Raw genomic sequence first — 57,671 nt, 5'->3', positions numbered from 1 at the left:
GGCGTGACCCAGGTGTTGACGAGCGGCGTGACTAGTCGGCGGGCGAGCCTCGCATCCCATGTTCTGGGGGCCGGAACGTTAATTGGAATTGGTGGTCGCGAATTCATAACCCGGAAATATATACGGGATCGTAAAAGCTTGCTTCCTTCCTTAACGTTTTCTTAAGGGCTCATTGTTGCCGATGCGTGCCAGGCGCCGCGCAAGATATGCCGAATCACGTTAAAGTGCGAATCCAGTTGCGCCTGTCACACCAGATCACGTCGATGCGCAATGTCTTTTCGGGGTGCGGCGCATCGCCGCCACTCGTTGCGAACTCACTACATCGAACGCGGGTCGCCATTCACGTATATGAAACGCTTCTTTTCATCCGTACTCCTTGCGCTCGCCGCCGCCGCGCTGCCGCTCAGCAGTCATGCTGCCGCTCTCGACGCACCGCTCACCTGCAATGAGAGCGGTCATCAGTTCATTGCCGATCTCGCCCAGCAGCAGTTGATCGATCCGAAGCCAATGCGGGTCGAAAGCAACTCCATCAATGCGTTTTCGCCGGTGCAGGGCGCCGACCTGACCGCATTCGGCTTTCACGTTTTCGCGGTGGTCGGCTACGAAAAAGACGATCCGATGTTCCGCGTCGGCGACGGTGAACCCGTGGCCCGCTCCGCCTATGGTGTCGTGGTGTTCGGCGGCGAATCCAAGGTCCAGGCCGCGCTCGCCGAGACCGGCAGCACAGCGATCGTGCATCGGGTGGCGCCGCTCGTAACGGCGATTTTCTGCAAGCGGAGTTGAGGCGGCGGGTCGCGCCGCCCCACTCGCCCCCTACAACTTGATCCCCGCCGGGTCCGCTGTCAGATACCCCACTGTCGCGCCGAAGCGGTCCTTATAGTTCGCCCGCACGAGCGGATCGAGTGTCGATTGGATCTTGTCGTGCAACGGACTTTCCCAATCGCCGACATGCTGGAAGTTGCTCATCACGTACGTCCAGCCGTTGATTTCGTCGACTGCATGCAGGCCTGTCGACTCCGCGCCCGCGGGGCACGACAACACACGTGCGAGCGTCTTCGTATCGACGTTGTAAGCCCACAGAAAATTGTTGACGTGCATGCCGCTGTCTTCGCCGATAAAGAGCGTGCGCAGTTTCTCCGAGAACTTGAGGTTGTCCGGATTCGCGATGCGCTCCGGGTTCGCCGTGTTGCCAAGCACGTCGGCGGACGACAGATCCTCGCCGACCAGCGCCGCAGGCGCGGCCATGTCCACCGGCACCCAGTCGCTGTTGATCGTGCCGCCGCTGCGGTCGCGCTGGCCGCCCTTCATGTTCAGCGCGTAAACCGCACCGGCGTTGATCGCCTTGTCGACGGCGACATCGGTCGATGCGGCGTGACCACGCACCATCGATTTCTCGATGCGTGACATCGCCGAATACAGCACCTTGTCCTTGATATTGACCGTTGTGCCTTCGAGCTTCGTGAAACCCATGCTGCCGCCCGCCAACGCTGCGTAGCGATGCGTTTCGAGGAAGGTCGCCGCCTTGGTCATGCCCGGCTTGATGCGCACCCAGTTGAAGGTGCCGTTGTAGTTGATCTTCGTGTAGGTCGAATCGACCGGGTTCTTGATCGCGACGTCCATGATGTCGCTCGCGCTCAACTGGTTGGCGAGCGCCTCGATTTCGTCGCTGGTCGCGTGGCCCAGATTGATCCAGGAAAGCGTTGCCGCCCCCGCTCCGCTCGACGACACCTGCGTCCACTTTGCAACGTACAGCGTGCCCGCCGACAGATCGGCCTCGCGATCGGCAATGAACATGAAGAGGCCGCCGTTGGTCGCGTCGTCGCCCATCAATACGGTGCGCTTATCCGGCATCACCTGAATCAGTTCGTGCGAGATGCGGCCGAGGCAGTAGTGTTTCCTGATCGTGCCGGTGCCGTCGGGATTGACGGTCACTTCCGGCAGATGGCCATAGTGATAGGGATTGGCGGTGGTTTCGTCACCGTAAAGGCTGCGGCTGAAGCCCTTGAACTGACTGTTGGTTGCGATCGTCGCGGCGTCCGGCTCGTACTCTTCGCTCGACAGATGCGTGTTCCACGGCGACAGGCTCGCGCCGCAGGTAATCCACAAGCCATGCGCCTTCGATGTATCGACGCTGTGATAGCCCACAAGCGTGAGCTTGCCGGTGGTCGGGTCCTGATCGAGCGTGAGCACGGCGATCGGCGACGGCAACTGGCCATACATCGACTTCAGACTCTGATCGCGGGTCGCGTATTCGAACTGCACGACGGCGAATACCGCGTAGCCCTTGAGGCCCTTCACCGTGGGCTTGTCGAGACGAATCAGCGAACTGCCGTCCGGGCAGTCCGAATAGAACTGACGCTCTTTGCCCGTTACCGATTTATCGATGATCGGCTGATTGTTGATATCGAAGTAGCCGCCGGCCAGGATCGTCCCGCCCTTGATGTTCGGCACCATGTCGCCAGTCACGAAAAACGGCTGGTACGCGAGCTTGAACGTGCGGCTGCTGCCGTCGCTCAGTTGCACCGAGAGTATCGAGCCGACCGTCGTCTTCGCCATCGCGGCGGGGTCCGCCAGCGTCGGCGCGGCCATGCCGCTGAATGCCGCCGAGACAAAGTTGGCCACCGGCTTCACCGGTGTCGCCAACTCGTCGCCTCCGCCGCCGCACGCGGTCAGCATCGACGCCGTTGCAAGGCCGCCTAACGGCAGCATCGGCGCACCGGCGAGGAGTTTCAGGGCCTTGCGGCGGTAAAGGTCGAACGGCTCTGCCATGTTGTCGTGATCCAGGGTTTGGGTAGCGTGGGTGAATGCACAGCCGGCACGCACTCAGACCCAAAACCGCATGGTTCACGCTCGCGCCGCTATGACGCGAGGATTCTATGAAGTGAATGTGAAAGTATATTGACAGGTTTTAGTAATGTTAAATTCAGCTTTTAGTTAGCCGAAGCCCGTCACCGCCGCTCTATCCCGGACGGCGGAATTCGTTTTCGACCCACGCGGCAGCGCTCGCCTTGCTCAGCTTGAAGTTCGGCGCGACCTGCACTTGCGCGAGCTGTTCGCCGAACGTATCGAGCGCGGTCAGCAGCGCGTACGGCTCGTCTTCGTCGGGAACGATGTCGAGCGTGATGTCGAGTTCGTCATTGCCGTCCGCGCTGGCCACGCGCACTTCTTTGTGCAACTGGGCGCGCAGTTGCTGCTCATGGCGGCGCAACACTTCAGACGCGGTTTTCACCAGCGTGTTGAACGCCGACGTGTCGAGCGGCTTCGGATCTTTCTTGTTGCGACCCATCGTCCACGGGCCGACGAGTGCCGGTTCCGCTTCGCCGTCCTTGATCATGGCGACGGCCCAGCCTTCGTCGTCTTCGTTCTTGATGACGCGCGCGGTCCAGCCGTCGTCGCGCCACAGACGCGCTTCGTGCTGGGTTTCGGGCAGCGCGTCTTCCAGATGATCGAGCGGGGTTTCGTGGATTTCGGACGCGCCTTCCGTCGGGGAGTCAGCAGCGGTGTCGGACGATGGAAGGGGGGAATTGGTCATTACAGGTTTACTCACGTTCGCGGGGCGGAAACACAACTCAAGCCTGCGATTCTACCCGCCCCACACCCGCGGAACGTGACCCTCTGACGAACGGACAAGCCGGGGCACGCTCTTCGCCAATCGAAATAGTGCATTTCGTTATTCGTGGGAACTTATAAACCGATTATAAAACGTTCGAAAAAAACGCGGCCCGAAAGCCGCGTATAAAGAGATGAAAAAGACACCCCAGGTCAGGGGGTGAAACGAATTGTAGAACTGTAATTCGCCGGGATAGAGCACACGAATTGGAAGAGTCCATTGCAGAAATCAGAATGATTCGAAATTCAGGCAACGACGCGCTTAAATCCTTACTGAATATGACACAGCGGGAGCGTCGCGATCGAGCAACACCGACAATTTGACGAACAATTACAGCGTCATCGTGCACAAATATTTTTTTCTTTATTTACCATCACTTACACAATTCTCAATCCGGTATTCCGAATTATAAAATGCATTGTTGCGCCATATGCGGTTAAAGATATAAATAGCAGGCATACACTTCGCAGCGGATCGTCAGGCAGCCGGCGCAATCGGCTGTTAGCACTGGAATGCGATTCTCTACGCACTGTCCCGGAGTTATCTAAACATGAAAAAAACCCTCATCGCAGCAGGCCTCATGGGCGCGTTCGCCATCACCGCTCACGCACAAAGCAGCGTTACGTTGTACGGCACGCTGGACGCCGGTCTCGTCTACTCGAACAACCAGGGCGGCCACAGCAACTGGCAACAAGGCAGCGGTTCGGTGTCGAACACCTATTTCGGCCTGCGCGGCAACGAAGACCTTGGCGGCGGTCTGCATGCCATCTTCACGTTGGAAAACGGCTTCAACCTGAACAACGGCCAGTTTTCGGAAAGCAGCACGATGTTCAATCGTCAGGCTTTCGTCGGTCTGCAGAGCGATCAATACGGCACGCTGACGCTCGGCCGCCAGTACGATTCCGTGGTCGATTACCTCGCGCCGCTGTCCGAAGCGGGCGCGGGCTTCGGCAACAATCTCGCCGCTCACCCGTTCGATAACGACAATCTGGACAACTCGTTCTCGATCAAGAACGCCGTGAAGTACACGAGCGCGAACTACGCCGGCCTGAAATTCGGCGGCCTGTACGGCTTCAGCAATTCGGCCGGCCAGTTCTCGAACAACCGCGCATGGAGCGTCGGCGCTTCGTACGACAACGGTCCGCTGAGCGTAGCCGCCGCTTACCTGCAACTAAACAACTCGGGTAGCTCGAACCTGAGCGGCGCAGTCTCGCAAGGCAACGGCACCGCCGCCGTCGCAGCTAACCTGCAACGCACGTTCGGTGCGGGCATCAACTACACGTACGGCCCGGCGACGGCTGGCTTCGTGTACACGCATACGCAACTGGACGGCATCACGGGCGTGGACGTCGGCGGCACGACGCTGCCGGGTGTGGCAGGCACGAACCTGCATCTGGACAACTACGAGTTGAACGGCAAGTACGCACTGACGCCGGCACTGAGCCTCGCCGCTTCGTACACGTTCACCGACGGCAAGATGTCGGGTTCGAATGGCTCGGGCGATCCGAAGTGGCACACGGTATCGCTGCAAGGCGACTACTCGCTGAGCAAGCGTACCGACGTGTACGTGGAAGGCGTGTATCAGCACGCATCGGGCGAACTCGGCAACTTCGGTGCGAACGTGGCGACGATCAACACGCTGGCGCCGTCGTCGACCGGCAACCAGGTTGCTGCGGCTGTCGGCCTGCGTCACCGCTTCTAAGTTTTTCTGACGATACATGCAGAGCGGCGTATGGGTCCGCCCTGCAGCCGAATCCGCGCGTGGCACGATCACGCGCGGGTTTTTTTCAAGGCGCTTACGTTCTTACGTTTCGACGTAGCGGTAGTGACGGCGCAAGCATGCCGTAGGTATACTGAGGTCGGCTGCCTTCCTTGCCGTAACGTCGTTGCGGTTGAACGGCTGCTTCGTCGCGAAGCATGACGTTGCGTTCAATCGCGTTGCGCTTCGCCCGCGCCCCAAGTTCCCGTACACGATCGGGGACGCCGACGATCGGACCATGAAAAGACTTCTCCTGCTTGCTCCCGCTGCTGCCCTCTCTGCTTTTCTCGCTGCCTGCGGTTCCAGCGGCCCCGCCCGCGACGCGTCCCAGCCGATGATGTACGTGTCTTCGCAGCGCGCCCCTGCTTATATCGCCGATTGCCTCGAAAGCAAGCTGTCACGCGTGCGAATGTCGCGCGTCGGCGACGCGACCGAGATCGCCGTCGGCTCCGATTCGAACAACTCGTATTTCGTCACGCTCACGCCTTACAACGCCGGCTCGGTCATCAAGGTGATGCATCCCGCGAATGCGCCGGACGATCCGCCTGAAGCGGAAATGCGTGTCGATATTGCGCGTTGTGCGACCTGAGGTTTGGGTCACGCGGCTGCGTTGTTGAGGACGACACTGAAGGCCACGCCGATATCCGGTTTTTTTATCTCCTGTGTTGGCTATTTTTTTATCTGCTCATCTGCGAACATAGCCGCCCCTTGGCTTTTATCCGGCGCACCGCGTCGTGAGGTTCGATGGCATCCAACAAAGCACATCACGCGACTGGGTTTGCGGCCGGCGTAATCGCGGCGGCTGTTGTCGCGCGCGTCGGCGGCGGTGGTTCGTTTCATATCGGCGTGTTGTTGAGTTTCATCGCCGGAGTGGCGGGGAGTACGGCGCCGGACTGGCTGGAGGTGGCGTGGTGGTCACGCGCGCGAAGGCTGTGGATTACGCATCGTACGCTGACGCATTGGGGGGTGGGGTGGGTCGCGTTGCTCGTGGGCTCTTATCATTGGCTTGGGCATTCGGTTTATGCTGCGGCGGTGTTTGGGTTTGCTTGTGGGGGGGTGATGCATCTTTTGGCCGATTGGCCGAATCCTTTGGGGGTGCCGTGGATCGCTGGGCGGCATTCTTTGAATCTTTGGAATAGTGGGCATTGTGATTTGATTGTTGTTGGAGCGGCTTGGGTCGCCGCGTGGTTTGTTGGGGAGCATGTTTGGTTGCATGGGGTTTCGGTTTTTAGGTTTTTTAGAGTTGGGTAGGGGGTGGCTTTTTTTGCCTGCGCGGCGCTTTGGTCAGTGTTCTTGGGGCGTTGGCCTTTCCTTGTTTTGTTAGTGGTCTATTAGCGTTGCCCCTGTGCGGGGCGGCACCTACTTTTCTTTGCATGCCGCAAAGAAAAGTAGGCAAAAGAAAGCGGCTCAAGCCACTCCTGCTAAGCGGGGACCGTAGTTCGCACAGGGTAGTGGTGCATCTGGAATCTGGGTTCGCGCACCTGCATACGCCAGTGACAAGGGCGTCATTCTTCCGGCGGCGCTACGCGCGCCGAAGCGTTGCTCTTAACCCCGTCGTTGTGCTTTATCGCCGCTTCGCGGCTGCGTAGTTCGCAGGGGTCATGCCCATCAATCGCACGAATGCTCGGGTCATGTGGCTCTGATCCGCAAAGCCCGCTGAGGCTGCGGCGTCTGCCAAGGTCGCGCCACGCGCGATCAGTTGTCTCGCAAGCATTACCCTGCGCTGCATCCTGTATGCGTGCGGTGGTAACCCCATCTCGTGCGCGAAACCCCGTAGCAACTGGAAGCGACTCATGCCGGCGTCAGCAGCAAGTTCAGTTAGCGTGAGCGGTGACGAAGGGTCGTCGTCAATACGCGCCCTCGCTCGTGCAATCGGATTTGAGGTCTGTGACAACCGTGGACGTGCGTGCGCCGTCGCGTGAGTTCGAAGTAGATACCCAAGCAACTCGAGCATCGTCTCCTCTCGGATCAGGTCGTCCGGCACGGATTGCGCCTCCACCGATACTGTGAACAGGCGCTCGAATAGCACCTTCAGTAACGGGTCGTGTACCACCGGTTGGGTCAGTTCGATCTCGTGTGTGGCGATTCCACTTAATTCGATTGCGGCGTCGCTTAGAATCGATGGCTCGAAATACAGCATGTGCCATGCGCGTCCGCGCTCGTCGAGCGGGCTGCCGTCGTGTACCTCCCCCGGGTTCACCATGATCGCGTCGTTCGCTCGTGCTTCTACTACGCCGCGGCCGCTTGATGATCGATGTCCTCCGGTGACGATCACGCCCACGCCGAAGCGGTCGTGTGAGTGGCGCGGAAACGAATGCGTCGTTTCGGCCACCGTCGCTTCGACGCCGGCGATCGCGCAACGAGGCATGTGAACGCGGCCACGTGACATGGTGCGCCTCAGAAGTTAACTAGCGTTTCGCGCGGCACAACACGCGGCGGTCTGCACGCTGAATCGCGCAGCGAGCCGTATGCAGATCGCCAGAGCACCCCGCGCGCCAGTCCACGCGGCAAAGTGCGAGATGACGCGTGAGCCAACCCGCTCATCGACCGCCCCCCTCTTCCGTGCCCGTGCGCTCACCCTCGCGGATCTTGCCTTGCGATACGCTGCTGCCCGGCGGCACGCTATGCGTCAGCCACACATTGCCGCCGATCACCGAGCCGCGCCCGATCGTCACGCGCCCGAGAATCGTCGCGCCTGCATAAATCACGACGTCGTCTTCAACGATCGGATGGCGCGCGTTGCCCTTGACCAGCGTGCCGTCAACATCCGCAGCGAAGCTCTTCGCGCCGAGCGTCACGGCCTGGTAGACACGCACGCGCTCGCCGATGATCGCGGTCTCGCCGATCACGACGCCCGTGCCGTGGTCGATAAAGAAACTCGGGCCGATGGTCGCGCCCGGGTGAATGTCGATGCCGGTCGCCGAGTGCGCGATCTCGTTGATGAAGCGCGCGAGCAAGGGCACGCCGAGGCGGTGCAGCGCGTGCGCAAGACGATGGTGCGTCATTGCCCACACGCCCGGATAACACAGCAGAATTTCAGTGATGTGCTGCGCGGCCGGGTCGCCGGTGAAAGCGGCCTGAATATCGCTGACCAGCAACGCGCGAATACCGGGCAACTGCGTGCCGAACTCGCGCGCGACATTGAACGCGCGCTCCTTCAGATCCGCATCGGGCGTTTCGCCAAACTCGGGCAGAAAGCGCAAGGCGCGGCGAATCTGTTCGGCAAGCAATCGCAACGTGCTTTCGAGCGTGTGGCCGACGTAGTAGTCGACGGTTTCGTCAGTTAGATCGGGGGCGCCGTAGTGCGTGGGAAACAACGCCGCGCGCAAGCCGGTGACAATGGCGATCACCGCATCGCGCGACGGCAACTCGCGAATGCCGAGCGGATGCCGCGTGCGATGCAATTCTTCACGCGACGCGCGCAAGTCCGCGACGATCTGTTCGAGACCCCAGTTGTGGGCAGGCACATTAGGCATAGAAGGACAGCGCCGCGCGGTAAGCACGGTTCAGAGTGATTGTCCCAAGAGATTACCGCGTTTTGCGGCGGCTCGCGCAACGTCGCGCGGCTGCCCGGTATGCCGGTAAGCGCATGGCGGATGCGCTTCAGATAGTCACGCTGCTCGCATCAATCCAGCGCACGGCCCAGTCGCGTGCGTGCGCGATGGCGGTGGCTTCGTCAGGAAAACGCAAGTCGGTGGGGAAAAAACGGTTGGCGACCAGTTCGCCGTCGCTGGAGCGGGAGATGACCACATACGGTTGCCAAGTGCCATCGCACGCGCGCGCCGGCGCGCAATTCAGCAAGTAGCCGCGATGTGTGAATGCAGCATCGAAATGCATGTGTCACCCGCCCTGACGGCCCCGTAAGATGTTTTGAGTAGCGCGCGTCTGTTCGTTGTCGGCCATGTAAAAAAAGCCGGACGCATGTCATCGATTTAACCGCGCTTCGCTCGTCGGAGTAAGATCATACTCTGTAGAAAATAGGCGTCCATTAAAAAAAACGAAAAGAATCGCTGACGCAATCGCCACGTGAAATGCCCGCATATGTCGCTGCGTATGTCACTGCATATGTCACTGCATATGTCACTGCACATAAACTGCGAGGCAACCGCGGTACAACTCACACGCACAAAGAGGTTGTGCGAGGCGGAACGGGTTTTGCTGCACTTCAACCATGTCCTCTTCAATGGAGAATGCATGATGAACAGCGATATCAACAAGCCGGCAGACGCCGGCAAACTACCGCGCACCACCGGCCCGAGAACGACGGAACTGCATAACGACCGCACGCACGACAGCACGGTCGACACCGACGGCAAGAATCTCGAGGCCGCCCGCATCGCCGGCCACAGCCCGATCTCGCCGGACGAGATCACGACGAGCAACGCGAGCCTGATCAACAGCGTGCCCGAGGCACAGGACGGCATGGCCGGCTTCGACAGCCGGGTTGGCGGCAATCATCTGCTGCTGGCGCTCGAACCGGGCTACACGGTCATCGATAAAGGCATGGTCGAGCCGCAAGGCGTCGATTCAGAAGATGAACTGTTCGACGACCCGCGCCCAATCCGCAGCCGTCGCGAACGTGGCCGCATCCATTTCGCCCTCAATCACCTGCGCCCTACCCGCGTGATTGAATTACATCGGGCGAAATAAGTATTCGCGCGGCGCATATTTGTTTGAATTGCGCCGCGCGCACCGATTAATCAGTCCATTCCAAAGTGCGCACCGTTTGAATGACGGTGCGCGTTTCGTTACGGATTAGAAACTCAGGGTTGCAGGACCTGCAAGCCGAACGGGCTTTTTCCGCCCGTCGAACGCCGACACAATCGACTGCATGTCCAATACCAAACGGAGCAGCAGATGAAAAAAATTGTCGTAATAGGCGCAACCGGCACGGTCGGCCAGGCAGTGAGCGCGGCATTGAAAGCACGCCATGAAGTCATCGAAGTGGGCGCGACGCGCGGCCAGTATCGCGTGGACAGCACCGACCCGGCCAGCATCGAGCGGCTCTTTAGCGAGATTGGTAAAGTCGACGGCATCGTCACCGCCACCGGTAAGCTGCATTTCGGCCCGCTGCCGGAGATGAGCGTCGAGCAGTTCTGGGTCGGCCTGCGCGACAAGCTGATGGGTCAGATCAATGTGGTGCTGGGCGCCCAGCGATACGTGAACGACGGCGGTTCGTTCACGCTGACGAGCGGCATTGTCGGCGACGAACCGATTCGCGAAGGCGCGAACGCAACCACGGTCAATCTGGCCCTGGAAGGTTTCGTGCGCGGCGCCGCGATCGAATTGCCGCGCGGCATCCGCATCAACGTGGTGAGCCCGACCGTACTCACCGAAGCGATGGGTGCTTATGCGCCCTACTTCCGCGGCTTCGAGCCGGTCACCGCCGAACGTGCCGCGCAGGCCTATCTGCGCAGCGTGGAAGGCGCGCAAACGGGCCGTGTGTATCGCGTGGGGTATTGAGCCTCCAGAACGCTCAGTGAATCTCCGGCTCGCCGCTTGCATCCGTCTGCGCGCCGCCGCGCTGCAGGAAATCGAAGTCGCAGCCTTTATTCGCCTGCAGCACGTGCACCTGATGCAAGGCGCCGTAGCCGCGCGTAAACCGCGGCTCGGGTCTGACCCAGGCGGCCTTGCGGCGCGCCAGTTCTTCCTCCGCTACGAGCATGTTGAGCTTGCGCCGCGGCACGTCCAGTTCGATCAGATCGCCGCTCTGCACCAGTGCAAGCGGGCCGCCGATAAACGACTCCGGCGCGACGTGCAATACGCACGCGCCGTAGCTCGTCCCGCTCATCCGCGCATCCGAGATACGCACCATATCGCGCACGCCCTTTTGCAGCAGTTTCCGCGGGATCGGTAATTGCCCCCACTCGGGCATGCCTGGCGCCCCCACCGGCCCCGCGTGCTGCAGCACGATCACACAGGTCTCGTCGATGTCGAGCGCTTCGTCGTCGATGCGCGCGGCCATGTCGTTGTAGTCCTTGAACACCACGGCGCGGCCGGTGTGCACGAGCAAGCGCGGCTCGGCGGCACCGGGTTTGATCACGGCGCCGTCGGGCGCGAGATTGCCGCGTAGCACCGCTAAGCCGTTATTGGGCAGGAGCGGCGCGCTGCGGCGGCGGATCACCTCGTCGTTGAAAATCGTCGCGCCTTCGAGGTTTTCGCCGAGCGTGCGGCCATTCACCGTTTTCTGCGAACGGTCGATCAGGTCGCCCAGTTCAGCAAGCATGGCCGGCAATCCGCCCGCGTAGAAAAAGTCCTCCATCAGATACGCGCCGGTCGGACGAACGTTCGCCAGCACCGGCGTGCGGCGCGAGATGTCGTCATAGCGATCAAGCGTCAGTTCGATCCCGGCGCGGCGTGCGAGCGCGATCATATGCACGATCGCGTTGGTCGAACCCGAGAGCGCGAGGCAGGTGGTTACGGCGTTATCGATTGAACCCGCGGTGATCAGATCGGAAGGTTTCAGGTCCTCCCACACCATCTCGACGATACGCATGCCGGTTTTCGCCGCCGTCTGCGCGTGCCGCGAATCCACTGCGGGAATGGAGGCAAATCCGGGCAACGTGAAGCCGAGCGCTTCGGCAGCGCTCGTCATGGTCGACGCGGTGCCCATTGTCATGCAGTGACCCGGCGAGCGGGCGATACCGCCTTCGATACCTTGCCAGTCCGCTTCGGTAATTGTGCCCGCGCGCAACTCGGCCCAATACTTCCAACTGTCCGATCCGGAGCCCAGCGTGACACCGTTCCAGTTGCCGCGCAGCATCGGACCGGCCGGCAGAAAGATCGCCGGCAGATCCATCGAGATCGCGCCCATCAGCAAGGCGGGCGTGGTCTTGTCGCAACCACCCATCAGCACGACGCCATCGGCGGGATACGAGCGCAGCGTCTCCTCGGCTTCCATCGCGAGGAAGTTGCGATAGAGCATCGTGGTGGGCTTCTGGAACGGCTCGGCGAGCGTCTGCACGGGCAGCTCGACCGGAAAGCCGCCTGCCTGCCAGATGCCGCGTTTCACTTCCTCGACACGTTGCTTGAAATGCGTGTGGCAGGTATTGATCTCGCTCCATGTGTTGAGGATCGCGATGACCGGCTTGCCAGCGTATTCCTCGCGGCTATAGCCCATTTGCGCGGTACGCGAGCGGTGGCCGAACGAGCGCAGATCGTTTAAGCCGTACCAGCGGTGGCTGCGCAGTTCTTCGGGTTTCTTTCGCTTCGTCAACGTCTTTGCTCCTTCACGCGCGACACGATCTGCGTCGGGCTGACGAATTGCAGCGCGATCAGCACCCAGATCAACGTGATCGCCATGTAGATCATCGCCATCGCGTCGATCGATTGCGGTGCGCGCACGCCGGTTGAAAATACAGCGTAGTACAAGGCGACCACGAGCGTTTGCGTCGCGGGGCCCGCTGTAAAGAATGTCAGCTCGAACATGCCGATCGTGCGCACCAGCACGAGCAGCCCGGCGGCCAACATGCCGGGCACCAGCAGGGGCAGCAGCACGTAGCGGAAATAGCGAAACGTGTTCGCCCCGAAAATGCGCGCCGCCGCTTCGAGATTGGGATCGATCTGCTCGATGAACGGCGTCATCACCAGAATCACGAACGGCAGCGCCGGCACGAGATTCGCAAGAATCACGCCGCTCAAGGTGCCCGCAAGGCCGACTTTGTACATCACGGTTGCCATCGGAATGCCGTAGGTCACGGGCGGCACCATCAGGGGCAACAGGAAAATCAGCATCGCCATGCGCTTGCCGCGAAACTGCACGCGGGCGAGCGCATACGCCGCGGGCACGCCGAGTACAACCGACAACACCACCACGGCGCCGACCACTTCGACGGTGACCCACAACACGCTCGCGAGCTGAAAATCGCTCCACGCCTGCGCGTACCAATGCAGCGTGAAGCCTTGCGGCAACAAGGTGCCGAACCAGCGGGTCGCCAGCGAATTCACCGCGACGGTCGCAATCAGCAACACCACGTTGACGAGAAAGGACACCATCGCGCCCCACACCAGCACCTGCCAGATGCGGCCCGGCACGCTGGCGCGCTGCTTCACGCGCTTGCTGGGTTGCTGGGCGCCGTCGTTGTTTTCCTTCGACGCGGACCACGAAGGATGCGCGGCGCGGTGATCGCTAGCCATCAGCCTTTGCCTCCCGTCACCGGACCGCTGTAGAAGAAGCGGCGCGCGCCGAGCATCGCGGCGACCACCAGCAGTTGCACGAAACCCATCACCATTGCGATCGCCGACGCAAGCGAATAATCGTAGCTTTCGAACGCGGCTTCGGCTGCGGCGATCGACATCACACGCGTCGGGCCGGCGGGCGCACCCAGCAGCACCGCCGATGGAAAGACCGAGAACGCCTGCACGAACGACAAACAGGCGGCCATCGTTAATCCAGGGACCAGCAGCGGCAAATAGATCCGGCGGAACTGCTGCCACGGGCTCGCGCCGAGCGTGGCGGCAGCGCTCGCGAGCGTCGGATCGATGCCGGTCACGTAGGACAGCGTCAGCAGAAACGCAAACGGAAAACCCGACACGATCAGCGAAATCAGCACGCCCCAGAAGTTATGCGTCAGACGCACTTCATTGGTGTAGAGATGCAATCCTTGCAATGCCTGGGGAAACCAGCCATTCGGGCCGAAATACGTGAGCATGCCGTCGGCGATCAGCACGGTGCCGAGCGTGACAGGAATCACCAGCAGCGTCGTGACGAGTTTCTGATAGGGCGAATTGCGGCGCAGCGCAAACGCCACCGGAACCGACACGCCTACATTGATCAGCGTCGCGGGCACGGCGAGCTTGAGCGTGACGAGAATGGTCGGCCACATCGACGTGTCGGTGAAGAACGTCAGGTAGTTGGCCCACAGGCCGCCGCCGTTCATCGGCCGGAACGACAGCACCAAACCATATGCAAACGGATAGATGAACAACGCTACGATGAAAATCAAAGCTGGCGCGACCAGCCACGCCTTGGCGTCGCGCGGTGCGAGCGGCGGCGACAGCGTGGGCGTGTTCAAGCAGCCTCTCCGTCATAGACGAGCGTACGTGAGGGCGGCACGCGCAGACTGATGCGTTCGCCCTCTTCGAATTCGCCCACGATGCGCGCCCACAAATCGCCGAACGCGGTCTTCACCCGCAGCAGTGAATCGTGCCCGCCGTATTCCACTGTGTTCACCAACGCGTCAAAGGCGTTTTCCGCGCCAGACGCCGCGAGCTCCATATCCTCGGGGCGCAGCGCGACGCTCACGCGCTTGCTGTTGAAACCGGCCATCGGCGTGCCGATCAGACGCACACCATTCGCGCTCACCGCAACCCCATCGCCTTGCGTGCCTTCGAGCGTGAATTCGGCTACGTTTCGATAGCCCATGAAACGCGCCACGTGCAAGTTTTGCGGCCGCGTGTAGACCTCTTTCGGCGTGCCGATCTGCTGCACCACACCCTCTTTCATCACGACGATGCGATCGGCCATGGAAAGCGCTTCGTCCTGATCGTGCGTCACGTAGAGCGTCGCGCGTTCGAGCTTACTGTGGATGCGGCGAATCTCAGCACGCATTTCGATGCGCAGCTTCGTATCGAGATTCGACAGCGGTTCGTCCATCAGAATCAGTGGCGGTTCGATCACGATCGCACGCGCAATCGCCACCCGCTGCTGCTGACCGCCCGACAGTTGTCCGGGCAGCTTACGCTCATGACCGACCAGTTGTACGAGCTGCAATGCTTCGCGCACCCGGCGCACTGCCTCGCTCCTACCGACGCCACGCATCTTCAATCCGAAGCCGACGTTATCCAGCACGCTCATATGCGGGAAGAGCGCGTAGTTCTGGAACACCATGCCGAAGCCGCGCTTTTCCGGCGGCAGCACGTCGATGCGTTTATCGTCGAGCCAGATGCCGCCGCCGCTCAAGGGCTGCAAGCCGGCGATGCAATTGAGCGCCGTCGATTTTCCGCAACCCGAAGGTCCGAGCAACGCAATGAACTCGCCACGCTGGATATTCAGATCGAGCCCTTGCAGCGCCGCGACTGCCTGGCCTTCCGCATTCGTGAAACTGCGGCTCACCGAATCGAGCCGCAACTGCTCAAAGTGATGCTTCATGGCGGTTTCCTGATGCGCGTGACGCTCGAATCGCGAAGGCTCAATCGAACAGAGGCGCGTGATGCTTCGTGCCGGCTTCCTGCGTGCATGGCACGCGAACCTCTGCGGACCGAATGAACGCGCGCACGGACTCACTCAGTGGCTACTTGGTCTTCTGCGCGCCTACGTCGCTGTCCCACTTCTTGAAAGCCGCGACCATTGCAGCCGCATTCAGCGGCAAGACATGCGGACGCTCGGCCAGCAGCTTCGCGTACTCGGGCCGACCATATTTCGTCAGCACATCCTGGCTGTGCGCGGGCGCCTGCTCGATGCTTACGCCCTTGATCGCCGGCCCGGGATAGAAATAACCGTCGTCATAGGTCATGGCCTGCTGCGCCGGTTCGAGCATGAAGTTCATCAGCTTGTAGATTACGTCGAGCTTTTCCTTCGGCACACCCTTCGGAATCACCATGAAGTGCGCGTCGTTCACCCACGTCATGTTGTCGAATGCCTGCACGCGGAATTCCGCCGGCACGATGCCGAGCGCGCGCGGGTTGATGTCCCAGCCGGTCACCGTCACGGTCATGTCGCGCGTACCCTCGCCGAGTTCTTTCATCACCGCCGATGTGCCGCCGGGATAGTAAGGAATGCAATCGTTCAATTGCTTGAGGAAAGCCCACGTCTTGTCCCAGCCGTGAATCGGATCTTGCGGATCCTTGTCGCCGAGCACGTAAGGCAGGCCCATCAGGAACGTGCGGCCCGGACCGGAGTTCGCCGGCCGCGCGTAGATCAGCTTGTCCGGATGCGCCTTGCACCATTGCAGAAGTTGCTCAGGCGTTCTGGGCGGATCAGTCACTTTGGCCGGGTTGTATTCAAGCAATGGACCGGCCGGCATATAGGCGACCTCGAGACCGAAGCCTTGTGCCAGGTCCTGCATCTTGCGCGGACCGGGCGCATATTTGTCGAGCACGCCGGGGAATGCCGCCGCATTGTCCGGCAACAGCTTCATCCAGAGATTCTGTTCGATGCCGGCGGCCAGTGCGTCGGTGCCCGTCAAGACGAGATCGATGTCGGAGCGGCCAGCGGCCTGCATCGCCTTGATCTTGCCGGGCAACTGCGGCGCGGGCGCGTTGGTGAACGTGAGATTGGCGACGAGATTCGGATACTTCGCCTTGAAGGCTTCGAAACCCTTCTGCGTGAGTTGAAGGTCGCCGGCTACGTCGACGATATTTAGCGTTACCGGATCGGCCGCATGCGCGGTGGTTCCCAATGCGGCGCTTGCCACGAGACTTACGGACACCAGCCTGAGCGCCAACCTGCCTGAAACAGTCATTGCGTCTCCTCGCTTCTTGGTATGGAAGTCCGCCGGCCAGATGCGCTGCTGGCGGTGTCTCTCTACCAATGGAACATAGCGAAGCGGAACTGCCGATGTCAAGCAAATACTCGCCACCGGGTTTTGCCCAGAAAATTGGCTTTTTTTGCGGGGAATCCTTGTAGTTCAACGGTTTGCGCGCGTTATCCAAGGGCAAACCCGGAGTCGGCAAGCAAGTCGGGCAGCTAGTTGTCAAGCAACCTGCACTTGCACTGCGCACTCAGGCTGCCCGCACGCCTTGCGCGCTCACCCGCCCTGGACGCCCTGCGTATTCACATACACCGAATACAAGCCGTGGCTCGCCGCCATGAACAACCGGTTGCGATGGCGTCCGCCGAAGCACACATTCGCGCAGCGCTCCGGTAACGCGATATGGCCGATCGGCTCGCCTTGCGGCGTGAAGACGCGCACGCCGTCGAGTTCGTCGGTGCCCATGCCCCAGCCGCACCAGAGATTGCCGTGTGTGTCGACGCGAAAGCCGTCCGGCGTGCCCGGCCCGGCGTCGATCAGTACGCGGTTGTTCGACAGTACTGCCCGCTCGCCGCTGGCGTCGACATCAAACGCGCGAATCTTGCGCGGCACGCCACGCGATTCGACGATGTACAGCACAGACTCGTCCGGCGAAAACGCGAGGCCATTCGGACCCAGCACGTCGTCGGCGACCATGGTCACCTCGCCCGATTGGCCGTCGATGCGGTAAACACACGCGGGCAGTTCCGACTCCTGCCGCTCGCCCTCATAAAAGCTGTCGATGCCGAAGGTCGGATCGCTAAACCAGATCGAACCGTCCGACTTCACGATCACGTCATTCGGCGAGTTGAAACGCTTGCCGAGGTAACGGTCGGCGAGCACGGTAATCGAACCGTCGTACTCGGTCCGCGTGACGCGCCGCGTCAGGTGCTCGCAGGTCACGAGGCGGCCCTGGCGGTCGCGCGTGTGGCCGTTCGCATTGTTCGACGACTGGCGAAACGTGGTCACCGCGCCGCTAGTTTCATCCCAGCGCAGGATACGGTCATTGGGGATGTCGCTCCACAGCAGATAACGGCCGTCGCCGAACCAGACCGGCCCTTCCGACCAGCGCGCGCCCTGATACAGACACTCGGCGGAAGCAGACGCCAGGATCAGCGACGTGAAGCGCGGATCGAGAACGCGAATGGAGGGATCGGGATAGCGTCGGCTGGTGTCGATCATGCGTAGGCTTTGAACGATGGAAGTTGAGGGGAAAAGCGAGTCGACGCGCGTTGTGTCCTGCACGCCGGCGCGCCGCGCACGCACCTGTAATCGGGGCCGCTGCGAGGTCAATGCGACGCCGGCTTCTGCGCGAACTGACGCTCCAACGCGAGCAGGACCTGCGCCGCATGATCGATCTTCGCATGATGTTCGGGCGGCGTCGAACTGAGTAGCGGCAGGATCGGCCCCATGTCGGCAATCTTCGAGAACGTGACCGCATCGTGCAGCACGCGGATCAGCGAGATTTCGTCACGCAGGGTTTCGAGTGGCAGGAACGCGTCATAGAGACGCTGCGCTGTGCCGGTATCACCGGTTCTGACGGCTTGCAGCAGGGCCATGACCATGCGCGGCGCAATGCATCCCGAACCCGTTGTCCATGCGGCCAGACCGAACTCGCGCAGATGGACGAGCGCAGGCCGCTCGCCCATGCCCGACACCACCTTGGCCACAGGCACGGCTTGCACAAGTCGGCGCAGATACGGATCTTCCGCAGGATTGTCGCGGACGATCGCGTATTTGACGGCCAGCAGCGTGCCGCGCTCGATCAATCGCGCGAGCGTGTCGAGCTCCACGTAGTTTTCGCTCTTGATGTACAGGGTGAGCGGCATGCCCACCGCGTCGGCGACGCGCGTGAGCCCCGCCTCCACGCCTTCGGACGTCGTAAAACCGCTCAGCGGCAACACCATCGCCGTACGGTAGCGGGTTTGCGCAAGGATACGGGCCTGATCGACCATTTTCCCGTAGTCGGGACCGATTGACGGGATTACGCGCGTGCCTGCACCCGCTGCGTCGGCCAGTAGATCCAGCAAGTCCCGATACTCGCTGACGGCCACGTGATAGAGGTTCGCATTGCCGCCGTACAGCAAGGTGCGCACGCCGCCAGCCTCGATGTGGCGGATCAGCGCGCGATTTTCGGCGGCGTCCAGCGTGTAGTCGGCGCGGCGTGCAAGCGGTGGCACAGCTATCACCGACGCGACGAACTCACTGTCGAGAATCGGGGATTCGTTCATGACGCCTCAAACGCACGGGGACTGGGCGTTCAAGTTAGCACCGGGTTCGCAATGTTGTCAAACAACCTGAGTAAGATGTCATCGCGCCATCTTGAGTCGAAGTCGATGCGAAGAAGCCAAAGCCGGCAAAGTCCGGTACGTCGCTTTCGTATGACAATAGACGGCGACAGGCGGGTGTTAGAGAATGGCAAAGGGCCAGGTGGAAATCGTCAATTGGGTAATTAGCGTGGTTTTGTCCGGAATTTCGACACGCACGGTCATTCAAAGTGGTTTGACAATAATGTTGCAAATCAAATGCATCAAAAAGGCCACTACGAGAAAATTACCCACTTTATCGACCCGTGAATGTTAATCAGGTCGAAGAAATCCGATATAAGGAGTAATTCGTTCGCCTGGTTGCAGAACTAGCGCCGGTGGCGTTTCTTTAGAAATCACCCTTGGCTTGCGAAATAATTTTTAGTGATAGATTGTGAAGATAAAAACAGCCGGACGGATCGCCGTACCGCAATTAACCGCAACGGGACGTTTGCGAGTCTGAGAGAACCAAATTGTCGCTACATTTTATCGAGGAAATGGCGCCGCTACTGAACGCCGCAGATGAAGCGGAATGGTTCGGCGCGATCGCGGGCCTGGCCGACACATGGGGCTTCGACAGGCTTTTGATTGCCATGCTGCCGCGCCCGACCATTCGCCTTGAAGACGCCTATGTGCGGAGCACCTACGCACCGGCCTGGCGGCGCACCTACGACGAGCAGGGGCTCGTCCATATCGACCCGACTGTCTCGCATTGCGCGACACGCGCCGCGCCGCTGATCTGGTCGCCGGACATTTTTACGACCGCACCGCAGCAGTCGATGTATGAGGAAGCCCGCGCGCACGGCCTGCGCTCAGGTGTGACGTTGCCGATTCATGGGCCGAACCAGGAAGCCGGCATGATGTGCTTCGTCAATGACAGCAATCCGACCGACGCGTTCTGGCGTCACATCAACGTCGCGTTGCCGAATCTGGTGTTATTGCGCGATCTGGTGATCGATACCAGTCAGCGCCATTTGAATACGCACACTCAGACTTTATTGCCCAAGCTGACGCCGCGCGAACGCGAATGTCTGAAATGGACCGCGCGCGGCAAATCCACCTGGGAAATCTCCCATATCCTGAGCTGCTCGGAAGCCGTTGTGAACTTCCACATGAAGAACATCAGGACGAAATTCGGTGTGAATTCGCGGCGCGCGGCGGCCGTGATCGCCACGCAGTTGGGGCTTATTGACCCGGGTTGAGCAAGGCGACGGCGTCGCGGCTGTACAGCACCCGCTCAGCCCGTCCCAGATCGGCGTCGGAAACGGTTTTGGTGAAGTAGAGGCCCAGCAGGATCGACACCGGCGCCGGAATTTCGGCACCCGATTCGAACCGGCTGCCACGCGACTGCGTCACGCCAAAGCGTGCCCAGAAGCGGCGCTGGCTCTCCTTCTTCTTCTTGCGGTAGGCAATGATCAGAACACGATCCACCGCCGATGACGGCTCTGCCGGGCGGGTTTGGACCGAAGGTTGCGCTTGCCAGTGGTTTTCGAGAAGTTCCATTTTTGTGTCCCGTCGGTTGAGGGCTGAGGCTTATCTCGAATTCTGCGTTATCCGATAAGCATGCACACCTATCCAGGTAGGTAGGTGGCGGAAAGATTCAAAATGCATAAGTTTTCTTGCGTATTGGGTACCCCAACACGTTCAGGAGAACGTCATGCAAACAGCAATCCGGATTGGAATGCGGCAGGAATTCGACAACGCGGACATCAACGAGATGTACCGCCTGCGGGCCCGGGTGTTTCACGGGCGGCTCGGGTGGGATATCCCGACCATCGCGGGCATGGAAATCGACGGCTACGACGCGCTCGGGCCGCACTACATGCTGATTCAGGGCGACGATCGGCACGTACGGGGCTGCTGGCGCCTGATGCCGACGGAAGGGCCGAACATGCTGAAGGACACCTTCCCGCAATTGCTCCACGGCGCGGATGCACCGGTCGGGCGGCATATCTGGGAACTGAGCCGGTTTGCGATCGAAACCAGCGGCGAGGAACAGTCGTTCGGCTTTGCCGACCTGACGATGCAGGCGATTCACGAACTCGTGACGTTCGCCGACCGGATGGGCATCACCCGCTATGTCACGGTGACCACCACGCCGATCGAACGGCTCCTGCGCAAGACCGGGATCGACATCAGCCGGCTCGGGTCACCCCTGCAGATCGGCGTGGAACGGGCCGTGGCGCTGGATATCGCGGTCAGTCCGAAGACCCGCACCGCCCTGTTCGGGCCGATGGCTGCCGCCGCCTGACGGCAGGGCACCACTGGGGCCGCGGTTGCGGTGACCCGTTTGCGGGCAGTCCGGATGCAATGGGCTAGTTGCAGTGGACTGGTCACGGCGGGCTGGTCGCGGTTGCCCGGCTAAAGCAGACCGGCAGCCTGGTTACCTGGTTACCTGGTATTTGCGCCCCGCGGCGGAGACACGCGGGATATCAGGAACCGAACATCCGCTCGAGCGCATTCTCGAGATGCGCGCGCATCGCCTTCCCCGCTGCAGGGCCGTCCTTACGGCGGATCGCCTCGAGCACGGCCATATGTTCGGCCTGCACGAGCCGCTGCCGCTCCACCGTTTTCACGAGCGAAAGATTGCGCGACAGATTCATGCTGAACAGAATCTGTTCTTCGATGAACGACATGACCGTGATGAAAAACGGGTTCTTCGAGGCGCGCGCCACCGCCAGGTGGAACATGAAATCGTCCTGCGCGCCGATGCCCCGGGTTTCGATGATGCGTTCCAGTTGGTCCCACGCATGCTGGATCGCGGCGATGTCGTCCGCATCGGCCTTGAGCGCGGCCTGTTCGGCCGCGCCCGCTTCGGTCACGATGCGAAATTCATAACAGCGGCGGATGTCGGACAGCGTTTCGAGCGGCGCGAACCGCCGCACATCCGGGTCCGGCCGCCGCGCGACCGTGGTGCCCGAACCGTGCCGCGTCATGATGATCCCGTCCGCGCGTAAGCGCGCCAAAGCCTCGCGTACAGTGGGCCGCGACGTCGCAAAGCGTTCGGCTAGCGCATGCTCGGTAGGCAGCCGCTCGCCTTCCTTGTACTCGCCTTCAAGAATGCGATTGAGGATGTCGCCGTAGATCTTGTCGGGCAAGCCCGTCGTTTTGCGCTCGTTCATCAGCGGTGCTGAAGCAGCTTGTCTGAGTAGGTCCTGATTGTAAGGCAAACCTGACCCTATCTTGATTTAACATAGGCACCCCGGCTTGACAGGAATGCCGCAAACGCCTGCTGCACGGTGTTTGCCGGGTGACGCGCCGCTATCGCAAAATTTGACAAGTGTTTGATTTACATCCTGACAGGATGCACCTTTTTCAGCGATCATTTACGCTGGTATCGGAGATAAATCGTCAATGAGCCCGGCCGTGCGCAATGGCCGCGGCATCCCAATCCTTCAGACGCGGAGTCGATATGTACACACGCATCCTCGTAGCGGTCGACGGCAGCCACACCTCGCGCCGCGCATTCGAAGCAGCGCTCGCGCTGGCGAAATCCACCGGCGCTGTCATGCAGCCGCTCTACGTCGTCGAAAACACCCCGATGTATTTCGAAGCGCCCGGTTATGACCCGTCCATTCTGCGCAACCGCCTCGTCGAAGAGGGCAAGGAACTCTGCGCGGAATTCGCCCAGGCCATGGCAGCGAAAGGCGTCAAGGGGGAGCTCATCGTGGGCGAAGCCTCCTCGCTCGACGACGTTTCGGTGGTCGTGCTAAAAGCCGCCGCCGACTTCAACGCCGATCTGCTGGTGATGGGCACGCATGGCCGGCGCGGTTTTCAGCGCCTGATTCTCGGCAGCGTCGCAGAGCGCTGTGTGCGTCAGGCGACCTTGCCGGTACTGCTGATCCCCTCCGCGGCCGGCAAAGTCAGTGAAGACGCCTGAACGTGTGGTGACACACATTGCAAAGCGTGTGCTTGCCGTATCAGGCGGCACGCGCAGCGCTATATCTCCAGAATCAGAGCAGAGCATGCTCGCCACGATACATAGCAGTCCATAACCACAAGCAGCAATGCGAGCGTGACATCGCTCAAGATGCCTAACCGCGCGAACGCGTCATTTTGTCGCTAAACGGGGGGCATGGGCGGTGGGACAATCAGTTGTTACTCTGACAAATGGTTGCAGAACATGCCTACTCCTACCGCTGTGACTCGCTCCGCCGGCGCTGCCGATTCCATTCCGATCCCGTCGCCGGCGCGTGGCGGCCGTCGTGCCGCGCCGGTGAGGGCAACTGCGCGCACCGCCGCTCGTTGTTCGAGTTGTTCGATGCGGGCGCTCTGCATGCCGCAAGGCTTGTCGGCCAAAGAACTAACGAAACTCGAAGCGCTCATTTGCAGCGCGCGCTCCGTGCAGCGCGGCGAAGCGCTGTACCGCAGCGGCGACCGCTTCGACAATATTTACGCCGTGCGTTCCGGCTCCATGAAAACCGTCATGGCCCACCGTGACGGCCGCGAACAGGTCACAGGGTTGCGCCTTGCCGGCGAAGCGCTCGGCCTCGACGGTATCAGCGAAGACGTACATGCATGCAGCGCCGTCGCGCTTGAAGACAGCACCGTGTGTATCGTTCCCTACCCCGCCCTCAAATCCCTGTGCCGTGAAATCAGTTCGATGCAGGACCGCCTGCACAAACTGCTGGGCGAACAGATCGTCCGCGAAGCCGGGCAGATGATGGTGCTCGGCTCCCTTTCGGCGGACGAACGCGTGGCGGCATTTCTGCTCGACGTGTCGGAGCGCAACGCGCAACGCGGCTATTCATCGGCGGAATTCAATTTGCGCATGACGCGCGAGGACATGGGCAGCTACCTCGGCATGACGCTCGAAACCGTGAGCCGCACCCTGTCAAGATTTCAAAAGCGCGGCCTGATCGACACACAAGGCAAACACATCCGGATCGTCGATCTGGAGGGCCTGCAGAAGGTGTAAGCCGTACGCGCAGGACCTGGCCCGCGCCGCCACGTCCCCGGCTATCCGTTTTTTAGCGCGCATTCGTCTTGGCATGGCTCCTGCGAGCGGGTACAGTCTTTAGTCCGTCCCCCGCAAGGAGACCTGGCGAAATGAATCGCGACCCCGCCCCGCATCACCCGCTCGTCCAGCGTCTAATCGACGCGCGTCAGATTACCGACGCATTGTTTTCTATCGTCAAACCCGAATTTCTGTACGAACGGCCGATCCGTGAGCGCCACCGGATCGTGTTTTACGTCGGCCATCTGGAAGCTTTCGATCGTAATCTTTTCGATCAGCGCCTCTGCGATCTGCCGGCATTCGATCCTCACCTCGACCAACTCTTCGCTTTCGGCATCGATCCTGTCGACGGCGGCTTTCCGACCGATCAACCCAGCGACTGGCCCTCGCTCGACGCCGTGCGTGCCTACGGGTTGCGCGCCCGCGAGCAGATCGACCGCGAACTCGACGCGCTGAGCGACTCCGCACGCGTCGGTCGCAAGGGCGCCCATGCTGACGCGTCCGAGCAGTTGCTGAACGTCGCGATCGAGCATCGGCTGATGCATGCCGAAACGCTCGCGTACATGCTGCATCAGTTGCCGCTTGCGCAGAAGGTCACCGGGTTGCGGGAACCGGTGCTCACGCGTCCTGAGCCGCGGCCGGCGTTGTCGTCGATGGTCAGCGTGCCGGCTGGCGCAACGGTGCTCGGCATGTCGCGCGAAAGTGGCCATTTCGGCTGGGACAACGAGTTCGGCGAAAAGCGCGTCGACGTGCCGGCGTTCGAGATCGACCGTCATATGGTGACGAACGGCGCGTTTCGGGCGTTTATCGAAGCGGGCGGCTATCGCGAACCGAAGTGGTGGACGGAAAAGGATTGGGCCTGGAAAGAAGCCGAACATATCGAGCATCCCGCCTGCTGGTCGCAGCAAACCGGGAGCGATCAGAACAGCGCATGGATGCTGCGCACGATGTTCGACGAAGTGCCGTTACCGCTCGACTGGCCCGCGTACGTGAGCCACGCCGAAGCCAGCGCCTACGCGCGCTGGGCCGGCAAGACGCTCCCCAGCGAAGCGCAATGGCAACGCGCCACACATGGCGCACCGCACGCCGCATCGGGAAATTTCGATTTTCGTAGCTGGGACCCGCAGCCGGTCGACGCATATCCGGACAACGTCAGCGCGTTCGGCGTGGAAGGTCAATTCGGCAATGGCTGGGAGTGGACCTCAACGGTGTTCGACGCACTGCCGGGTTTTGAAGCGTTTCCGTTTTATCCGGGCTACTCCGCCAACTTTTTCGACGGGCAGCACTACGTGATCAAAGGCGGTTCGGCACGCACCGCGCAATGCATGTTGCGGCCGGCTTTCCGGAACTGGTTTCAACCGCATTACCAATATGTGTACGCGGGCTTTCGGTGTGTGAAGGCGTTGACGAATAAAGCATAAGCTGATACCCAAAATCACCTGTCACCTTAATCCAAAAAAGATCATCTATCGGTTAACTTCACAACCAGAATCAGCTATCGCTTTAAATTTGGCCGCGAACGTTACGCGGTCAAACCGTCGGCCGCCGTCGTACCCAATTGAAAAGACGCTGCTCGGGATTCCCCTGACGGGGACCATAACCCAGAGCCCTTAAGCGCTTCCCTGGTACGCCGCAAGGGCTCGCTTTCTTCAGACGGTTGCTGAGCGCCCAGGCAGCAATGCTTGGGCGGAACGCTATCTTCTGGGCATCGGCTGTGAGCAAACCGCCCAGTTCGGCGAACGCTTCCGACAAAAAAATCCGGCCGAAGCCGCGTTAAGCGTGGGCATCGGCTGTCTACGGATACGGCAAACGGCAAACGGCAAGCATGCTTTCTGCTTTCGCGGGACGGAATTCGGCCGAATTTCAGGCTATTTCGGACATATTCCTTGATAAGGTCAACTCTGTTTTTCATTAATTGAAAGGATAGTTAATTGTCAGGTGTCGCATATCGGACACGATCTGTATTTCAACTTTTTACATTATTGTTTTACGCGATTAGTCTCTCTGCATGAGGATTGACGTCCAACGCAGGAGATGAGATGAAACGCACCACCTTTTCGATAATTTCGCTGGCCGCGCTCACGTCCGCCGGCGCCGCGCATGCGCAAAGCAGCGTGACCTTGTACGGCACGATCGACACGTCGCTGACCTACGTGCACAACGCACAGGGCGACAAGAATCTCTGGGCTCTCGGTAACAGTAGTGCAGGCAATCTGTCGGGTACACGTTGGGGCCTCAAGGGAACGGAAGATCTTGGCGCCGGCCTGAAGGCCATCTTCCAGCTCGAAAACGGTTTCGATCCGAGCACCGGCAAACTGGGGCAAGGCAGCCGGCTATTCGGGCGGCAGGCCTACGTCGGTTTGACGAGCGATTCGCTGGGTTCCGTGACGCTCGGCCGCCAGTACGATCCGCTGATCGATCTCGTACAGGGCATCACCGAGGACAACTATTTCGGCAGCGCATTCGCAACCGCGGGCGACGTCGACAATTACGACAACAGCTTCCGCGTGAACAACGCGGTCAAGTACACGTCGCCGGTCTGGTCGGGTCTGCAGTTTGAAGCGATGTACTCGTTCGGCGGCATTGCGGGCAGCACCGGCTCGGAGCAATCGTATTCGGCGGCCGCCGCCTATAACAATGGCCCGATCGCCCTCGCCGCCGGTTACTTCTATGCAGCGAACAGTCCAGCGTCGGCGGGCCCACGCAGTCCGACAGCGGGTTGGAACAGCACGTCGGACGGTACGTTCGATGGCCCGATCAACAGTGGATACCAGACCGCACACTCGCTCGGGATTGCCCGCGTCGCAGGCCAATATACGCTTGGGCAGTTCACGCTCGGGGCCGCCTACAGCAACTCGCAGTACCGCCGCGACAGCGCTTCGGTGTTCGCTTCGAACGAGAAGTACAACACGGGTCAGGGATTCGTGAACTATCAAGCCACCAAGGCCCTTCTGGTCGGCCTGGGCTACAGCTATACAAAATCGAGTGGCGATACCTCCGCGACGTATCACCAGGTCTCGCTCGGCGCTGACTATTCCCTTTCGAAGCGCACCGATGTGTATGTGACCGCCGCCTATCAGCATGCGAGCGGCGAAACCGGCAATGGCACAGGCGGCACAACGGCGGCGCAAGCCTCGATCGGCTCGTACGGATACGCAGGCACCAGCAGGCAGGAAATGGTCAACCTCGGCCTGCGTCACAAGTTCTAGAAGACCTGTTGCATGTGCCGGGCATGCAACGAAACGGGCCAGTTCTGGGAATGGGGGCGCGCAGCGGTGCTGCGCGCTCAGAGGACGATGCTCGGCGACCGGATGGGGCGCCAGCGGCTCGTCCCACCTGACTGTTTAATGGGTGCCGAAGTAAATCGGCTTCGTGCCATCATGGGCTGCGGGGCGGGCGGCTGCGGGGGCACCGGATGCCGACGAACCGCTGACCACTCCACCCAGTCCACTGGTGTCAGCTACGGGGACCTGTGCGGTCGCATTTTTCGCATTTTGTGCCGCCACGCGAGCCTCTGCGGCCTGGATGTCGGCCGGATAGTCGGTATCGTCGGCATTAGCCGGGTTGTAGCCTGCCTTTTCGAGCTGGACAAGCTCGGCGCGCACTTGCGCACGCGTCACAGGCGCGTTCGATTGCTGGGCGAACGATACGACCGGCGCGGCCAAAGCCGAAGCGAGAACGACGGCGGGAATGAGTGCTTTCATCATGGCGGCTCCAATTCACAGTTTACTTAGTATTCCAAAATACAGTACGGCAAGTTTCCACTTTTGGAACGTCCCGTCGCACGAGTTGCATGGATCTCCTTGATCCTTGTCAACCGTCCGGCGTGTACTGGTTAAACCACGACAAAGTCCGTTTTATTCCCGATTAGCAACTCGAGGCCGCTGAAATCGGGGGTCACTCGTTTTCAGTGCAATAAACGACGGTGCGCAAAGCCCTTAAGGACGCGGAGGCCGGTAGCGACGCACGCCCTCTCGCTGGGAACCAGCACTCGCTATCACCGCGACGATCGGCGGCTACGACCCGTGCGCGGTCGCCGATTGCGGCTCGAACCAATTTGTACTTCAATCCGCTGTCATGCGAAGACGACGGAGTAGTTCCGCCCCAGCTGGCGTTACCCGAAATCTGCCATCGTCGAAAGCCGTAGGTACAATTTCGACGAGCCTCGCTTCTTGAAGAGCGATTGCATCTGGATCACCAGGTGCGACCTGGTTGGGCGCATCGAGCAGTAGAAACAGAATGGCGATCTCATGGTGACTCAGCAGCGATTTCATCATCGACCTCAGGCATACACGAGTACTGGACAGGGAGCGCATCGGCGCGACGAACAACTTGGGTTTCGAATGACTTACATGTTGCGGCGAATCCGACGTGGCGCCCGTCAGAACGCTGTTCATCGACTTTACGGAGCCCGTCTAACTACGTTTATGAAGTTCGGTTTGGCATTAGCGGGCCGCGATCGATACTAATGTGTTCAGGCACTTCGCTTTGCGGAATCATGTCACCGGTATTAAATGGCGGTGGACGTGTGTTTGGCTTGAATACGGAGTCGCCTTTGCGTATCGCTGTGCGGGTGGACCTGCTCTCGAGCATCGCGGTGCTCTCCTGTCTCCAACCACGCGCCGGATCGGCGCATTTCGTTCATGCACCGCGAATTTGCAGGCGGACCGTCTGCTCGATCGCTGGCATGCTCTCCCAGCCTATACCGAAGTCGCTCGAAATTTATTCCAGCTTCGAACTGAAGAAAATGAATGCGAATATCGCCGCTCTGGCGATGGTCCTACGGTTAGATCTACCGCGAGTTGAAGTACCCAGTGATTCTTACCGCCATCACAGTGCCACCAGAAAAACATCGAGGGACGCATGACGAACGACGACCGAACCTGCGGCACTGCGGCGGCAGGACCGCAAACCGAAGCGTTTGAAGGACACGGTCCACGCCTACGCACCGCCCTCACCTGCACGGCACGGGCCGACGCGGGCATGCTCGCCACCGAACGTCGGCGTACCGAGCTTGCTGATGATCGGCACCGCAGCTCCGCTACGCTGCAAGCCGACGACCCGTCAATGCCGGCCGTGCAATCGCAGGCGGAAATACACACCAGCAGCCGTCATCGTGCCGAAAGAAGAAAATCGCATGCGAACCGCTTGGGGCCAAGGCCTCGACGCGCACATAGCGTCTCCTCTCGCAACCAGTACGGCCGAATTGAATTACGCGGAGCCGCGTCGTCGGTGTCGGCGTAAGCCATTTTTCTACCAGGAACCGCAGGGACTTCTCGGCGATGTTCATGTTCGCCTCCTTCCATTTCTGCCGCAGCTCACGACGATCAGCTATCGGTAGCGGAACCCTGCGACCTGCGGATCGTGCTGCGTACACTAAGCTAACCACGCCAGCGTCCGCTTTATTCCCGAGCATCGAACGTGGCGGCATGCCGCGATTTCGAGCGCGCCTGTGCAACTTGCCCGAGTTTTTGCGAGTTTTCTTGATCAGAGCCAAACCGGTCCGGATGCGGCTTCCCGTTGGACGGACAGTCGAATGGCGGGAATAAAGGTGCGTCGTTTCAAGTGCAACAGTGAGATCAAGGGGAACCGAAGTGCGATCAATTGAGCCAATGCGACCAGTTCGTTGATTGGTGTGGCTTTCGGCCACCGAGGGGGTTGCATCTTTAGTTCGATTGACAGCGGTGTTCGGCAGCCTCGACTAAACCGCGGTGCGCTGTCTGGCGCGAGGAGAGGCCCGCGGCAGACAGCGTGTTTCGCCGGATCGACTAGAACATCGTGTTGTCGTTGGCCGACTGCTCGGGCACGGGTTGAATCACATCCCAGTGCTCGGCGACCTTGCCATGCTCGACGCGGAAGATATCCACGATGGCGTTGCCGCGGTCTTGCGGGTTGCTGGTCGAGTGAACATGCAGAAAGACGAGATCGCCGTCGGTCGCACTGCGCACGATGGCCGAACGGGCATCGGGGGCATGCTTGAAGTATTCGGTAAAGAAGCTGATGAACGGCGCGGACCCGGTTGGCACATGCGGATTGTGCTGAATGTAATTCGGTGCGAGCACGGTGCTAGCAGTCCTGAGATCGTGCCTGTTGAACACCGCATCGTAGAAGTTCACGACTAGCGCGCGGTTGCGCTCTTCCTGGGCAATATCGCGAGCGGCCGGATGAACCGGCGCGACGCTATCTTCGGCGCGGGCCACATGGCTTGCGATCAGCACAAAGAAAGCAGCAGTGGCTGCCGCGCGCTGGAGCAAGGAGGTTCTGTTTGGCATGACGGTCCCATTCTTTTCGTTGAAAGCCGGCGGCTGCAAGGACTTTAGCATCCGCAGGTGGCGGCGACGAGACGGATCTTGCCGGCGCATCGGCGCTCCCGCGCCGAATCGCTTGCTGCATTGCAACCGCGTCGCCATACCATCTGCGCCGGCCGCAACCATTAAGGATAGGGAATGTGTGACAACCTCTCCTCTCCAGCCGTCTCGATGCGCACATTCTTAACTACCTTGCTACATCGTGTCGATTCGGAATCCGTTCGATACGTAGAGGGCGCGTTCCTGCACTGACGGTGTCCATCGTTCACGCCGTCAGGCCGCCCCACGCTGCTGCGCCGCAAATATCCCCTTTTTCAGACCAGTTCCTCTTTTACTGTCGCCTCGTCAGCTTTCCGCATTGGCGGCTTGTAGCCAATCGACACCCGGCTACGGTCTCCCGACACCGCGAAGCCCGCAGACATTCTGCGACTTCGCAAGCCTGGCGAGCTCAGGTAGTGGGAATAAATCTCCAATCGGGCAGGTACTCCCTACTGAAGGCGCCCGTTTCTTCCCAGGCGATCCGGCCGCTCAGCTTGCTGATTCGCTTGCGAGAATCTCATGTCGTCACAGAACCCATCCGATCCTTCACGTCGCAGGGCCTTGAGGTGCATGGCCTATGGCGGACTCGGAACACTGTTCACGCTTTCCGGCGGCGTGCTCACGCCCATCGACCTGGCCATAGCGCAGGAAAAGAACGGACAGTCCGTGGACATAGGCAAACCGTTGTTCCTGCAGATCAGCGACACACACATCGGGTTCAACAATGAAGCCAACCCTGATGTGTCGGGAGCACTCAAGCAGACCATCGATCTCGTCAAGAGCATGCCCACGAAACCTGCTCTGGCCATTCATACAGGCGATATCACCCGCCTCTCGAAAGCTCAGGAGTTCGACCTCGCATCCCAACTCCTGTTCGAATTAACGGTCCCGGAACTTCATACCGTCCCGGGCGATCACGACGCAACGGATGATTCCAGCGCGGAATATTTCTGCCGGTTTGGCAAGGTCTCGGATAACAGAGGCTATTACAGCTTCGACCGTGACGGTGTTCATTTCATCAATCGTCAACGTCATGCATCTCTCCATGGCAGAGGCAACATCACCTTCCATACGGCTCGCTCCACTGCCTTTCCTCAACCTACCGCCGGGAATGGCCCAGGCCCGGTACCGCTGACGGTTGCGCGCGACCAGTCGCCAAGAATGCTTGGCGTGACGACCGTCTCGTTCGCCGGCCATCCCGGTGTCGCCCCGCTTCACGATTCAGCAACTGCATAAGCTTCGAGGAGATCATTGTGAAAAATCATTCGTTACCGAAATCCGTATTTGCGGTCGTGTTCTGCCTGGTAGCGTCTGGAGCTACAGTCACGGCGTCCGCACAAAGCGCGAGCGACTCTCTCGTGACGATAAAGAATTTGATGTTTTCGCCCTCGTCCGACACGATCAAGGCCGGCACGACGATCACGTGGATGAATCTCGATGCGGAGCCGCACACGATAGTCCACGACGTAGGCGCCTTTGACGTGGGCCTCTTTCATTCGTATGACCTCGATCAAGACGACACGTTTTCGTACAAGTTCGACAAGCCCGGGATCTACAAGGTCTATTGTGGGGACCACCCCGACATGAAGGAAACGATCACGGTTCAATGACTCGAACTACTGTGGTCTGAGCCGAGTAACGCCATGCATATCTGGAGCATTGACGTACAGCGCGTCGACCGCGAAATCAATCACTACGATGCCGTCGTGCCGCTTGTTGTGCGGATAATGCAGCTTCGGCCGTGGCGCTGTCACGTTAAATTTAAAGCGATTCTTCATTCTTCATCACGCGATCTAACTCGACCATCTCAGCAACGTGACAGTGCCAGCCGGCCTCCTCGTCGCGGTGAAGCGACGGGGTTAAAGTCAGTTTGCGAAACGCACTCTGACCCGACGGAGGTCGACATGAACTATTGTGGCGTAGACCTGCATTCGAACAACTGCGTGTCGATCGCCAGGAAGCTGCGCAGGGAGCCACGCGCGACTGCCGGCTATTGCCTGTGCTGATCGGATCCTCGCGACTTGGAGACGCTCAATGGAGCTATGGTACCGAACAGTCCATTGGTCTCTTTGTTAGGACCTGCCGAGAAGTACAGCGTGTCCGAGTTCGAGTTGCGGCCGCCACCGAGTGTCAGAGACCACAACCCGTCGATAGCCACTGGATTGCCGAACGGATTCTCCAACTGATCGACGAACGTGCCGTCATCGTTGAAGACATTGATTCGGCCGTCGCCGAAGTTGCCAATCAGGATCTTGCCGCTGAAGCGGCCGAATGCAAACGATGCGCGCGTGATGCCCCAGGGCGAATTGAGCGCCCCCCGGCTGGAGAAGCGGTGCAGCAGGTGGCCGTCTGTATCGAATACATCGACGAATCCATGACCTCTGCCTGCAACATCGTCGTGCTTCTGATCGTTCTGCTGCGCATAGGTGACAAAAAGGTCGCCATCGATGTTCGCGATACCAAACGGCGCGTAGCCGGCCGGGATGTCCGGGTCGGTGAAGCCGCCGTCCGTCGTCACGGACGTGAACAAGCCGTTCGTACCGTTCGGCCCGAATACGTCGATCCGACCCGAGCGGAAGTTCGTGGCGAACAGGAAACCTCCTTTTGCGTTTACGCCGAAGACGAGACCCTTGTAGACGGCCCCGCTGGCGGCGGACGGAAAGGACGAGTTATCGGCCGCGATCACGGCGTTGGTCGGCGGATTCAACCCACCGGCCCAAGCGGAAATCGTGCCATCCTCGGTCGCGAAGATGAATGCGGCCTGGATCGAGGTACCTGGCACGAGAAACGCCGATGAGGGATTCCACACGATTCCGGTCGGCGCCGCAGGCGTGGGATTCGATGGATTGTTGGGAAAGACGGGATGACAGGCGCTGGTCGGTATGACATTGCCTGGCAGCGGGATGGAGACCTGCAGCGCCACCTTTGTCCCCTCGCCGTCATACAGCGTGGAGCAGCCTGTGGCATTGTCGTTGATCCAGAATGGACTTGCTGCCGGACTAAAGGCAATACCCCAGGCGTTCTGTAGTACCCCGTCGACCTTCGGGGCAGCGCCTGCCAGGTTGGACACGAGTGGTGTGACGACGTAAGCATCATCGTCAGCGGCATGCCCGATTGTGAAACCGGCGGCGAGGACGATCACGGCCGCCGCTTTGAGGCCCCAAGAAACCTGTGACATGACTACCCTCCTTAGTCTGACTGTTGAGAAATTGCTCCGCGAGTAGGCGCCAGAGGAGGCTAAACGACCGCTGTCCTTCAAATATTCCCGCTGTACCTAAAAAAATTCCACTTGCCACCCGGTCGTATGGCGCGACAGAGTTGACAGCGGCTGGTTCAACAAGATCACGATGGGCTGCGGAAGCGCGGCGAGCCAGAAAGCGGCTTCCTACGCGACATCGGGCGGAATATTTCGAAGCCCACTTACGTTCTGCTAGCGCAGGTTCGCCTGCACCGGCGAGCACGGGTCCTTCATCCGCGAAAAAGGTACGCATGGCAAATTCGTAACGATTCAGTCGGTTTCGCGTCAACTACTACCTGATATTCTTGAGGCGGTTTCCGCAATTGCATCACGACTGGGGTACATTTGTAGACCGTCCGACGTCGTGTTCTTTCCTCGCATGAGCCTAAATTTTTTCAAGCAATGGTTAAGAGGCCCTGCAACCGTAGGCGCAGTGGCTCCCTCGTCGCGTTGTCTCGCCGATGCCATGGCTGACGGCGTTGAGGCTTTCGAGGCGATCGTCGAGGTGGGGGCCGGCACCGGAGTTGTGACGGACTCTCTCGTGCGTCGGCACCCGTCAGCGCGGCTGATCGTATTCGAACTCGGAGATCAATTGGCCACCGAACTGAGAGGGCGATTTCCACAGGCGCATGTGGTCGGCGGCGCATTCCATGCGAACGCTTCGGTCCTTCAAGACCTGCCAGCGAAAACTATTATTGTGTCCGGACTGCCGTTTCGTTCGCTTTCGTCTGATGTCGTCGAACCCACGGTTGCCGCATTCGCTGAACTCCTTTACGCGGACCGGGCTCGACGTCTTGTGCAGTTCACGTATCAACCGAGAGTCCCGTTTACGGCCCCCGTAGGGTTGTGTTGGCACCGCATCAAAACAGTCTGGCTGAATGCGCCACCAGCGAACGTCTGGCATCTGAGCAGCAAGACCAACTGGCAAGGTAGCGACGCGGCGGAGCTTGGCGCGTCGGCCTGATCTCTTCAGCGTGTCCTGGCGCCGTCCGACGTCGCCGGCCGCGCCACCCCGCCCGCAGGACGGAATACGGGCGCTGGCATGCCGCTGACGCGTCCGGGCATGGCTGGCGCCTGCATGCCAAGGCCGCGACCGGACGGTACGAAGCCTGGCGCGACGTGTAGCATCACCACAGCGGTTGGCCGCGGCATCGGGTGCGGCATCTGCGCTGGAGGCGCCCGCTGTACTTGAGGCGCCTGTACGTGGGGCACCTGCGGTGGGTGAGGTACCTGTGCGCGGGGCGCCGTCCATACCTGAGGCGTCTGCGCATGAGGACCCTGCGGCGCAGGCACCGGAGCCGCCTGCGGATGCGCGCTCCCCGGCATCCCCGCGACGGCCGGCACGGTGCGCGATGAAGGAACGGCCAACGCTGCCGGATTTCCGCGCGAGGCCGGGCGCGCATCCGGCGACGCGGCGTTCGACGCAAACCGGCTCTGCACGACCGGGTCGCGGTACGGAACGCCGCGCCGATGCCACGGATCGTGCGTCCACTCGCCCCCCGACGGCCTATGGTGGCGGTCCAGGTCGGCGAAGCGGTCGCGGTCGAGGTCGATGTGGTGCCGATGCCAGTCACAATGCTCCCAACCCCACAGCGGGACGACTATGGCTACGCTCACCCAGCCGAAGCCGAACGGACCGGGCACCGCGTCGTAGAAGTCATTTGGGAAATAGTCGGGCGGATAAGCGGGATAAGGCCAGGCGCCATAGGCAACCGTCGGGTTGTAGACCGGAACGTAGACGGTGTCCGCGCTGGCGGGCTGGATCGTGATGTCCTGCCCGACCTGGTTGACCGCCTCCTCCGGTATCGACTGCAGCGTGCCTGCCGCCTGCGCACGCTGGCGAAGGCGCTGGATCGAATCCATGACCACCGGCTGGCTGGCCAGAAAGGCGTCGCCAATGCGCTCGGTCCACTCGAGGTTGTCATCGAGCATTTTCAGCACCTGCGGAAATGGCACGAGCGACTTCACACTCGGATCCCAGGGCTGCTGCTCGAGCGCGTCAGTCAACTGCCCGCCCTGGAGCGCCGAGTTGCCCGGCTGCTGAACCCAGCGATCGGCTTCGACGACTTCCAGTGGATAGGTCGCCGCCATCAGGATCTGGGCGACCAGCGGATCAGGATAGAGCGCGATCGGCGCGAGCATTTGATCGAGCTTCTCTGCCGTCAACGGCGCGACGGCCTGCGGCGCCGGCTGGACCTCGCCCTCACCATGCACGCCCGATGACGCTCCGAGGATCAGGCTTGCCAGCGTCCCGGCGAGAATCCGGAACATGGTCGAATTCATCTTACCTCCTCGCAAGGTGCGATCCACGCAGATCGGCTGCGGATCGCCCTCGAACCAGACATCGCTGGTCTGTTGCACTTTTGACTCCGTTCGAACGTGCAAATTCGCGAACGCGGGGCTGCTGGCCGATCGAAATCGTTACCGCCGTTACAGCTCCACGGAGAGAACGATCGGGACGGGTGGCAAATTCCAGCGCCGCCTCCAGCGCTGCGCGGGCGATCGGGTTCCAACGCGGGGATTGCGCCATCGTCACGGCGATTACATTGGGATGTTGGGATGCGCGGCGCGCAACGTCGAAAGCTCGAGGTCGGACCGAATCGCGAGTGACGCCCGGCCTGCGGCGCCCTGCGCGCCGGGTGCCGAAACGAGAGATGCGCGCCTAGCTACGACCAGTTGAAGGGACCAGCCAGGGTATGCGGAGGCAGTTTGCTGGGTGGCAGGCATTAATCGCCGTCCTCCTCATGCTTATGATGTTTCCAGCCCTTGTGCCAGCCATTGTCGTGCCATTGCCGGCGGTCCCTGTACTCGGCCTCATATCCGTGGCCGTAGGCAACGGGCACTTGCGCGTACACGATGGGAGGCTCCTGATACACGACTGGGGGGCGCTCGTATACGACGGGAGCCGCTTCAAAGACGACGGTTGGCGGCGCTTCATATACTGGAACGTACTGCGCCGAACGGAGGCGATCCTGCGTGGCGAAATCGCCCGCACGACCGGGCCGCCCCGTAGCAAACTGCGGTGCAGCGAAATCCCGGGAAGGCACAGCGCCGCGATCGAACGGAACGGAAGGTACGTGCCGGGCGATCTCAACACGGGAAACGGCGGTTCCGCGAGAAGAAGCCGACGATGATGGCGCGCCACGACCGGTCGAAGACGTCTGTCGCCTTGGCGGTGTCGATCGGGTGATGCCGAGCGCCTGCCGCACGCTTGCCATAAAGTGCGACGCCCAATTCCCACGATTTTGGGGCACGCCGTTGCCCGCTTTGCCAGGCCGCCCTGTAGCTGGCCGCGGTGCAGCAGAAGCCCGGGAAGGTGCCGCGCGGCGTTCGAACGAAGTGGAAGGCGTAGGCGGGGCGAGTGCGGTACGGGCGATTGCGGTTGCGCGAGCAGGAGTTGCGGTTGATGGCTTGACCGGACCGGACGAAGACACTTGTTGCGTTGCCGATGCCGGTCGGGTTATCCCGAGCACCTGCTGTGTGCTCGTCTTCGATTCGACGTGGGCGCTCTGATCATGGTTGGGCCAGACATCATAGGTGACGGCACCCACGACGCCGACGGCCAATGCGCTTGCCGACGCAACCCAAAACCCGGTGCGTCCGAAACGCGTAGGCGGTGCGGCCGGTACTGGATCAACGGCAAGATTGGCGTACACAGCCGGGCTTCCTGCACCCAGATGCAGCAACCCCGGCCGTCCGGGCACGGCGCCGGCCTTCGATTCATTTCGTCTGATCTGTCGATAGACTTTGCTCACACTTGTGTGCAGCCGAGGGAACCTCCTGAAGAGGATGATGAGCGAAACGATCACGCACATCAGCGTGTTGGCCAGATTCATCCAGAACATTCCATTCGGAATTCCCCGGCTCATTTCGAGGAGCATAAGTGCGAACGTGCCATTGCTGAGAGCCCAGCTCGCCCAACTGAGCAGACTGTGGCTGCGCACGTCTGCTTCCCTCGCGAGGAGTTTTCCGATGGTCGGAAGGTACGTCAGGATGCGCGCCCCATTCCAGAACAGGAACATCGCGCTAAGAGCCTGGATGTAGAGTTCGTGAGACATCTCGACTCCCTTGCCATGCATGGCGGACCGGCTCCGGCCACTACGATCATCCGCGTCGTCTAGTCGCCAACATTGAGGTTAGGCATGAAAAACCTGCCAACACCGCATCGGGTCGCCCGTCCGATGGTCCGATCTGTCGACCGCGTGGGTAGCAACGTTTTCATAGCGCACTGGCTCATGATAGAAAACTTGTCGCAACATTGCTGCTCCCCGTCTTCTATCGCCTATGGATGTGCTGAACGAGCCGGTGAATCGGTAAATCTGAGACGTCCTGGTGACTTGAAGGTCGACAAGTCGTAGCACCGAGGGTGCGCCTTCTCGTTCGGGTCACTGGAGATAGACGTTTGTCGGTTGTTTCGCGATCAGGTCGCCACGGCAAGAAAGTTCCGCGATGACAAGGAATCCTTATGTCATCAACGAATAGAATTGATCGGCAGCGGTTCGGGTAAGGTATCCTGCTCATACTAGAAATCTCGTCAAAACTGCCTATTTGCACCAGAGCCATATATTCCACCCAGGTCAATCGGTGCAAGTTGAGACATCGGGATTGTTTTACAGAAGAGGTTACAGGTTGAATGGGCCGACGCGAGCCCATAGCCGCGATAGCAGCAATCGCGCGTCTCAGAGAACAACTCAGCCGGCCACTACTACATCGCGCTCGACGACTATTGCAACAACCGCGATCGTGTCGCCGACTTTCACCAACCCAGGAAAGTGTCGGGCTACGACAATCCCGTCTCGCCGTGCTCTGTATTCGACCACCGGCACGCCGGTGCGACTCGTGTCGTAGATGCGTGCCAGGACATCGCCGCACGTAACCGTTTCGCCCAGATCGCGGCACATCTCCAGCAATCCGCCGTGGTTGCTGGTGGTGTAGCAGGATCCGTCCGGCATATCGAGGAGTGTCGTCGTGCGCCGCTCGGTACCCGGTTGCCCATCACCCTCCAGGATGCCGGCGTACCGCAAGAAGCCACGCACGCCCCGGTCAGCAATAGCGACGCTCTTCGCCGTTGACGCACCGCCGCCGCCGAGTTCCGTCGATACGAACACCTTGCCAGCCTCCTCGACTGCCGTGTCAAACATTCCGACGCTGTCGAGTTCGAGAAGCCGCATCGAGTACGGGGCACCGAATGCTCGCATCGCGGCCTCGCAGCGCGCCTGCTGAGCCTTGTCGTCGAGCACGTGGATTGCGGCAAATGGCACGAAATCAAGTGTGCGACCGCCAGCGTGAATGTCGAGCACGTAATCCGCAAGCGGGAGCAGGCACCGCTGGAAGTAGTCAGCGATTTTCTCCGTCACGGTGCCGTCGGGCCTGCCAGGGAAGCTGCGGTTCAGGTTGCCCGCGTCAATCGGCGAAGTGCGCGTACCGGCCTGAAACGCCGGATAGTTCATGAACGGAATGATAATGACCCGTCCACACACGTCATGTGCGCGAAGCTCGCCTGCAAGCTTCGACAACGCAACGGGGCCTTCGTATTCGTCCCCGTGGTTGCCGCCCGTAAGCAAGACAGTTGGTCCCTCACCACGTTTCACGACCGCAACCGGAATCATGACCGCACCCCACGCAGAATCGTCCCGTGAGTACGGCAGTTTCAAGAACCCATGTTGCTCGCCATCGGCGTCGAAATCGACAGTGGGGGTTATTGGTGAAGCCAGCATCGGGGCATTCCTTGATATAAGTTCGTGTGGCGCCGTACGGTAGCTCAGGACAGCTTGATTGGACATCACCGGCGCCCCGGTCGTCACCGTTTCGCACAACAACTAACTCACAGTGCTCCGGAGAAGTTGAGTAGCAATGCCCTCATCCACTTCTCCCGAAACACGCATCAAGTTAGAACAGTCAGTTTTTGACAAAGAGCTTCCGCGGAACATCGCACAGACATGATGAACCTGTCGTTGTAATAACGATGCTCTCGGTAATCTCCAGTCCCCAGTCCTCGAACCACAGGCCAGGCATGAAGTGGAAAGTCATGCCCGGCTCCAGCACTGTTTTATCCCCGACGCGCAGGCTCGCAGTACGCTCGCCCCAGTCTGGGGGATAGCTCATTCCGATCGGATAGCCCACGCGACCACCTTTCTGAATGCCGTGCCGATTCATGACAGAAAAGAAGGCCGTTGCAATATCCTCGCACGTGTTTCCCGGCTTGGCAGCTTCAAGCCCAGCCTCAATTCCTTCAATAACCGCTTTTTCGGCATTCAGGAATTTCTGCGGAGGCTGACCGATATATACCGTTCTCGACAACGGGCAGTGGTATCTTCTATAAACCCCTGCAATTTCGAAGAAGGTACCCGCACCGCGCTGGAACTTCGAATCGTCCCACGTCAAATGAGGAGTAGCAGCCTCAATTCCGGTCGGAACCAGAGGCACAATCGACGGATAATCCCCACCGAAATCATCCACACCCCGAATCGCAGTTGCAAAAATTTCAGCAACCAGATCGTTCTTCCGCATACCCGGCTCGATCAAATCGAGGATTCGAGCGTACATCTTCTCCAGGATGCGCCCCCCGATCCGCATATAGCGCAGTTCGGTCTCCGACTTCACGGCGCGTTGACGGTTAACGAGCCCTGTCGCATCCACCCATGAGTTCTTCGGCAAATGCTTCTGCAGTGTCGTAAGCGACGCCGCAGAAAAGTAGAAGCTGTCCATTTCCACCCCGACAGCCAAACCTTCCCAGTGACGACCCGCAATCACTTCGCGAGCAAGGTACTCCATCGGATGCAAGTCACGCTGGACATACTCCTCCGGGTACGCGAACAATGCGGAATCGGTCATGTAAGTGGTCGCTTTGGCACCGTTGAGATCGATGCCGCGTCCGAACCAGACGGGTTCGTTATCCATCGAAACAACCACACATTGATGGTTGTAAAACGAATAGCCATCGTACCCCGACATCCAACCGATATTGGCGGGGTCCGACACGATCAGCAAATCCATGCCTCTCGCGACCATCTCGGCACGTACTTTTTCTAAGCGAACCAAATATTCCGCGCGATCGAAAAACTTTCGAAGCTTTGGAAATCCGGCGTCACCTGAGATTTCGCTCATTGACAATACCTCATAACTTGAGAGACAAACATCCGGAAGCTCGACTCGATCAGTTGCTCCCGGACGGAACCGCTTACATCGTCACTTGGTCGACGAACGTCTTCTTCCCGTTTTGATAGTCAAAGATCGAGATCACACCGTTCCGAAGATCCCCTTTCTCATCAAATCTGGTTTCACCAGTAACGCCGCGATAGTCGGTGGCCGGCGTCGCAGTCAGAATCTTTGCTGGATCTGTCGAATTCACACGACGCATCGCATCTACCACGATATACACAGCGTCGTAAGTGAACGGCGCATAGATTTCCATCGCATGCCCAAAACGCTTTTGATATTTGGCCTTGAACGCGGCGCCTCCCGGCATCTTCTCCGGGGACGCTCCGGGCTGAGAGCACACTACGCGATCAACCGCGCTTCCCGCCAGCGCCTCCAATCTGTCAGAGCATACGCCATCACCAGAAAGAATCTTCGCCTGCAAGCCGAGTTGTGCGGACTGTTTGGTGAAGGGCCCCCCGGTTGCGTCCAGACCGCCATACATGATTGCGTCAGGTCTTTCACTCTTGATTTTCGTCAAAATGGCGTGAAAATCGACAGCTTTATCGTTCGTGGTGTCTCGCGACAGGACTTGGATACCCAGGTTTTTTGCCGCCTTTGCGAACTCATCCGCCAAGCCTTGGCCGTATGCCGTAGCATCGTCAACGATCGCAACGGTTTTGATCTTCAGTTTCTCGCTTGCATAGTTTGCCAGCGCAGGACCTTGTTGCGCGTCAGTGGCAACCAGGCGGAAGACGTTCTTGAAACCCTGTCGCGTGAGAGTCGGGTTGGTCGCCGATGGTGTGATCATCGTAATTCCCGCGTCGCTATAAATTTTCGATGCCGGAATCGAAGTGCCCGACTCCATGTGACCAACGACGGCCACCACTTTCTCGTCAACGAGCTTCTGTGCGACCTGGGTAGCCGTCCTCGGGTCTGCGCCGTCGTCTTCGCCGTCCAATTGCAGGACGACCTTCTGACCACCAATCACGAGGCCTTTTGCGTTGATCTCTTCGACCGCAAGCCTTGCACCATTCTCGTTGTCTTTACCCAACTGTGCGACAGGGCCGGTGAGGGGAGCAACATGGCCGATCACCACTGTCTCATCTGCGACCGCCGGTGCTGAGTAGACGGCCGCGAAAGCACATGAAAGCGACGAGAGTGCCGCAATATACGAAATGGATTCAATTTTGCGCATGATCACCACCTGTTATTGAACGTGAGATAACTCAAGATGTAGCGTTATAAGCGTGTGTAAAGCGAAAAGGCACAACTACGCCGTTCGAATTGAATGCCTTCAATCGGCACGCAACCACGATCGAAATAGAGATTCAGAAAATCACTGCGCTTTTCGGTATTGACGAAAAGACTTATGCGACATCGACAATTTCGTTTGACTCGACCTCCTTCAAAACTACCCGACGCGGCACAATTGAATTCCTTGAACTCTCTGCTGTCGGACATCCCGTGTGCAGGTGGACAATCAAATCGTAAGTTGTCGATTGCCGAGATAGCAGAAGGGCCATAACCTCGCCTTTCGACACGCGGATTGCGTGCCAACATCCCGGGCGCACGCATGTCCCCATACCTATTGGAATTTCAAAGGCTCTGATTGAGTGAATGTCAGGGCCACCAGATTCATTGCTGGCAGCAACAATCTGGATCAACGGCCCGGTCAGTGGCACAACCGCTTGCTGAGTCAACAAGCGTGTCTCGAGGGTGCGCACAATCGGGTCGTCGTCGCTGAAGTTGCCCCACACAATTTCGGTCTTGTTCGGAGCCCCCGTATCGAACAGGTGTTCCCGCCACATCGACAGCGTGGCGCCTTTGAAGAACGGCTTGTCGCCGGCAATCGCGATTGCTTTACCCAACACCCAGCCAAACGGAGAAAAAGACTCGGGCGTCAGTTGCTTGACAGTGAGTAGAGGTGCTGCGCTCATTCGTGTTCTCTGAATTTCCAGGATGCATCTTGCAGGTCTGCCAGATTCCAAAAGCGCCGTCGTGAATCTTTTGGGATTACGGGCACGTTGCGTTGCGAAGCACTGTTGGCAGCGGAATGTCCGATCTGAACGGCTTCGCGACGTGAGCCAGGTTTCATGCCTCCTCTCCTCGAGTTCATTCGGAATGAAGAGAGTTTCCGCCGGCAATAAAAGCGCAATACGGCGTTTCGTCGCTGCATCACGCAGAGAATCTGCGTTTTTTTCTTCGTCGCGCACAATTTGTGCGGACCTTCAACTGGCAGTGAATCGTCGGTTGTTTGACTACCGGAGATGTTGTGCGCCGGGGCCAAGAGCCGGAGCTCGTGCGGTCGTGCGTGTAACGGCCAGTCGCCTCGACGGGAATACGCCCTCAATGTCACGCGGCGTTGAAAAGCTGCGTAGCGAGAGGAACATCGCCGGAATTCGACGTCACAATCAATTCAAGTGCGCTTTTTCAGCGAGGCACCGACGCTACCATGTATACGTCGTTTGACGAGCTTATAAGGACACGTCGTGAAAGAGTTAGCAAGAAATGCACTGGCTTCGCTGAGCCGCGCGGACCTGTTGGAACACCGGTCCTACGTGAACGGTTCGTGGAAAGCCGGCCAGGAGAAGATAAGTGTCATCGATCCCGCAACCAGCGAGGTGATTGCCCAAGTGGACATGCTTTCCGCGCACGCCGTTGATGCCGCGGTCGATGCCGCGCGAGCTGCGTTTGAAGGCTGGCGCGAACTTGTTCCGACCGCACGTGGCGCGATTCTTCGAAGGTGGGCTGCATTGCTGCGGAGCAACTCCCAAGACCTCTCCGTAATCATGACGTCGGAGCAAGGCAAGCCCATCAAGGAATCGCGCGGGGAGATCGAGTACGCCGCGAATTTTCTCGACTGGTTTGCAGCCGAAGGTGAGCGTGCCTATGGTGAGACTATTCCGAGCCACCTGGCGGGTAGCCGGCTGACTGTCACCTGGCACCCAATCGGAGTGACGGCGGCGGTTACGCCCTGGAATTTTCCGATCGCGATGATTACGCGCAAGGCCGGCGCTGCGCTCGCAGCGGGTTGCCCGATGATCATCAAGCCCGCGCCGGAAACGCCGCTATGCGCGCTGGCCATCGCAAAACTGGCTGACGAAGCAGGTATGCCGGCGGGAGTGTTTCAGGTCATCAACGGCGACGCGGCCGAGATGTCCAAACGTCTTCTTGAAGCTACAGAGGTCCGCTCCTTCAGCTTCACCGGTTCGACCACAGTGGGTCGAATCCTGCTGCGCCAGTCGGCAGAGACGGTCAAGAAGGTCTCGATGGAACTGGGCGGTCACGCACCTTTCATCGTATTTGATGACGCGTCTCTCGAAGTCGCGGTCGAGGGCTGTATTGACGCGAAGTTTTCGACGTCCGGCCAGGATTGTCTTGCGGCAAACAGAATCTACGTCCAGCGATCCATCTACGAGCAGTTTGTGGAGAAGTTTTCGACCGCTGTCAAAGAGCTGAAGGTGGGGCATGGTCTGGATCCCAGCTCCGACATCGGCCCGATGACTCGTCCGTCTGTGTCGGCGAAATGTCGCGACCAGATTGGGCAGGCAGTCAGCGCGGGAGCTCGCGTCGTTGCAGGTGGAGGCACCTCTCCGCTGGGGCACCAGTTCGTTCTTCCGACAGTTCTGGCTGACGTCGCAGATGACATGGATATTGCGAAGGAGGAGACGTTCGGTCCGGTCGCCGCAATCCTGCCGTTTGATACCGAAGCTGAAGTACTGCAACGCGCAAACAATTCCGAATACGGTCTCGCTGCGTATGTCTACACGAGCAACCTGAATCGTGCGATGCGTATGTCCGATCGACTGGAGTACGGGATGGTGGCCGTCAACACGCCGAAGTTCACGGGTGCATCGATTCCGTTCGGGGGATGGAAGCAGTCGGGCCTTGGGCGGGAAGGATCGCGCTACGGCATGGGTGATTACATGGAGCAGAAGTACACCTGCTTCGGCAATTTGAAGGATTAAGGAGATAGATATGGATATCAAAACGATTTCGGAAATGGATCGCAATTCGGTCCTCCATCCGTTCACGCAGCTTCACGATTTTGCTGCCGGAAAGGCCGGAGATCCCACAATCGTTGAAGGTGGCAAGGGCATCCGCATTCGCGACGCCGAAGGCCGCGAGTACATTGACGGGTTTGCCGGCCTCTACTGCGTCAACATTGGCTACGGCCGCGACGAAGTCGCCGAGGCGATTGCTCGGCAAGCCTACAAGCTCGCCTATTACCACACGTACGCAGCACACACGACGGAAGAGCTTGCCAAACTGTCTGACCGCCTCGTCAAGATGGCGCCGGGCAAGATGAGCAAGGTGTTCTACGGCCTTTCCGGCTCCGACGCCAACGAAACGCAGGCGAAGCTCGTCTGGTACTACAACAATCTTCGCGGGCTGCCGAAGAAGAAGAAGATCATCGCGCGTGAACGCGGATACCACGGGTGCTCGGTTGTGTCCGGCTCGATGACGGGCATGAGCTTCTATCACGACTACATGGACCTGCCGGTCTCGGGCATTTTGCATACGGGCGTACCCCATTATTATTGGGGCGCAAATCCGGGTGAGACGGAGCTGGAGTTCTCGGCACGTCGTGCTCGCGAGCTGGAGGAACTCATTCTTCGTGAAGGCCCGGAAACTGTCGGTGCATTCATCGCTGAACCTGTCCTCGGCACGGGCGGCATCACGCCCCCACCGGAAGGCTACTGGGCAGCGATCCAACCGGTTCTGGCGAAATACGATGTCCTGCTGATTGCAGACGAAGTGATCACAGGCTTCGGTCGTACCGGCGCGATGTTTGGTTCGCAAAAGTACGGGATCGAGCCGGACCTCATCACCGTCGCGAAGGGGCTCACGTCGGCGTACGCGCCACTGTCGGCATGTATCGTGGGCGAAAAGGTCTATGAGGTGCTCGACGCAGGTGCACAGAAGGTCGGTGCCTTCTCGCATGGCTACACGTACTCTGGCCATCCGATTGGCGTTGCAGCAGCGAATGCAGTCCTCGACATCGTCGAGCGTGAGGACCTCCCCGGAAATGCCGCCAACGTCGGCGAATATTTCCAGACGGCACTAGAGAATGCGTTCAGCGATTCGCCGATCGTCGGTGAGGTTCGTGGTGTTGGCCTCATGGCAGCGGTTGAATTCGTTGCTGACCCGGCGACCAAGCAACGCTTTGACGCGCAACTGAAGGTCGGGGCACGAGTGTCGAAAGCCGCTCGAGACCGCGGGCTGATCGCTCGCGCGATGCCGCACGGCGACATCCTGGGTTTCGCTCCTCCGCTCACGATTACCAAGGCGGAGATCGACGAAATCGTTGGCATTGCTCGTCAGGCGGTCTCACAGGTTGCGAACGAACTGGCCAAATAGCCGACGCATTCCTAAGTTTCTCTGACCGCTCTTAAGTCCGATAGTTAGCTCCTTTACGTCGCGCGATGTTTAGGAGCTCTTCCTTTCCAACTCAATCTAGATTGATGCGCCCAAAGGCATCGGCAGAGTAAAGCCAGCTTTAACGCGATCCATAACAACCATCGTTTTGAAAGACTTAATATCCGTATTCTCGTAGAAGAAACGCCTGGTAAACTGCTCGTAATCTTCCATATTGTTTGCAGTAACCAGTAGAACAAAGTCTGCATCACCCGTAACGTAGAAGCCGCTCATTACCTCGGTAGTATTGCAGATCGCCTGCTTGAAGCGGTCAACGATGTCCGCCCGCTCCCGCTCCAAGGTGACCAGGACCAACATCGTCACGTTCCGGCCAATCGCCTTGGGTGAAACGATTGAAATGTCTGCTTCAATCACGCCCTCTGATCGCAACCGCTTCAGTCGGCGCTGGACTCCAGTTGCGGACAATCCGACCTTTTCTCCAAGCTCATCGCTGGTCAGGCGATTGTTACGTTGCACAAGGTCAAGAATGCGAGCGTCGATTTTGTCGAGATCCATGGTCATTACGGTCTGGCGATTAAACAACTGACAGAATAGCGGAAGTCCTCTCGATCATCTAGCACGCGACACGGCGTGGTCAATCTCGACGTTGCGCGACAGAGCCAATGTCCCCGGAGGCTTTGGTCCAGATTTCACTTTGAAAATCGCGGGGTCCGACAAACAATCCCGTTGTTCTGCATAGCGAAATTTCTAGCGGTGTAGTTAAAAACATATCGCCTACGATCTGCAATTTTCCCGACTGCAACTCCGACCCGATCATCGATTCCGGAAGCCACGCGACGCCTTCTCCTAACAGAACTTCCGCCTTCAACGCTTCGACTAGCGCTGTTTCGAAGTGAAGTACAACGTCTGTATGGGCTTCAAGCCGTGCATGCAATGTGCCGGCAACTCGGCCGAGGAACGATGTCCTTGTGTATGCAAGCAACGGAAGCTCAATACGTTTTTCCCCGAAAAGTTCGAAAAGCGCACCTCCACCGTCGCCGCATGCCGATACAGGGACGAGACGATCAGCACCGATCCGTACGCATGATATTCCATTCGCCTCGAATCCGACCGGAACTGCTGCATGTTGATAGCAGATTAGAAAGTGGCAAGCACCGGAGAGGAGCATTTCAACACATTCGTCGAAGTCGGCCGCGGTAATGACGGCAGTAACTCCGCGAGGGCGGCGCTGCGTACGCCACCAGTTTGCGAAGAACGAGCCGGCTAGTGAGTGTGGCAGTGCAAAACGGATCGTTTTACCCGCCCGTTCATGGGCCGCTCGCGCTTCGCGCCGACTTCGATACAGATCTGCGACAACCGCCTCGGCGAGAGGCAGGAATCCGACACCTGCTTCGGTCAGGGCGACCGGGTAGGTGCTTCGGTCCACCAGAGGTACGCCGTACCAGTTTTCCAGCGCCTTGAGGCGTCGGCTGATGGCCGGCTGCGTTGCGTGCCGCGCCTGTGCGGCGTGAGAAAAGTTGCGCAGCTTCGCTACCGACACAAAGTCTTCAAGCCATTTAAGTTCCATGTGATCTTCCCTTAGACAGCACAAGGATAAGTTCCACCAGACCATTCCATATTTGCATAGTTTTATCAAAAACCAGAATTGGCGCTCAATTTTTTCAAAAATTATCCTTAGTCCAACGATGTCGATTGGACGCTTCCCTGATCGCAGCCGCGCGATCGCCGCAGCTTGTGGCCGTCCTCTGCCCTGCTTTTTCAACCAGTAAAGGTATTTCATGCATCTTTCAAAATTTCCGCGAGTCCAGCTTGGCCATGTCGATACCCCTCTGGAGCCAATGCCCCGTCTGAGCGAGCTGCTTGGGGGTCCAAAACTTTTCGTCAAGCGCGACGACTGCACGGGTTTGGCGACAGGCGGAAACAAGACGCGCAAGCTTGAGTTTCTTATCGCTGATGCGCTAGAAAAAGGTGCAGATACGGTCATCACACAGGGCGCCACTCAATCTAACCATGCGCGACAGACCGCGGCAGCGGCTGCGCGCATGGGGATGCGCTGCGTCCTTTTACTTGAAGATCGTACTGGCTCCCGAGACCCCAGCTATCTGCACTCGGGTAACGTATTCCTCGAACGCCTCATGGGAGCGCCGACCCGGATTTACGCCAGCGGGACCGACATGAACGACGCGATGCGCGTCGTCGCGGAGGAAGTGCGTGCAGGTGGTGGGAAACCGTACATCATCCCCGGAGGTGGATCTAATGCCATTGGTGCTTTGGGTTACGTCAACTGTGCACTCGAGATCCTCACGCAGGCAAATCAACAGAGACTGGTCGTACACCACGTTGTTCATGCGACCGGAAGCGCAGGCACCCAGGCAGGCCTTGTGACTGGCTTCGAGGGTAGTCAGAGCGGTATCAACGTTCTCGGCATCGGCGTGCGTGCGCCGCGTGAGGCTCAGGAGCAGAGCGTCTTCAGGCTCGCGTGTGAGACTGCCGAGTACCTCGATATGCCGGGGGCTGTTGCCCGCGAACGCGTGGTTGCCAACTGTGACTACGTGGGTGATGGCTACGGCATACCGACTGCCGGTATGGTGGAGGCAGTCACAATGCTAGCCCGCACCGAAGGCATTCTTCTGGACCCGGTTTATTCGGGTAAGGGGATGGCCGGTTTGATCGGTCTGATCCGGAAAGGTCATTTCAAGCCCGACGAAAACGTCGTGTTCGTGCATACAGGCGGTAGCGCGGCATTGTTCGGCTACATGGATGCTTTCCAGGCTCAACTGCCTAACGAAATCGACACGCGCAATATTCGCTAAAGATCGCCGCGCACCGCCAAGGGAGGAAGCATGAAGCAAAGTCGTCTTGGACTCGCCATTTTTGTTGGTATGGTTGCTGGCATTGTCGTAGGGTATGTGTGCCACCAGACTACGTCCCCAGCAATGGCGAAATCTATCGCGGGACAATTCACGTTAATCTCGGACATCTTTTTGCGCCTGATAAAGATGGTAATCGCACCGCTGGTCTTCTGCGGTATTGTTTCGGGGTTAGCAGCAGTTGGCGACGCGAAAGTCGTTCGCCGAGTGGGACTCCGCGCATTGGGCTGGTTTGTGTGTGCGTCGTTTGTCTCGTTGTTGATTGGAATGCTTCTGGCAAACTTCCTTGACCTCGGTCATTCGGTGCACCTGCCGGAGCCTTCGGCCGGTGCATCGATCAGCACGACTGCTTTCAATCTCTCGAGTTTCGTTTCCCACGTCGTGCCAACGAGCATCTTTCAGGCGATGGCGTCAAATGAAATTTTGCCGATCCTGGTATTCGCAGTGTTTTTTGGCATCGCGGCTGGCGCAATGAAGGAAGTGTTGCCCACGGCCTTGGTTACGTCCATTGATGGCGCCTTTATGTTAATGCTAAAAATCACGTCCTACGTGATGCGCTTTTCACCGTTCGGTGTATTTGGTGCGATTGCTTCCGTCGTCACCATTCAAGGACTGGGGGTCCTGCTAACTTATGGGAAATTCATTGGTTCCGTTTATGTCGGCATGGTGATCCTGTGGTGCATTCTGATACTGGCCGGATATCTGGTCCTGGGAAGGTCCGTGTTTTCTCTGCTCAAACTGATTCGTGAACCAATGATTGTCGCTTTCAGTACAGCAAGCGGTGAGGCCGCATATCCCAAGACATTGGAACAGCTCGCCCGCTTTGGAATCAGTCCCCGGATCAGCAACCTCATCCTGCCGTTGGCTTACGCATTCAATCTTGACGGTTTAATGATGTATCAGGCCTTTGCCGCCCTGTTCATTGCGCAAGCCGCTAACATTCATCTGTCTTTCAGCCAGCAACTTGTGATGCTGTTGGTCATGATGCTGACTAGCAAAGGAGTCGCCGGAGTTCCTCGTGCCGCGATTATCGTGATTGCAGCGACGCTACCCCTGTTTGGCCTGCCCGTCGAAGGTGTCGTTCTGTTGTTGGCGATCGATCAGTTTATCGATATGGGCCGAACCACGACAAACGTCGTGGGCAATTGCATCGCCGCAGCCGCAATCGCAAAATGGGAAGGTGCGCTTCAGCCATGGGCAGGTCGAGAATACACCTCGGCGGCGCAATTCCAGGTTACTGCAACAGCAACCCAAAAGTTTTCTCCCGGCGAAGATTCACCCGTTATGCCAGCAGTGACTGCATCCTTTCCCCATGCCGGGCAACCGCGATGATGTTGTCCTTGGATCTCGAGCGCGTTTGTCAACGCTAACGGGCGGCCCAGGTCGCTTTTCTCAATGTTTATCCGTCGCTCGAGGGGCGCGCATAGCTCGATACATAATCGTATTCCTGCGTGTTCACATGTGAGAGTCGGTACTCGACCGCTTGTTCATTGTACGAATACGCGATCCGCTCGACTTCCAGCACGGGCGCCCCTGAGGCGAGTTCGAGCAATCCGCTCTCAAGCTCGCTCGCCTGTCCAATGCGTACCCGCTCGTCTGTGCTTACCACGTTGATGCCGAACGTATCCTGATAGAAGTTGTAGAGCGTGTTCGGACGATTGCGCAGTGCGGCTTCCGTGAGGTCAGGGAAGCGCGCCACCGGTACCACGATGTTCTCGACGATCACGACCACGCCGTGCAGTGCGAGCTGATTCGTGAACTGAAAGACAGGCGCCCCCTCGCTGATTCGCAGCCGAGCCGCGACTTTCCGCGTTGCCTTCGTTTTACGGAAGTTAACAAGGCTCACGGTAGGATAGGTCTTGTCCCCATCGTTGCGCACGATGCGAAAGAAGCGGAAGAAATGCCGATCGCGCTGATGCATCGCGACGAACGTGCCGAGCCCCTGATGCCTGATGAGTATGTTCTCGGCACATAGTTCATCGATGGCCTTGCGCAGCGTGCCGATCGAGACGCCAAAGCGTTCCGCGAGACGTTTTTCCGCCGGGATCGCTTCACCCCCCTTCCATTCCTGCGCCGCGAGCGCCGCTAGCAGTGCGCTCTTCACTTCCTTGTACCGCGTACCGCCGACGGCGGCCGGCGTTTCCGTCATGGTGCTCATGGTTCTCCCTGAATTCTTCTGAAACGTGTTGCCCCGATTTTACGGCATAACCAACTCATTCAACACATATAGATGATCTAGTTGACATGAATGAATTTGCTGCCTAAGATGACTTCAACACAACAGAGCGGCGGCACGCGGTTCGCCGCCCGGCACGCACCGGCCACTTATTGAACTCAACCAGGAGACGCAGATGAGTTATGCAGCAGCACAAACGAATGGCGCCGCGAGCGCAGCGGCTGAAACGGGTGAACGCAAGACGATCCACATCGTGCTGCACGAGGCGAGGGATACGGTGGGCGTGGCAGTCGTCGAAGGGATTCAGGCAGGAACGCAACTGAACGCGTGGATCATGGATGAGGACGAGATCGTGACCGTGGCCGCGAAGCAGGACATTCCAATTGGCCACAAGGTGGCGCTCAAGGACATGGCTGTCGGCGACACCGTGTTCAAGTACGGCGTCGACATCGGCAAGGTGGTCGCACCGATCACTGCGGGCGAGCACGCCCATGTGCATAACATCAAGACGAAGCGCTGGTAAGCCGCGCACCCGTATAGGCAACAAGCATTTCGCTTCCCCATATCGAGAGAGACACCATGAGCGTAATTGAACTGGATACGACTTTCCGCGGCTATCGCCGTAGCAACGGCCGCGTGGGCGTACGCAATCACGTGATCATCCTGCCGGTCGACGATTTGTCGAACGCGGCTGCGCAGGCGGTCGAGAACAACATCAAGGGCACGATGGCGCTGCCGCATCCGTACGGCCGTCTGCAGTTCGGTGCAGACCTCGACCTGCACTTTCGCACGCTGATCGGTGCGGGCAGCAACCCGAACGTCGCGGCGGTCGTCGTGATCGGAATCGAGGAAGGCTGGACCAAGCGCGTGGTCGACGGCATCGCGGCGTCGGGCAAGCCGGTCATGGGCTTCGGCATCGAATTGCATGGCGACCACGACACGATCATGCGCGCGTCGAAAGCGGCGAAGGAAATGGTGCAATATGCGACCTCGCTGGAGCGCGAGGAATGCCCGATCAGCGACCTGTGGGTATCGACGAAATGCGGCGAGTCGGATACCACGTCCGGTTGCGGCGCGAACCCAACCGTCGGCAACGCGTTCGACAAGCTGTACGGCCTCGGCACCACGCTCGTGTTCGGCGAGACATCGGAGCTGACGGGCGGCGAGCAGATTGTGGCTGCGCGCTGCGCGAACGACGGCGTGCGCGAGCGCTTCCAGTTCATGTTCAATCGCTACCAGGACATGATCAATCGCTGGAAGACCGACGACCTCTCGGAGTCGCAGCCAACCAAGGGCAACATCGCGGGCGGCCTCACGACAATCGAGGAAAAGGCGCTCGGCAACATCCAGAAAATCGGCAAGAAGTGCATGGTTGACGGTGTGCTCGACAAGGCCGAAATACCGACGCATCCGGGCCTCTGGTTCATGGATTCGTCGTCCGCTGCGGCCGAGATGGTCACGCTTTGTGCGGCCTCGGGTTTCGCGGTTCACTTTTTCCCGACGGGGCAAGGCAACGTAATCGGCAACGCGATCGTGCCGGTCATCAAGATCTGCGCGAACCCGCGCACTGTGCGCACGATGAGTGAGCATATCGATGTAGACGTATCCGGCATCCTGCAACGCGAGCAAAACCTCGACCAGTCCGGAGACCGCCTGCTCGAATGCATGCTCGCTACGGCGAACGGCCGCTGGACTTCGGCGGAAACGCTCGGCCATCGAGAATTCGTGCTCACGCGCCTGTTCGAAAGCGCCTGATTTGCCGCAGGCACGGACGCATCATTGCAATACCGATAGAAGCAGCAGGGCAAAACGAAGTCCCCGTCCGGTGCGCGCGCCGGCACGACACCGCTCGACGAAGCGGCGCGTGCCGTGCGACGCGCCCGTCTATCTTCTGGCAGCAACGAGTGGAGGAGACACCATCGTGCGCGTGCTCAAGCATCTCTACGTGCAGGTCCTGATCGGACTTGCCGCCGGCATTCTCGTCGGTCATTTCGCGCCGTCACTCGGCGTTCAGTTCAAGCCGCTCGGCGACACCTTCATCCGCCTGATCAAGATGCTGATCACGCTCCTGATCTTCTGCACGGTGTCGGTTGGCATCGCACGCATGGAGAACCTGAAACAGGTCGGGCGCGTGGGCTTCAAGACGATCCTCTATTTCGAAGTCGTGACGACGATCGCGCTTGTCATCGGCCTGGTGATCGCGAACGTCGTGCATCCGGGCGCGGGACTCAACATCGATCCCGCGACGCTCGATGCGAGCGGCGTTTCGCGCTTCGTGAGCGAGGCGCACACGCAGTCGCAGGCGAGTTTCCTGGATGAGATCGTGCCGAATTCGGTCGTCGGCGCGTTCGCGCGCGGTGATCTGTTGCAGGTACTGCTCTTTTCGGTGCTGTTCGGGATAGCGTTGTCGATCATGTCCGGGCGCAGCCGGATTCTTCAGCGCGGCATCGAGCAGTTCGGTGATGTGCTGATGCGGATCGTCGAGATGATCATGCGGCTCGCGCCGCTCGGTGCCTTCGGCGCGATCGCATTCACGGTTGGCAAGTACGGCATTGCGAGTCTCCAGCAGCTCGGCCTGCTGATCCTGTGCTTCTACATCACGAGCGTCCTGTTCGTCGCAATCGTGCTGGGTATGGCATGCCGCTGGGCGGGCGTGGGTCTCTGGCCGCTCCTCAAATACCTGCGCGAAGAACTGCTGATCGTGCTCGGCACGTCCACAACCGAATCCGTGCTGCCGCGCCTGATGGAGAAGCTCGAACGGCTCGGCTGCCCGAAGTCGGTTGTCGGTCTCGTGCTGCCGACCGGTTATTCATTCAACCTTGATGGCGCCGCGATCTACCTCACGATGACTTCGCTCTTCATCGCACAGGCGACCAACACACACCTCACGCTGATGCAGCAGGTCGGACTGCTCGCGATCCTGATGGTGACGTCGAAGGGGGGAGCCGGCGTCGCGGGCGCAGCGCTCGTTGCGTTGACGGCGACACTCTCGTCGCACCAGATCATTCCGGTGGCGGGCATCACGCTCATCATCGGCATCGACCGCGTGCTGAACGAAGTGCGCGCGCTGGTGAACATGATAGGCAATGCGGTGGCGACGCTAGTCGTCGCGCGCTGGGAAGGCGTGTTCGACGTCGAGACGGCCCGTGCCGTGCTTGCCTCGCCGCGCAGCGAAGCGCCGCTGGAAAGGACAGATGGGGTGGACGCCCGGATGCTGCCGCTGTCTTCGCATCAGGTGATGCGCGAGGGTCGCGAATGAGCGATCCGAACCTGCGCTACCTTCCGGCTGATGAACTGACCAAACTGGCTCGCGAGGCCTTGCTTGGAGCGGGAGCGACGCCTGCGACCGCCGACGCTACGGCGTGCGCGCTCGTCTACGCGGACGCGCACGGGCTCGTGTCGCACGGCGTTGCGCGCCTGCCGATGTACATCGCGCAACTGCGCAACGGCCGGGTCGATCCGGCCGCAGTGCCGGACATCGTACGCGACAAGGGCGCGGCCTTTCTGATTGACGCCGCCGACGGCCTCGCGTTCGCGGCCTGCGAGCTGGCGATTGCGACCGGCATCGAACGTGCGCGACAATTCGGTACGGCAGCGGCGAGCATCGTGCGCAGCCATCATTTTGGCGCGGGGGCGTATCACCTCGAAGCGATCGGCGCGGCTGGGCTCGTCGGGCTCGCATTCAGCAATGCGCCTGCGTCGATGCCGGCCTGGGGCGGCAAGAAACCGCTGTTCGGCACCAACCCGATCGCTGCAGTGTTTCCTCGCCCGAGGGACCGGCCACTCACCATCGACCTGTCGCTATCGCAAGTGGCGCGCGGCAAGATCATGGTTGCGGCGCGAGATGGCAAGCCGATTCCGCAGGGGTGGGCGACGACTGCGGACGGCCAGCCGACAACGAATGCGCAGGCCGCGCTCGACGGCATGATGCTGCCGTTCGGCGGTGCCAAGGGTGCGATGCTCGCGCTGATGGTTGAACTGTTGGCTGCCGCGCTATCGGGCGCGCAATTCGGCGCGGAAGCGGGATCGTTTCTCACCGCCGAGGGCGCGCGTTCGCGCGTCGGCCATCTTTTCTGGATCATCGACCCGGCTGCGCTCGCGGGTACCGCGATATACGAAGAGCGGATCGAGATGCTGATCGACCTGATGCTCGTGGACGACGGTGTACGCCTGCCGGGTTATCGGCGAGATGAGGTGGCCGAGGTTGCCGCACGTGATGGCATCGGGATACCGGCGACGCTGCTTGCGCAACTGGAACGCCGCTGTCAGTTTTAATTGTCCGCGACGCAATAGCCGATAGCGCACCACGAGCTGGTGCGCGATATTCAGCCACCGCGCGTTTAACTTCTGTTGGACCGCGGGCGAGCGCCCCACGCTCTCGCCGAGCGAAACCAGTCGTCAAGCGTTGCCACGCTATAGCTCGGGATGCTCATCGTCTCGTCTCCTCCATTTCACCGGTCAGATAAACAGTTCACGCAGACGCTTCTTGTTCATCTTGCCGACGCTCGTTTTTTCGAGCGCCTCGACGAACTTGACTATCTGCGGCACCGCGTACTTCGAGATCTGGCCTTTTTCGCTGAACGCGAGGACGTGCTTTTTGACGTCATCCTCCGTAAGCGTTGTGGCCAGGTCTTTCCTGGGCACAACCAGCGCCACGGGCCGTTCGCCCCACTTTTCGTCCTTGACACCGATCACGGCAACTTCCGCAACACCCGGATGCTGAGAAATCAGGCTCTCGATTTCGAGCGACGAGACCCACTCGCCGCCTGACTTGATCACGTCCTTGATGCGATCGGTGATCTGCAGATTGCCCGTAGCGTCGATGTTCGCGATATCCTGGGTATGCAGATAGCCACCTTCCCAGAGCTGCCCGGACGCCTCCGGATTCTTCAGGTAGCCCTGGGTAAGCCACGGTGCGCGCACGACGATCTCTCCATACGCCTTGCCGTCGCGCGCGACGTCTTCCATGTTGTCATTCACGATGCGCAAGTCGACGAGCGGCACGGGATAACCGGTCTTGCAGCGTAGGCGCACCTCCTCTTCCGTGTCGATCTGCCCGCTGTCCGGCCTCAACTGCGCGAGGCTCAGCATGGGGCACGTCTCGGACATGCCGTAGCCGGTAAAGATATCGATGCCACGGTCGAGCGCGGCGCGCGCGAGGCCGTGAGGCAATGCGCCGCCGCCAATGATGACCTTCCACTTGCCCAGATCGACATCCTTTGCCTCTGGACAGTTCAACAGCATGTGCAGAATCGTGCCGACGCAGTGAGAAAACGTGACCTCTTCGTCGCGCACCAGTTGCACGAGCCGCTCCGACACATAGCGTCCTGGATAAACCTGCTTCACACCAAGCACCGTGGCGATGTAGGGTATGCCCCAAGCGTGAACATGAAACATCGGAGTAAGCGGCATGTACACGTCGCCGCGATGAAAACGTTGCCCCGACACCGGGCTCGCCAGCGCAGCCATGGCGGTAATCGTGTGCAGCACCAGTTGCCGATGTGAGAAGTAGACGCCCTTGGGCAAGCCGGTGGTGCCTGTCGTGTAGAACGTGGTGGCCCGTGTGTTCTCGTCGAAATCCGGGAACGCATAAGTGGACGCGCTCCTGGCAAGCAGGCTTTCGTATTCGTCGGAGAACGGAATCGTGTGGGCGCATGCTTCGCTGCCTTCCTCTTCGATCCAGACGAATGTGCGCACCGTTTCGAGCTTGTCCTTGATCGCTTCCACCACAGGTAGAAAATCGGTGTGAACGAGCAGGATCTCCGCGCCGGCGTGATTGATCGTATAGGCGATTTCTGACGGCGAGAGCCGCACGTTCACCGTCTGCAAGACGGCACCCATCATCGGGATGGTGAAGTAGCATTCGAGATAGCGATGACTGTCCCAGTCCATGACCGCGACGGTACTGCCATGCTGCGCTCCGAGTCCGCTCAGACCGCTGGCGAGCCGCATGATGCGTTCGCCCAGCGTCCTGTAGGTCAACCGTTTCTGCCCTCTGTAGACGATCTCCTGGTTGGGCGCGTGGGCGAGTGGCGTATGCAGCAGGTGCTTGATCAGCAATGGATAAGCATAGGCTGACGGCGTCGGATTCATCGCCTGGTCGTGCATCTACATCTCCTTGGTTCCGATAGTGGGTACCCGGTTCACGAATGCATCCACCAGCGGCGTCCGTGTAGTGGCATTTCGGCGATGCTCTCGAGCCGGGTTATGCAGGCATGCTATTGAGGGTATGGGCCCAGTCGTGGGCAATCGGATGGAAGCGTCCTACGCCCAGTTGATTGGCGAATGCCAGGGCGTCCGAGTGAAGATGCCCGGCTGCGTAGGACGCAATATCTTTCGGCCGGGCGTTCTCAGCGTAGCCGCGCTGATCCACAGCAGAGGCGCGGATCATGTGCGTCGACGTCGCTTAACGGCCGCCCTGGCAGCCGATCAGGTCGAT

At 59.7% G+C, this 57,671-nt stretch carries 53 protein-coding genes (1 of these 53 running past the window's edge); 24 read left to right on the top strand and 29 right to left on the bottom strand.

Going from position 1 to position 57,671, the window contains the following annotated elements:
* On the bottom strand, window positions 1-107 hold the beginning of the coding sequence (locus M0D67_RS34780; RefSeq protein WP_266241497.1) for a CDP-alcohol phosphatidyltransferase family protein. The gene continues 589 nt to the left of window position 1, outside the view; the window shows 107 of its 696 coding nt (coding positions 1-107); it begins with the start codon at window positions 105-107; its stop codon lies beyond the left edge, outside the window.
* A gap of 241 nt (window positions 108-348) precedes the next feature.
* On the opposite strand from M0D67_RS34780, the gene M0D67_RS34775 reads away from it, so the two are divergent.
* Window positions 349-783 (top strand): hypothetical protein, encoded by a 435-nt coding sequence (locus M0D67_RS34775; protein ID WP_154567114.1) that lies wholly within the window; start codon window positions 349-351, stop codon window positions 781-783.
* A gap of 30 nt (window positions 784-813) precedes the next feature.
* Here the strand turns inward: M0D67_RS34775 and M0D67_RS34770 are convergent, their stop codons facing one another.
* Window positions 814-2,769, bottom strand: a complete 1,956-nt coding sequence (locus M0D67_RS34770; RefSeq protein ID WP_266241495.1) for a PhoX family phosphatase — start codon at window positions 2,767-2,769, stop codon at window positions 814-816.
* Between the two features lie 190 nt (window positions 2,770-2,959).
* Complete coding sequence (locus tag M0D67_RS34765) at window positions 2,960-3,532, bottom strand: hypothetical protein (RefSeq protein ID WP_154567099.1); 573 nt, start codon at window positions 3,530-3,532, stop codon at window positions 2,960-2,962.
* A gap of 628 nt (window positions 3,533-4,160) precedes the next feature.
* Between M0D67_RS34765 and M0D67_RS34760 the strand changes: the two genes are divergently transcribed.
* From M0D67_RS34760 to M0D67_RS34750, 3 genes are all read left to right on the top strand, one after another.
* Complete coding sequence (locus tag M0D67_RS34760; RefSeq protein WP_266241492.1) at window positions 4,161-5,312, top strand: porin; 1,152 nt, start codon at window positions 4,161-4,163, stop codon at window positions 5,310-5,312.
* A gap of 295 nt (window positions 5,313-5,607) precedes the next feature.
* A complete protein-coding gene (locus tag M0D67_RS34755) occupies window positions 5,608-5,958 on the top strand; it encodes a sugar ABC transporter ATPase (RefSeq protein WP_266241490.1) in 351 nt (116 codons plus the stop codon).
* Window positions 5,959-6,113: 155 nt separating this feature from the next.
* The gene (locus M0D67_RS34750) at window positions 6,114-6,620 is read left to right on the top strand and encodes a metal-dependent hydrolase (protein WP_171928745.1); all 507 of its coding nucleotides are present in this window, start codon (window positions 6,114-6,116) and stop codon (window positions 6,618-6,620) included.
* 313 nt (window positions 6,621-6,933) lie between these two features.
* On the opposite strand, the gene M0D67_RS34745 is transcribed toward M0D67_RS34750, so the two are convergent.
* From M0D67_RS34745 to M0D67_RS34735, 3 genes are all read right to left on the bottom strand, one after another.
* Window positions 6,934-7,758, bottom strand: a complete 825-nt coding sequence (locus tag M0D67_RS34745; protein ID WP_266241488.1) for an AraC family transcriptional regulator — start codon at window positions 7,756-7,758, stop codon at window positions 6,934-6,936.
* A gap of 151 nt (window positions 7,759-7,909) precedes the next feature.
* Entirely contained in the window at window positions 7,910-8,845 is a 936-nt protein-coding gene (gene epsC / locus M0D67_RS34740; RefSeq protein WP_154559117.1) for a serine O-acetyltransferase EpsC, read from the bottom strand.
* A 127-nt stretch (window positions 8,846-8,972) separates the two neighbouring features.
* Complete coding sequence (locus M0D67_RS34735; RefSeq protein ID WP_154559118.1) at window positions 8,973-9,206, bottom strand: hypothetical protein; 234 nt, start codon at window positions 9,204-9,206, stop codon at window positions 8,973-8,975.
* A gap of 360 nt (window positions 9,207-9,566) precedes the next feature.
* On the opposite strand from M0D67_RS34735, the gene M0D67_RS34730 reads away from it, so the two are divergent.
* Together M0D67_RS34730 and M0D67_RS34725 are read left to right on the top strand one after the other, a co-directional pair.
* Window positions 9,567-10,019: a DUF3005 domain-containing protein gene (locus tag M0D67_RS34730; protein WP_266241534.1), complete on the top strand. Its 453-nt coding sequence runs from the start codon at window positions 9,567-9,569 to the stop codon at window positions 10,017-10,019.
* A 207-nt stretch (window positions 10,020-10,226) separates the two neighbouring features.
* On the top strand, window positions 10,227-10,832 hold the full coding sequence (locus M0D67_RS34725) for a short chain dehydrogenase (protein WP_171928744.1): 606 nt from the start codon (window positions 10,227-10,229) through the stop codon (window positions 10,830-10,832).
* Between the two features lie 13 nt (window positions 10,833-10,845).
* Here M0D67_RS34725 and araD read toward each other — a convergent pair whose 3' ends face one another.
* From araD to M0D67_RS34690, 7 genes are all read right to left on the bottom strand, one after another.
* Window positions 10,846-12,585 (bottom strand): L-arabinonate dehydratase, encoded by a 1,740-nt coding sequence (gene araD, locus M0D67_RS34720; RefSeq protein WP_266241482.1) that lies wholly within the window; start codon window positions 12,583-12,585, stop codon window positions 10,846-10,848.
* The gene (locus tag M0D67_RS34715; protein WP_266241480.1) at window positions 12,582-13,505 is read right to left on the bottom strand and encodes an ABC transporter permease; all 924 of its coding nucleotides are present in this window, start codon (window positions 13,503-13,505) and stop codon (window positions 12,582-12,584) included. Before M0D67_RS34715 ends, araD begins: the two co-directional genes overlap by 4 nt.
* The gene (locus M0D67_RS34710) at window positions 13,505-14,383 is read right to left on the bottom strand and encodes an ABC transporter permease (RefSeq protein ID WP_175048955.1); all 879 of its coding nucleotides are present in this window, start codon (window positions 14,381-14,383) and stop codon (window positions 13,505-13,507) included. The genes M0D67_RS34715 and M0D67_RS34710 overlap by 1 nt, the downstream gene beginning before the upstream one ends.
* Complete coding sequence (locus M0D67_RS34705; protein WP_266241477.1) at window positions 14,380-15,459, bottom strand: ABC transporter ATP-binding protein; 1,080 nt, start codon at window positions 15,457-15,459, stop codon at window positions 14,380-14,382. The genes M0D67_RS34710 and M0D67_RS34705 overlap by 4 nt, the downstream gene beginning before the upstream one ends.
* Before the next feature lie 142 nt (window positions 15,460-15,601).
* The gene (locus M0D67_RS34700) at window positions 15,602-16,771 is read right to left on the bottom strand and encodes an extracellular solute-binding protein (RefSeq protein WP_266241475.1); all 1,170 of its coding nucleotides are present in this window, start codon (window positions 16,769-16,771) and stop codon (window positions 15,602-15,604) included.
* Window positions 16,772-17,056: 285 nt separating this feature from the next.
* Window positions 17,057-18,001: an SMP-30/gluconolactonase/LRE family protein gene (locus M0D67_RS34695; RefSeq protein ID WP_266241473.1), complete on the bottom strand. Its 945-nt coding sequence runs from the start codon at window positions 17,999-18,001 to the stop codon at window positions 17,057-17,059.
* Between the two features lie 107 nt (window positions 18,002-18,108).
* Window positions 18,109-19,050, bottom strand: a complete 942-nt coding sequence (locus M0D67_RS34690; protein ID WP_266241471.1) for a dihydrodipicolinate synthase family protein — start codon at window positions 19,048-19,050, stop codon at window positions 18,109-18,111.
* Between the two features lie 572 nt (window positions 19,051-19,622).
* On the opposite strand from M0D67_RS34690, the gene M0D67_RS34685 reads away from it, so the two are divergent.
* Complete coding sequence (locus M0D67_RS34685; protein ID WP_154559220.1) at window positions 19,623-20,327, top strand: LuxR family transcriptional regulator; 705 nt, start codon at window positions 19,623-19,625, stop codon at window positions 20,325-20,327.
* On the opposite strand, the gene M0D67_RS34680 is transcribed toward M0D67_RS34685, so the two are convergent.
* Window positions 20,311-20,628: an XRE family transcriptional regulator gene (locus tag M0D67_RS34680; protein ID WP_154559127.1), complete on the bottom strand. Its 318-nt coding sequence runs from the start codon at window positions 20,626-20,628 to the stop codon at window positions 20,311-20,313. The two genes, M0D67_RS34685 and M0D67_RS34680, sit on opposite strands and share 17 nt — an antisense overlap.
* A 154-nt stretch (window positions 20,629-20,782) precedes the next feature.
* Between M0D67_RS34680 and M0D67_RS34675 the strand changes: the two genes are divergently transcribed.
* Window positions 20,783-21,376, top strand: a complete 594-nt coding sequence (locus M0D67_RS34675; protein ID WP_093637295.1) for an acyl-homoserine-lactone synthase — start codon at window positions 20,783-20,785, stop codon at window positions 21,374-21,376.
* 181 nt (window positions 21,377-21,557) lie between these two features.
* On the opposite strand, the gene M0D67_RS34670 is transcribed toward M0D67_RS34675, so the two are convergent.
* Entirely contained in the window at window positions 21,558-22,247 is a 690-nt protein-coding gene (locus tag M0D67_RS34670) for a FadR/GntR family transcriptional regulator (protein ID WP_054040669.1), read from the bottom strand.
* Window positions 22,248-22,537: 290 nt separating this feature from the next.
* Here M0D67_RS34670 and M0D67_RS34665 point away from each other — a divergent pair, with 290 nt between their 5' ends.
* The 4 genes from M0D67_RS34665 (at window position 22,538) to M0D67_RS34650 (ending at window position 27,291) form a co-directional block, all read left to right on the top strand.
* Entirely contained in the window at window positions 22,538-23,005 is a 468-nt protein-coding gene (locus M0D67_RS34665) for a universal stress protein (protein WP_154559128.1), read from the top strand.
* 381 nt (window positions 23,006-23,386) lie between these two features.
* Entirely contained in the window at window positions 23,387-24,043 is a 657-nt protein-coding gene (locus M0D67_RS34660; RefSeq protein ID WP_266241468.1) for a helix-turn-helix domain-containing protein, read from the top strand.
* A 131-nt stretch (window positions 24,044-24,174) separates the two neighbouring features.
* Window positions 24,175-25,503, top strand: coding sequence for an SUMF1/EgtB/PvdO family nonheme iron enzyme (locus M0D67_RS34655; protein ID WP_266241466.1), 1,329 nt, complete (start codon window positions 24,175-24,177; stop codon window positions 25,501-25,503).
* Window positions 25,504-26,121: 618 nt separating this feature from the next.
* Window positions 26,122-27,291, top strand: a complete 1,170-nt coding sequence (locus M0D67_RS34650; protein ID WP_266241464.1) for a porin — start codon at window positions 26,122-26,124, stop codon at window positions 27,289-27,291.
* A 135-nt stretch (window positions 27,292-27,426) separates the two neighbouring features.
* Here M0D67_RS34650 and M0D67_RS34645 read toward each other — a convergent pair whose 3' ends face one another.
* From M0D67_RS34645 to M0D67_RS34635, 3 genes are all read right to left on the bottom strand, one after another.
* Entirely contained in the window at window positions 27,427-27,786 is a 360-nt protein-coding gene (locus M0D67_RS34645) for a DUF4148 domain-containing protein (protein ID WP_266241532.1), read from the bottom strand.
* Window positions 27,787-29,123: 1,337 nt separating this feature from the next.
* On the bottom strand, window positions 29,124-29,372 hold the full coding sequence (locus M0D67_RS34640; protein WP_171925974.1) for a hypothetical protein: 249 nt from the start codon (window positions 29,370-29,372) through the stop codon (window positions 29,124-29,126).
* A 478-nt stretch (window positions 29,373-29,850) separates the two neighbouring features.
* A complete protein-coding gene (locus tag M0D67_RS34635) occupies window positions 29,851-30,354 on the bottom strand; it encodes a nuclear transport factor 2 family protein (protein ID WP_266241462.1) in 504 nt (167 codons plus the stop codon).
* 594 nt (window positions 30,355-30,948) lie between these two features.
* Here M0D67_RS34635 and M0D67_RS34630 point away from each other — a divergent pair.
* Together M0D67_RS34630 and M0D67_RS34625 are read left to right on the top strand one after the other, a co-directional pair.
* Window positions 30,949-31,665, top strand: a complete 717-nt coding sequence (locus tag M0D67_RS34630) for a metallophosphoesterase (protein ID WP_266241460.1) — start codon at window positions 30,949-30,951, stop codon at window positions 31,663-31,665.
* A gap of 65 nt (window positions 31,666-31,730) precedes the next feature.
* Window positions 31,731-32,039, top strand: coding sequence for a plastocyanin/azurin family copper-binding protein (locus M0D67_RS34625; RefSeq protein ID WP_154559223.1), 309 nt, complete (start codon window positions 31,731-31,733; stop codon window positions 32,037-32,039).
* Between the two features lie 380 nt (window positions 32,040-32,419).
* On the opposite strand, the gene M0D67_RS34620 is transcribed toward M0D67_RS34625, so the two are convergent.
* Window positions 32,420-33,607: a TIGR03118 family protein gene (locus M0D67_RS34620; protein WP_266241458.1), complete on the bottom strand. Its 1,188-nt coding sequence runs from the start codon at window positions 33,605-33,607 to the stop codon at window positions 32,420-32,422.
* A gap of 526 nt (window positions 33,608-34,133) precedes the next feature.
* On the opposite strand from M0D67_RS34620, the gene M0D67_RS34615 reads away from it, so the two are divergent.
* Window positions 34,134-34,631, top strand: a complete 498-nt coding sequence (locus M0D67_RS34615) for a class I SAM-dependent methyltransferase (protein ID WP_166618157.1) — start codon at window positions 34,134-34,136, stop codon at window positions 34,629-34,631.
* A 5-nt stretch (window positions 34,632-34,636) separates the two neighbouring features.
* Here the strand turns inward: M0D67_RS34615 and M0D67_RS34610 are convergent, their stop codons facing one another.
* The 6 genes from M0D67_RS34610 to M0D67_RS34585 form a co-directional block, all read right to left on the bottom strand.
* Window positions 34,637-36,028 carry a DUF3300 domain-containing protein gene (locus tag M0D67_RS34610; protein ID WP_266241456.1) on the bottom strand — a complete coding sequence of 464 codons (1,392 nt, stop codon included), beginning with the start codon at window positions 36,026-36,028 and terminating at the stop codon, window positions 34,637-34,639.
* A 365-nt stretch (window positions 36,029-36,393) separates the two neighbouring features.
* Window positions 36,394-37,725, bottom strand: a complete 1,332-nt coding sequence (locus M0D67_RS34605) for a hypothetical protein (protein WP_266241454.1) — start codon at window positions 37,723-37,725, stop codon at window positions 36,394-36,396.
* 633 nt (window positions 37,726-38,358) lie between these two features.
* The gene (gene doeB, locus M0D67_RS34600) at window positions 38,359-39,384 is read right to left on the bottom strand and encodes a N(2)-acetyl-L-2,4-diaminobutanoate deacetylase DoeB (protein ID WP_266241452.1); all 1,026 of its coding nucleotides are present in this window, start codon (window positions 39,382-39,384) and stop codon (window positions 38,359-38,361) included.
* Between the two features lie 181 nt (window positions 39,385-39,565).
* Entirely contained in the window at window positions 39,566-40,774 is a 1,209-nt protein-coding gene (doeA, locus tag M0D67_RS34595; protein WP_266241450.1) for an ectoine hydrolase DoeA, read from the bottom strand.
* A 73-nt stretch (window positions 40,775-40,847) separates the two neighbouring features.
* Window positions 40,848-42,005, bottom strand: a complete 1,158-nt coding sequence (locus tag M0D67_RS34590; RefSeq protein WP_266241529.1) for a branched-chain amino acid ABC transporter substrate-binding protein — start codon at window positions 42,003-42,005, stop codon at window positions 40,848-40,850.
* 169 nt (window positions 42,006-42,174) lie between these two features.
* Window positions 42,175-42,744 (bottom strand): ureidoglycolate lyase, encoded by a 570-nt coding sequence (locus tag M0D67_RS34585; protein ID WP_266241448.1) that lies wholly within the window; start codon window positions 42,742-42,744, stop codon window positions 42,175-42,177.
* Between the two features lie 552 nt (window positions 42,745-43,296).
* Between M0D67_RS34585 and M0D67_RS34580 the strand changes: the two genes are divergently transcribed.
* Together M0D67_RS34580 and M0D67_RS34575 are read left to right on the top strand one after the other, a co-directional pair.
* The gene (locus M0D67_RS34580; protein WP_266241446.1) at window positions 43,297-44,775 is read left to right on the top strand and encodes an NAD-dependent succinate-semialdehyde dehydrogenase; all 1,479 of its coding nucleotides are present in this window, start codon (window positions 43,297-43,299) and stop codon (window positions 44,773-44,775) included.
* A gap of 10 nt (window positions 44,776-44,785) precedes the next feature.
* Window positions 44,786-46,168 (top strand): aspartate aminotransferase family protein, encoded by a 1,383-nt coding sequence (locus M0D67_RS34575; RefSeq protein ID WP_266241444.1) that lies wholly within the window; start codon window positions 44,786-44,788, stop codon window positions 46,166-46,168.
* 96 nt (window positions 46,169-46,264) lie between these two features.
* Here the strand turns inward: M0D67_RS34575 and M0D67_RS34570 are convergent, their stop codons facing one another.
* Window positions 46,265-46,741, bottom strand: coding sequence for an Lrp/AsnC family transcriptional regulator (locus M0D67_RS34570; RefSeq protein ID WP_172176542.1), 477 nt, complete (start codon window positions 46,739-46,741; stop codon window positions 46,265-46,267).
* Between the two features lie 79 nt (window positions 46,742-46,820).
* Window positions 46,821-47,966 carry a LysR family transcriptional regulator gene (locus M0D67_RS34565; protein ID WP_266241439.1) on the bottom strand — a complete coding sequence of 382 codons (1,146 nt, stop codon included), beginning with the start codon at window positions 47,964-47,966 and terminating at the stop codon, window positions 46,821-46,823.
* Here M0D67_RS34565 and M0D67_RS34560 point away from each other — a divergent pair.
* Window positions 47,965-48,999 (top strand): D-cysteine desulfhydrase, encoded by a 1,035-nt coding sequence (locus tag M0D67_RS34560; RefSeq protein WP_266241437.1) that lies wholly within the window; start codon window positions 47,965-47,967, stop codon window positions 48,997-48,999. The two genes, M0D67_RS34565 and M0D67_RS34560, sit on opposite strands and share 2 nt — an antisense overlap.
* 30 nt (window positions 49,000-49,029) lie before the next feature.
* A complete protein-coding gene (locus tag M0D67_RS34555; protein WP_266241435.1) occupies window positions 49,030-50,388 on the top strand; it encodes a dicarboxylate/amino acid:cation symporter in 1,359 nt (452 codons plus the stop codon).
* 67 nt (window positions 50,389-50,455) lie between these two features.
* Here M0D67_RS34555 and M0D67_RS34550 read toward each other — a convergent pair whose 3' ends face one another.
* A complete protein-coding gene (locus tag M0D67_RS34550) occupies window positions 50,456-51,214 on the bottom strand; it encodes a GntR family transcriptional regulator (protein WP_266241433.1) in 759 nt (252 codons plus the stop codon).
* Between the two features lie 271 nt (window positions 51,215-51,485).
* On the opposite strand from M0D67_RS34550, the gene M0D67_RS34545 reads away from it, so the two are divergent.
* The 4 genes from M0D67_RS34545 to M0D67_RS34530 all read left to right on the top strand — a co-directional run bounded on the left by M0D67_RS34545 (window position 51,486) and on the right by M0D67_RS34530 (window position 55,507).
* Window positions 51,486-51,755 (top strand): UxaA family hydrolase, encoded by a 270-nt coding sequence (locus M0D67_RS34545; protein WP_266241527.1) that lies wholly within the window; start codon window positions 51,486-51,488, stop codon window positions 51,753-51,755.
* 56 nt (window positions 51,756-51,811) lie between these two features.
* Complete coding sequence (locus M0D67_RS34540) at window positions 51,812-52,987, top strand: UxaA family hydrolase (protein WP_302273745.1); 1,176 nt, start codon at window positions 51,812-51,814, stop codon at window positions 52,985-52,987.
* Between the two features lie 166 nt (window positions 52,988-53,153).
* Window positions 53,154-54,491 carry a C4-dicarboxylate transporter DctA gene (gene dctA, locus M0D67_RS34535; RefSeq protein ID WP_266241431.1) on the top strand — a complete coding sequence of 446 codons (1,338 nt, stop codon included), beginning with the start codon at window positions 53,154-53,156 and terminating at the stop codon, window positions 54,489-54,491.
* A complete protein-coding gene (locus tag M0D67_RS34530; protein WP_266241429.1) occupies window positions 54,488-55,507 on the top strand; it encodes an Ldh family oxidoreductase in 1,020 nt (339 codons plus the stop codon). The genes dctA and M0D67_RS34530 overlap by 4 nt, the downstream gene beginning before the upstream one ends.
* Before the next feature lie 183 nt (window positions 55,508-55,690).
* Here M0D67_RS34530 and M0D67_RS34525 read toward each other — a convergent pair whose 3' ends face one another.
* Window positions 55,691-57,340 (bottom strand): fatty acid--CoA ligase, encoded by a 1,650-nt coding sequence (locus tag M0D67_RS34525; protein ID WP_266241427.1) that lies wholly within the window; start codon window positions 57,338-57,340, stop codon window positions 55,691-55,693.
* 145 nt (window positions 57,341-57,485) lie between these two features.
* Here M0D67_RS34525 and M0D67_RS34520 point away from each other — a divergent pair.
* On the top strand, window positions 57,486-57,671 hold a 186-nt coding region (locus tag M0D67_RS34520; protein ID WP_266241425.1), incomplete at its 3' end, for a hypothetical protein.

It is taken from the genome of Paraburkholderia sp. SECH4 (assembly GCF_030511745.1).
GTDB lineage: Bacteria > Pseudomonadota > Gammaproteobacteria > Burkholderiales > Burkholderiaceae > Paraburkholderia > Paraburkholderia madseniana.
Note: the sequence above shows the minus strand (reverse complement) of the source record. Positions and strands in the feature narration are given on the sequence as shown.

Coding starts and splice junctions, on each gene's coding strand:
- M0D67_RS34775 (WP_154567114.1), top strand. CDS start 349: ATGAAACGCTTCTTTTCATCCGTACTCCTTGCGCTCGCCGCCGCCGCG.
- M0D67_RS34770 (WP_266241495.1), bottom strand. CDS start 2,769: ATGGCAGAGCCGTTCGACCTTTACCGCCGCAAGGCCCTGAAACTCCTC.
- M0D67_RS34765 (WP_154567099.1), bottom strand. CDS start 3,532: ATGACCAATTCCCCCCTTCCATCGTCCGACACCGCTGCTGACTCCCCG.
- M0D67_RS34760 (WP_266241492.1), top strand. CDS start 4,161: ATGAAAAAAACCCTCATCGCAGCAGGCCTCATGGGCGCGTTCGCCATC.
- M0D67_RS34755 (WP_266241490.1), top strand. CDS start 5,608: ATGAAAAGACTTCTCCTGCTTGCTCCCGCTGCTGCCCTCTCTGCTTTT.
- M0D67_RS34750 (WP_171928745.1), top strand. CDS start 6,114: ATGGCATCCAACAAAGCACATCACGCGACTGGGTTTGCGGCCGGCGTA.
- M0D67_RS34745 (WP_266241488.1), bottom strand. CDS start 7,758: ATGTCACGTGGCCGCGTTCACATGCCTCGTTGCGCGATCGCCGGCGTC.
- epsC (WP_154559117.1), bottom strand. CDS start 8,845: ATGCCTAATGTGCCTGCCCACAACTGGGGTCTCGAACAGATCGTCGCG.
- M0D67_RS34735 (WP_154559118.1), bottom strand. CDS start 9,206: ATGCATTTCGATGCTGCATTCACACATCGCGGCTACTTGCTGAATTGC.
- M0D67_RS34730 (WP_266241534.1), top strand. CDS start 9,567: ATGAACAGCGATATCAACAAGCCGGCAGACGCCGGCAAACTACCGCGC.
- M0D67_RS34725 (WP_171928744.1), top strand. CDS start 10,227: ATGAAAAAAATTGTCGTAATAGGCGCAACCGGCACGGTCGGCCAGGCA.
- M0D67_RS34715 (WP_266241480.1), bottom strand. CDS start 13,505: ATGGCTAGCGATCACCGCGCCGCGCATCCTTCGTGGTCCGCGTCGAAG.
- M0D67_RS34705 (WP_266241477.1), bottom strand. CDS start 15,459: ATGAAGCATCACTTTGAGCAGTTGCGGCTCGATTCGGTGAGCCGCAGT.
- M0D67_RS34700 (WP_266241475.1), bottom strand. CDS start 16,771: ATGACTGTTTCAGGCAGGTTGGCGCTCAGGCTGGTGTCCGTAAGTCTC.
- M0D67_RS34695 (WP_266241473.1), bottom strand. CDS start 18,001: ATGATCGACACCAGCCGACGCTATCCCGATCCCTCCATTCGCGTTCTC.
- M0D67_RS34690 (WP_266241471.1), bottom strand. CDS start 19,050: ATGAACGAATCCCCGATTCTCGACAGTGAGTTCGTCGCGTCGGTGATA.
- M0D67_RS34685 (WP_154559220.1), top strand. CDS start 19,623: ATGGCGCCGCTACTGAACGCCGCAGATGAAGCGGAATGGTTCGGCGCG.
- M0D67_RS34680 (WP_154559127.1), bottom strand. CDS start 20,628: ATGGAACTTCTCGAAAACCACTGGCAAGCGCAACCTTCGGTCCAAACC.
- M0D67_RS34675 (WP_093637295.1), top strand. CDS start 20,783: ATGCAAACAGCAATCCGGATTGGAATGCGGCAGGAATTCGACAACGCG.
- M0D67_RS34670 (WP_054040669.1), bottom strand. CDS start 22,247: ATGAACGAGCGCAAAACGACGGGCTTGCCCGACAAGATCTACGGCGAC.
- M0D67_RS34665 (WP_154559128.1), top strand. CDS start 22,538: ATGTACACACGCATCCTCGTAGCGGTCGACGGCAGCCACACCTCGCGC.
- M0D67_RS34660 (WP_266241468.1), top strand. CDS start 23,387: ATGCGGGCGCTCTGCATGCCGCAAGGCTTGTCGGCCAAAGAACTAACG.
- M0D67_RS34655 (WP_266241466.1), top strand. CDS start 24,175: ATGAATCGCGACCCCGCCCCGCATCACCCGCTCGTCCAGCGTCTAATC.
- M0D67_RS34650 (WP_266241464.1), top strand. CDS start 26,122: ATGAAACGCACCACCTTTTCGATAATTTCGCTGGCCGCGCTCACGTCC.
- M0D67_RS34645 (WP_266241532.1), bottom strand. CDS start 27,786: ATGAAAGCACTCATTCCCGCCGTCGTTCTCGCTTCGGCTTTGGCCGCG.
- M0D67_RS34640 (WP_171925974.1), bottom strand. CDS start 29,372: ATGAACATCGCCGAGAAGTCCCTGCGGTTCCTGGTAGAAAAATGGCTT.
- M0D67_RS34635 (WP_266241462.1), bottom strand. CDS start 30,354: ATGCCAAACAGAACCTCCTTGCTCCAGCGCGCGGCAGCCACTGCTGCT.
- M0D67_RS34630 (WP_266241460.1), top strand. CDS start 30,949: ATGTCGTCACAGAACCCATCCGATCCTTCACGTCGCAGGGCCTTGAGG.
- M0D67_RS34620 (WP_266241458.1), bottom strand. CDS start 33,607: ATGTCACAGGTTTCTTGGGGCCTCAAAGCGGCGGCCGTGATCGTCCTC.
- M0D67_RS34615 (WP_166618157.1), top strand. CDS start 34,134: ATGGCTGACGGCGTTGAGGCTTTCGAGGCGATCGTCGAGGTGGGGGCC.
- M0D67_RS34605 (WP_266241454.1), bottom strand. CDS start 37,725: ATGTCTCACGAACTCTACATCCAGGCTCTTAGCGCGATGTTCCTGTTC.
- doeB (WP_266241452.1), bottom strand. CDS start 39,384: ATGCTGGCTTCACCAATAACCCCCACTGTCGATTTCGACGCCGATGGC.
- doeA (WP_266241450.1), bottom strand. CDS start 40,774: ATGAGCGAAATCTCAGGTGACGCCGGATTTCCAAAGCTTCGAAAGTTT.
- M0D67_RS34585 (WP_266241448.1), bottom strand. CDS start 42,744: ATGAGCGCAGCACCTCTACTCACTGTCAAGCAACTGACGCCCGAGTCT.
- M0D67_RS34575 (WP_266241444.1), top strand. CDS start 44,786: ATGGATATCAAAACGATTTCGGAAATGGATCGCAATTCGGTCCTCCAT.
- M0D67_RS34570 (WP_172176542.1), bottom strand. CDS start 46,741: ATGGATCTCGACAAAATCGACGCTCGCATTCTTGACCTTGTGCAACGT.
- M0D67_RS34560 (WP_266241437.1), top strand. CDS start 47,965: ATGCATCTTTCAAAATTTCCGCGAGTCCAGCTTGGCCATGTCGATACC.
- M0D67_RS34565 (WP_266241439.1), bottom strand. CDS start 47,966: ATGAAATACCTTTACTGGTTGAAAAAGCAGGGCAGAGGACGGCCACAA.
- M0D67_RS34555 (WP_266241435.1), top strand. CDS start 49,030: ATGAAGCAAAGTCGTCTTGGACTCGCCATTTTTGTTGGTATGGTTGCT.
- M0D67_RS34550 (WP_266241433.1), bottom strand. CDS start 51,214: ATGAGCACCATGACGGAAACGCCGGCCGCCGTCGGCGGTACGCGGTAC.
- M0D67_RS34540 (WP_302273745.1), top strand. CDS start 51,812: ATGAGCGTAATTGAACTGGATACGACTTTCCGCGGCTATCGCCGTAGC.
- M0D67_RS34530 (WP_266241429.1), top strand. CDS start 54,488: ATGAGCGATCCGAACCTGCGCTACCTTCCGGCTGATGAACTGACCAAA.
- M0D67_RS34525 (WP_266241427.1), bottom strand. CDS start 57,340: ATGCACGACCAGGCGATGAATCCGACGCCGTCAGCCTATGCTTATCCA.